Annotated in this window: 52 protein-coding genes and 1 pseudogene (1 of these 53 running past the window's edge); 31 read left to right on the forward strand and 22 right to left on the reverse strand. The window is 72.6% G+C overall.

Annotation, left to right across the window (positions count from 1 at the left end):
* The first annotated feature begins 386 nt into the window (after positions 1-386).
* Both V9U70_RS20020 and V9U70_RS20025 read left to right on the forward strand, forming a co-directional pair.
* Complete coding sequence (locus V9U70_RS20020; RefSeq protein WP_336677108.1) at positions 387-1997, forward strand: beta-N-acetylhexosaminidase; 1611 nt, start codon at positions 387-389, stop codon at positions 1995-1997.
* A gap of 403 nt (positions 1998-2400) precedes the next feature.
* The gene (locus V9U70_RS20025) at positions 2401-2985 is read left to right on the forward strand and encodes a hypothetical protein (protein ID WP_336677110.1); all 585 of its coding nucleotides are present in this window, start codon (positions 2401-2403) and stop codon (positions 2983-2985) included.
* A gap of 197 nt (positions 2986-3182) precedes the next feature.
* Here the strand turns inward: V9U70_RS20025 and V9U70_RS20030 are convergent, their stop codons facing one another.
* From V9U70_RS20030 to V9U70_RS20055, 6 genes and pseudogenes are all read right to left on the reverse strand, one after another.
* Positions 3183-4595 carry an alpha/beta hydrolase gene (locus tag V9U70_RS20030; RefSeq protein ID WP_336677112.1) on the reverse strand — a complete coding sequence of 471 codons (1413 nt, stop codon included), beginning with the start codon at positions 4593-4595 and terminating at the stop codon, positions 3183-3185.
* Positions 4589-5650, reverse strand: a complete 1062-nt coding sequence (locus V9U70_RS20035) for a hypothetical protein (RefSeq protein WP_336677113.1) — start codon at positions 5648-5650, stop codon at positions 4589-4591. Before V9U70_RS20035 ends, V9U70_RS20030 begins: the two co-directional genes overlap by 7 nt.
* A 736-nt stretch (positions 5651-6386) precedes the next feature.
* Positions 6387-6674 (reverse strand): annotated as a pseudogene (locus V9U70_RS20040) (glycosyltransferase); the annotation flags it as partial.
* Between the two features lie 230 nt (positions 6675-6904).
* Positions 6905-7756, reverse strand: a complete 852-nt coding sequence (locus V9U70_RS20045) for an NsdA family TPR-like regulatory protein (RefSeq protein ID WP_336677114.1) — start codon at positions 7754-7756, stop codon at positions 6905-6907.
* A 341-nt stretch (positions 7757-8097) separates the two neighbouring features.
* A complete protein-coding gene (locus V9U70_RS20050; RefSeq protein WP_336677116.1) occupies positions 8098-8730 on the reverse strand; it encodes a hypothetical protein in 633 nt (210 codons plus the stop codon).
* Positions 8727-10145, reverse strand: coding sequence for an AAA family ATPase (locus tag V9U70_RS20055; protein WP_336677118.1), 1419 nt, complete (start codon positions 10143-10145; stop codon positions 8727-8729). Before V9U70_RS20055 ends, V9U70_RS20050 begins: the two co-directional genes overlap by 4 nt.
* A 572-nt stretch (positions 10146-10717) precedes the next feature.
* On the opposite strand from V9U70_RS20055, the gene V9U70_RS20060 reads away from it, so the two are divergent.
* On the forward strand, positions 10718-11485 hold the full coding sequence (locus tag V9U70_RS20060; RefSeq protein ID WP_336677120.1) for an RNA polymerase sigma factor: 768 nt from the start codon (positions 10718-10720) through the stop codon (positions 11483-11485).
* Positions 11464-12720 carry a hypothetical protein gene (locus V9U70_RS20065; protein WP_336677122.1) on the forward strand — a complete coding sequence of 419 codons (1257 nt, stop codon included), beginning with the start codon at positions 11464-11466 and terminating at the stop codon, positions 12718-12720. Before V9U70_RS20060 ends, V9U70_RS20065 begins: the two co-directional genes overlap by 22 nt.
* Before the next feature lie 210 nt (positions 12721-12930).
* Here the strand turns inward: V9U70_RS20065 and V9U70_RS20070 are convergent, their stop codons facing one another.
* Entirely contained in the window at positions 12931-13851 is a 921-nt protein-coding gene (locus tag V9U70_RS20070) for a L,D-transpeptidase family protein (RefSeq protein ID WP_336677124.1), read from the reverse strand.
* On the opposite strand from V9U70_RS20070, the gene V9U70_RS20075 reads away from it, so the two are divergent.
* Both V9U70_RS20075 and leuE read left to right on the forward strand, forming a co-directional pair.
* Positions 13832-14065: a hypothetical protein gene (locus V9U70_RS20075; RefSeq protein ID WP_336677126.1), complete on the forward strand. Its 234-nt coding sequence runs from the start codon at positions 13832-13834 to the stop codon at positions 14063-14065. The genes V9U70_RS20070 and V9U70_RS20075 overlap by 20 nt on opposite strands.
* A gap of 164 nt (positions 14066-14229) precedes the next feature.
* Positions 14230-14895, forward strand: coding sequence for a leucine efflux protein LeuE (gene leuE / locus V9U70_RS20080; protein ID WP_336677128.1), 666 nt, complete (start codon positions 14230-14232; stop codon positions 14893-14895).
* Positions 14896-14964: 69 nt separating this feature from the next.
* Here the strand turns inward: leuE and V9U70_RS20085 are convergent, their stop codons facing one another.
* Positions 14965-15426, reverse strand: a complete 462-nt coding sequence (locus tag V9U70_RS20085) for a MarR family winged helix-turn-helix transcriptional regulator (RefSeq protein ID WP_336677129.1) — start codon at positions 15424-15426, stop codon at positions 14965-14967.
* A gap of 224 nt (positions 15427-15650) precedes the next feature.
* On the opposite strand from V9U70_RS20085, the gene V9U70_RS20090 reads away from it, so the two are divergent.
* The 5 genes from V9U70_RS20090 to V9U70_RS20110 are packed head-to-tail and all read left to right on the forward strand — an operon-like array spanning position 15651 to position 22982.
* Complete coding sequence (locus tag V9U70_RS20090; protein ID WP_336677131.1) at positions 15651-16616, forward strand: glycosyltransferase family 2 protein; 966 nt, start codon at positions 15651-15653, stop codon at positions 16614-16616.
* Positions 16617-16619: 3 nt separating this feature from the next.
* Positions 16620-17966 (forward strand): polysialyltransferase family glycosyltransferase, encoded by a 1347-nt coding sequence (locus V9U70_RS20095; protein ID WP_336677133.1) that lies wholly within the window; start codon positions 16620-16622, stop codon positions 17964-17966.
* Positions 17967-18022: 56 nt separating this feature from the next.
* A complete protein-coding gene (locus V9U70_RS20100; RefSeq protein ID WP_336677135.1) occupies positions 18023-19390 on the forward strand; it encodes a tetratricopeptide repeat protein in 1368 nt (455 codons plus the stop codon).
* Entirely contained in the window at positions 19387-21837 is a 2451-nt protein-coding gene (locus V9U70_RS20105; RefSeq protein WP_336677136.1) for a polysaccharide pyruvyl transferase family protein, read from the forward strand. The genes V9U70_RS20100 and V9U70_RS20105 overlap by 4 nt, the downstream gene beginning before the upstream one ends.
* Positions 21838-21893: 56 nt before the next feature.
* Complete coding sequence (locus V9U70_RS20110; protein WP_336677138.1) at positions 21894-22982, forward strand: acyltransferase; 1089 nt, start codon at positions 21894-21896, stop codon at positions 22980-22982.
* Between the two features lie 92 nt (positions 22983-23074).
* Here the strand turns inward: V9U70_RS20110 and V9U70_RS20115 are convergent, their stop codons facing one another.
* Positions 23075-24412 carry a polysialyltransferase family glycosyltransferase gene (locus V9U70_RS20115; RefSeq protein ID WP_336677140.1) on the reverse strand — a complete coding sequence of 446 codons (1338 nt, stop codon included), beginning with the start codon at positions 24410-24412 and terminating at the stop codon, positions 23075-23077.
* On the reverse strand, positions 24409-25392 hold the full coding sequence (locus V9U70_RS20120; RefSeq protein ID WP_336677141.1) for a glycosyltransferase family 2 protein: 984 nt from the start codon (positions 25390-25392) through the stop codon (positions 24409-24411). The genes V9U70_RS20115 and V9U70_RS20120 overlap by 4 nt, the downstream gene beginning before the upstream one ends.
* Before the next feature lie 358 nt (positions 25393-25750).
* Between V9U70_RS20120 and V9U70_RS20125 the strand changes: the two genes are divergently transcribed.
* The 14 genes from V9U70_RS20125 (at position 25751) to V9U70_RS20190 (ending at position 42680) form a co-directional block, all read left to right on the forward strand.
* The gene (locus V9U70_RS20125; protein ID WP_336677143.1) at positions 25751-27133 is read left to right on the forward strand and encodes a DUF6716 putative glycosyltransferase; all 1383 of its coding nucleotides are present in this window, start codon (positions 25751-25753) and stop codon (positions 27131-27133) included.
* Between the two features lie 104 nt (positions 27134-27237).
* On the forward strand, positions 27238-28476 hold the full coding sequence (locus V9U70_RS20130) for an N-acylneuraminate cytidylyltransferase (protein WP_336677145.1): 1239 nt from the start codon (positions 27238-27240) through the stop codon (positions 28474-28476).
* Positions 28477-28488: 12 nt separating this feature from the next.
* Positions 28489-29421, forward strand: a complete 933-nt coding sequence (locus tag V9U70_RS20135) for an N-acetylneuraminate synthase family protein (protein ID WP_336677147.1) — start codon at positions 28489-28491, stop codon at positions 29419-29421.
* A 10-nt stretch (positions 29422-29431) separates the two neighbouring features.
* Positions 29432-30463, forward strand: a complete 1032-nt coding sequence (locus tag V9U70_RS20140; RefSeq protein WP_336677149.1) for a hypothetical protein — start codon at positions 29432-29434, stop codon at positions 30461-30463.
* A gap of 77 nt (positions 30464-30540) precedes the next feature.
* On the forward strand, positions 30541-31704 hold the full coding sequence (locus V9U70_RS20145) for a DUF262 domain-containing protein (RefSeq protein ID WP_336677150.1): 1164 nt from the start codon (positions 30541-30543) through the stop codon (positions 31702-31704).
* Positions 31701-32813: a DUF3696 domain-containing protein gene (locus V9U70_RS20150; RefSeq protein ID WP_336677151.1), complete on the forward strand. Its 1113-nt coding sequence runs from the start codon at positions 31701-31703 to the stop codon at positions 32811-32813. The genes V9U70_RS20145 and V9U70_RS20150 overlap by 4 nt, the downstream gene beginning before the upstream one ends.
* A gap of 13 nt (positions 32814-32826) precedes the next feature.
* Positions 32827-33768: a hypothetical protein gene (locus V9U70_RS20155; RefSeq protein WP_336677152.1), complete on the forward strand. Its 942-nt coding sequence runs from the start codon at positions 32827-32829 to the stop codon at positions 33766-33768.
* A 199-nt stretch (positions 33769-33967) separates the two neighbouring features.
* Positions 33968-35203 (forward strand): amidohydrolase, encoded by a 1236-nt coding sequence (locus V9U70_RS20160; RefSeq protein ID WP_336677521.1) that lies wholly within the window; start codon positions 33968-33970, stop codon positions 35201-35203.
* 355 nt (positions 35204-35558) lie between these two features.
* Positions 35559-36596 (forward strand): BMP family lipoprotein, encoded by a 1038-nt coding sequence (locus V9U70_RS20165; protein ID WP_336677153.1) that lies wholly within the window; start codon positions 35559-35561, stop codon positions 36594-36596.
* Positions 36597-36882: 286 nt separating this feature from the next.
* On the forward strand, positions 36883-38478 hold the full coding sequence (locus tag V9U70_RS20170; protein ID WP_336677523.1) for an ABC transporter ATP-binding protein: 1596 nt from the start codon (positions 36883-36885) through the stop codon (positions 38476-38478).
* Positions 38475-39587 (forward strand): ABC transporter permease, encoded by a 1113-nt coding sequence (locus V9U70_RS20175; RefSeq protein ID WP_336677155.1) that lies wholly within the window; start codon positions 38475-38477, stop codon positions 39585-39587. Before V9U70_RS20170 ends, V9U70_RS20175 begins: the two co-directional genes overlap by 4 nt.
* Positions 39584-40870, forward strand: coding sequence for an ABC transporter permease (locus V9U70_RS20180; RefSeq protein WP_336677156.1), 1287 nt, complete (start codon positions 39584-39586; stop codon positions 40868-40870). Before V9U70_RS20175 ends, V9U70_RS20180 begins: the two co-directional genes overlap by 4 nt.
* Positions 40867-41289 carry a cytidine deaminase gene (locus V9U70_RS20185; protein ID WP_336677157.1) on the forward strand — a complete coding sequence of 141 codons (423 nt, stop codon included), beginning with the start codon at positions 40867-40869 and terminating at the stop codon, positions 41287-41289. The genes V9U70_RS20180 and V9U70_RS20185 overlap by 4 nt, the downstream gene beginning before the upstream one ends.
* 113 nt (positions 41290-41402) lie before the next feature.
* Positions 41403-42680, forward strand: coding sequence for a thymidine phosphorylase (locus V9U70_RS20190; protein WP_336677158.1), 1278 nt, complete (start codon positions 41403-41405; stop codon positions 42678-42680).
* Positions 42681-42781: 101 nt separating this feature from the next.
* On the opposite strand, the gene V9U70_RS20195 is transcribed toward V9U70_RS20190, so the two are convergent.
* Positions 42782-43108, reverse strand: coding sequence for a hypothetical protein (locus V9U70_RS20195; RefSeq protein WP_336677160.1), 327 nt, complete (start codon positions 43106-43108; stop codon positions 42782-42784).
* Between the two features lie 64 nt (positions 43109-43172).
* On the opposite strand from V9U70_RS20195, the gene V9U70_RS20200 reads away from it, so the two are divergent.
* A complete protein-coding gene (locus V9U70_RS20200) occupies positions 43173-43547 on the forward strand; it encodes an STAS domain-containing protein (protein WP_336677162.1) in 375 nt (124 codons plus the stop codon).
* Positions 43548-43679: 132 nt separating this feature from the next.
* On the opposite strand, the gene V9U70_RS20205 is transcribed toward V9U70_RS20200, so the two are convergent.
* From V9U70_RS20205 to V9U70_RS20215, 3 genes are all read right to left on the reverse strand, one after another.
* Positions 43680-44696 (reverse strand): sigma-70 family RNA polymerase sigma factor, encoded by a 1017-nt coding sequence (locus V9U70_RS20205; protein ID WP_336677164.1) that lies wholly within the window; start codon positions 44694-44696, stop codon positions 43680-43682.
* Positions 44697-44909: 213 nt separating this feature from the next.
* Positions 44910-45326: a DUF6336 family protein gene (locus tag V9U70_RS20210; protein ID WP_336677166.1), complete on the reverse strand. Its 417-nt coding sequence runs from the start codon at positions 45324-45326 to the stop codon at positions 44910-44912.
* Positions 45327-45400: 74 nt separating this feature from the next.
* Positions 45401-46750, reverse strand: coding sequence for an MFS transporter (locus V9U70_RS20215; RefSeq protein WP_336677168.1), 1350 nt, complete (start codon positions 46748-46750; stop codon positions 45401-45403).
* A 62-nt stretch (positions 46751-46812) separates the two neighbouring features.
* On the opposite strand from V9U70_RS20215, the gene V9U70_RS20220 reads away from it, so the two are divergent.
* On the forward strand, positions 46813-47766 hold the full coding sequence (locus V9U70_RS20220) for a LysR family transcriptional regulator (RefSeq protein ID WP_336677169.1): 954 nt from the start codon (positions 46813-46815) through the stop codon (positions 47764-47766).
* Positions 47767-47883: 117 nt separating this feature from the next.
* Here V9U70_RS20220 and V9U70_RS20225 read toward each other — a convergent pair whose 3' ends face one another.
* A complete protein-coding gene (locus V9U70_RS20225; protein WP_336677171.1) occupies positions 47884-48645 on the reverse strand; it encodes an alpha/beta hydrolase in 762 nt (253 codons plus the stop codon).
* Between the two features lie 103 nt (positions 48646-48748).
* On the opposite strand from V9U70_RS20225, the gene V9U70_RS20230 reads away from it, so the two are divergent.
* Both V9U70_RS20230 and V9U70_RS20235 read left to right on the forward strand, forming a co-directional pair.
* A complete protein-coding gene (locus V9U70_RS20230) occupies positions 48749-49903 on the forward strand; it encodes an adenosine deaminase (RefSeq protein ID WP_336677173.1) in 1155 nt (384 codons plus the stop codon).
* Between the two features lie 134 nt (positions 49904-50037).
* Positions 50038-50340 carry a hypothetical protein gene (locus tag V9U70_RS20235; RefSeq protein ID WP_336677176.1) on the forward strand — a complete coding sequence of 101 codons (303 nt, stop codon included), beginning with the start codon at positions 50038-50040 and terminating at the stop codon, positions 50338-50340.
* A gap of 88 nt (positions 50341-50428) precedes the next feature.
* Here V9U70_RS20235 and V9U70_RS20240 read toward each other — a convergent pair whose 3' ends face one another.
* From V9U70_RS20240 to afsQ1, 5 genes are all read right to left on the reverse strand, one after another.
* Positions 50429-50635 carry a PspC domain-containing protein gene (locus V9U70_RS20240; protein ID WP_336677178.1) on the reverse strand — a complete coding sequence of 69 codons (207 nt, stop codon included), beginning with the start codon at positions 50633-50635 and terminating at the stop codon, positions 50429-50431.
* A 93-nt stretch (positions 50636-50728) separates the two neighbouring features.
* Positions 50729-51301: a VanZ family protein gene (locus tag V9U70_RS20245; RefSeq protein WP_336677180.1), complete on the reverse strand. Its 573-nt coding sequence runs from the start codon at positions 51299-51301 to the stop codon at positions 50729-50731.
* A 64-nt stretch (positions 51302-51365) separates the two neighbouring features.
* Positions 51366-51986 (reverse strand): hypothetical protein, encoded by a 621-nt coding sequence (locus tag V9U70_RS20250; RefSeq protein ID WP_336677182.1) that lies wholly within the window; start codon positions 51984-51986, stop codon positions 51366-51368.
* On the reverse strand, positions 51983-53539 hold the full coding sequence (locus V9U70_RS20255) for an ATP-binding protein (protein WP_336677184.1): 1557 nt from the start codon (positions 53537-53539) through the stop codon (positions 51983-51985). Before V9U70_RS20255 ends, V9U70_RS20250 begins: the two co-directional genes overlap by 4 nt.
* The gene (gene afsQ1, locus V9U70_RS20260) at positions 53536-54213 is read right to left on the reverse strand and encodes a two-component system response regulator AfsQ1 (RefSeq protein WP_336677525.1); all 678 of its coding nucleotides are present in this window, start codon (positions 54211-54213) and stop codon (positions 53536-53538) included. The genes V9U70_RS20255 and afsQ1 overlap by 4 nt, the downstream gene beginning before the upstream one ends.
* A 180-nt stretch (positions 54214-54393) precedes the next feature.
* Between afsQ1 and V9U70_RS20265 the strand changes: the two genes are divergently transcribed.
* Positions 54394-55197 (forward strand): SigE family RNA polymerase sigma factor, encoded by an 804-nt coding sequence (locus tag V9U70_RS20265; protein WP_336677186.1) that lies wholly within the window; start codon positions 54394-54396, stop codon positions 55195-55197.
* Positions 55198-55501: 304 nt separating this feature from the next.
* Here the strand turns inward: V9U70_RS20265 and V9U70_RS20270 are convergent, their stop codons facing one another.
* Positions 55502-56152 (reverse strand): uridine kinase family protein, encoded by a 651-nt coding sequence (locus tag V9U70_RS20270; protein WP_336677187.1) that lies wholly within the window; start codon positions 56150-56152, stop codon positions 55502-55504.
* Between the two features lie 118 nt (positions 56153-56270).
* Between V9U70_RS20270 and V9U70_RS20275 the strand changes: the two genes are divergently transcribed.
* Positions 56271-56690, forward strand: a complete 420-nt coding sequence (locus V9U70_RS20275) for a hypothetical protein (RefSeq protein WP_336677189.1) — start codon at positions 56271-56273, stop codon at positions 56688-56690.
* A gap of 69 nt (positions 56691-56759) precedes the next feature.
* On the opposite strand, the gene V9U70_RS20280 is transcribed toward V9U70_RS20275, so the two are convergent.
* Positions 56760-57213, reverse strand: partial view of an aldehyde dehydrogenase family protein gene (locus V9U70_RS20280; RefSeq protein WP_336677191.1) — the 3' portion only. Its footprint extends 446 nt past the window's final position; the window shows 454 of its 900 coding nt (coding positions 447-900); its start codon lies off the right edge, out of view; it ends in the stop codon at positions 56760-56762.

Genomic DNA, 57213 nt, shown 5'->3' on the forward strand with positions numbered 1-57213 from the left:
GCGGCCGCCCTGCCTGGCGCACGGATCGCTTCGGCAGGCCGGCGGGGGGTTCGCTGGACCTGGACAGCGTGGACTCCTCGCTTCTACGACATCTGTGTCAGGGAAGAGGGATGGGAGCGCGACGAGGTTGCGCGCGGAGGGGGTGAAGGAAGGGACGCACGTTCGACACGCTAGCGAGAGGTGTCGGTCGCCGTCCGCCGCGCCAGAGAGAAATCACCCGAACGGGAGAGTTTCGGAACACATGAGGGGTGCCTGACCTGCGTCGGTCGGGGGTCCAGCCGATCCGAGCCTCCTCTCGATGGGCGCATAGTCCGCAAAAATGCCAATCTTTCAGCACATTCACACGTTTCACCTGCCCCTGGCCCCTCAACGGAGGAATCTGACCGATGTCGCCCACGCGTGGTGCCCTCGTCACCGGCGCGGCGGTCACCGCCGCGGCCGCCGTCGTCCTCACTGTCGCCGTCTGGCCGGACGGCTCCGGCGGCGGGCCGTCCGGCGACACGGCGTCGCCCTCCGGCACCTCGGCGGAGGCCGCCGCCCCGTCGCCCTCCCGCAGCTACCCGATGTCCCGCGCCCCGAGCACGATCCCCGCGGTCCGCGAGCACACCCCCGCCCGCGGGCCGGGGTGGCAGCCGGGCGAGGACAGCTCCGTCGTCGTCGCCCGGGGCAGCCAGGTGCTCGTCGACGAGGCACGGCTGCTCGCCAAGGAGCTGAAGATCTCCTACCGGGGCGCCGAACCGGCCCGGACCGGCGACGTCGAGCTGGCCCTCGGCGCGAAGGACGCGGGCCCAACCGAGTCGTACACGCTCACCGTGCGCGACCGGAAAGTGAAGATCACCGGGCCCGACGAGTCCGGCGTCTTCTACGGCACCCGCACCCTCAAGCAGGCGCTGAAGGCCGACGGGACCATGCCCGAGGGCGTCGTCAACGACCGGCCCGACCGCCCGCAGCGCGGACTCAACCTCGACATCGCGCGCAAGCACTACAGCGCTGAGTGGATAGAGGACCGCATACGCGAGATGGGCGACCTCAAACTCAACCAGCTCGGCCTGCACTTCTCCGACGACCAGGCCTTCCGGATCGAGTCCGAGTCCCACCCCGAGGTGGTCTCCGACGAGGCCCTGACCCAGGCGGAGGTCCGCCGCATCGTCGACCTCGCGGCCGACCGGCACATCGAGATCGTCCCCGAGATCGACTCGCCCGGACACCTCGGCGCGGTGCTGCGCGCCCACCCCGGCCTCCAGCTCCGCGACACCCGGGGCGTGGCCTCCCGCGGCTCCATCGACATCTCCGAGCCGGGAGCGGCCGAGATCATCGACGAGCTGATCGCCGAGTACGCCGAGCTGTTCCCCGGAAAGTACTGGCACCTGGGCGCGGACGAGTACCAGGCGCTGACCGTGCAGAACCCCGCCGCCTCCTATCCGCAGCTCCAGCGTGCGGCCGAGCGGAGGTACGGCGACGGCGCCACCATCGAGGACCTCGCCACCGGCTGGCTGAACGACCGAGCGGCCGTCGTCGTCCAGAAGGGCCGGACCCCGAAGGCCTGGAACGACGGGCTCTTCCGCGGCACGAAGGTCACCGCCGACGAGGACATCGAGATCGAGTACTGGACCGGCAAGGAGATCGGCGCCCGCCCGCCGCAGGAGTACCTCGCGGCCGGCTACCAAGTGGTCAACCTCAACGACGAGTTCCTCTACTACGTGCTCGGCGAGCCCAACCAGTTCGTCTACCCGACCGGCCAGCGGATCTACGAGCAGTGGACGCCGATGGTCCTGCGTGGCACCGAGCCCGTCGCGAAGCGGTACTCCCCGCAGATCCTCGGCGGCCGGTTCGCCGTCTGGGGCGACCTGCCGGACGCGCAGACCACCCAGCAGGTGGCCGACGGCATCAGGATGCCGCTGGCGGCGACCTCGCAGAAGCTGTGGGACCCGCGAAAGCCCGCACGGAGCTGGGCGGAGTTCCAGGAACTGGCGCAGCGGACCGGCACCGCGGGCTGACCGACGGGAGCCGCTGGACGGGCTGTCACGCCCCCCGCGCCCACCTGCGAGGATGCGGGGCGGACAGCCCGGCGGCCGCCGGGCTCCCTGACCCGCATGCGGATGGAGCGCGCCGCCGCCCGGTGGGCGCCGCCCTGCCCGGAGCCGGCCGCGGCCTGAAGCGGCCGGCTCCGGGGGCGGCTGGGCCTGAGGTGGCCGGCTCCGGGGGCGGCTGGGCCTGGGGCGGCTGGGGAGCGGTTGCCCTCTTGCGTGGCCCGGAGCCGCCCCCGCCGGAACGGCGTGGCCCGGCGCCCGTCCTGACGCCTCCGCCCCGGCCCGGGCGCTCCGCCTGGTCACAGGAACAGGCCGCAGTGACGATTTTCGGCCATTCGGCGCAGTACCCGGTAGACCGAGGGAGGCGTCGATGAGTCTGCTGGAACTGATCGGGCGGGCCGACGAGCGGGCGCTGGCCGCCGGCGCGCTGGCCTGCCTGGACCGGTGTCTTCCCCTGCTCGGGGGGTCCGCCGGGCCGCAGCCCCTGCGCCCGCTCTGGGCGAGCTGCGAGGACGGGCGGGAATGGGCCACACGGCTGGCCGTCGCCCGTGCGGCGGTGGAGGGCGGCGCACCCGTCACCGACGGTCCGGCCGTGCTCGTCCGGGCGATGTTTCGGGCGGCCCCCTCCGACTTCGCCGCCACACCGCTGCGGGAGTGGGCGGACGCCTGCTCCCTGGCCGCGCTCCGCGTCCACGGGGGGCTGGACGCTCCGGGCGAGGGTCCCCCGCGCGACGAGGAGCGCCTGCTGGAATTGGCCCGCAAGGGGGGACCGGCCGCCGTCGGGCCGCTGGTCGCGGGGGAGCTGGAGCGGCAGGTCCGGGTCCTGGAGGTCCTCGCGGAGACCGGCGGTACGACGGGCAGCGGCGCCGGGCTGCGCAAGGCGCTGGATCTGTCCACGGAGGGACGCAGAATCCTCTGCGCGGTGATGTCACGACGCGCCCGCGGGCGGGGCTGAGGACATCGGCCCGCCGCAAAGCCCGCACGCGAGGCGTGGAACGGGCTCCGCTGCGCCGCCCGGCCCTGGTCCCAGCGCCCTCGGGAGGCGCCCCAGCTCGCCAGGGCGGCCGGGCCCCCCGACCTGCCCCAGCGCGGAGGCCCCCACCGCACCGGGGCCGAGTCCCCGCCGGCATGCTGGCGGGGACTCAGGGGCGATCACGGTCGACCGGCCGGCCCGGCGATCCAGGCCGAGATCTTCTCGGCGAGCTCCTCGGGGGCCTTCGCGTGGCCTGAATACGCGTAATCCAGGCGATCGGCGTCAGGGTAATTCTCGCCCCACGCTTCCGCCGCGATCGGCGGGGTGACCGGGTCCGTGGTATTCGTCAGCAGAAGCAACCTCGGTGCTTCCGCCGCGTCAGGCGCCGTCCACGTGGAATCCTCGTCGCCAGGAATCACGGCGCAGGGGTAGTGCATACGCGAAAGCGCCGCTCCCAGGGGATTTCTCTCCTGCGACCCCGCGCCCGACCCCCACCCTCGGTATGCCGGGCAGACGTTGGCCAGATATCCGACGAACTCCGGCAGAACCTGGCCGTCGCCGTAGCGGCGTGTGTATTTATAGCTTCCTGTTTCTATGATGTCCTTGTCCTTGGCGGTGAGCTTCGGCCAGTTGGTCAGGATCTCACGCAGCGGTTTCTTGTTGCTTTCGAGGTCATGGGAAAGGGAGAAGAGAGCGGTCATCCGCTCGTACTCCTCGACGCCGCCGGCAAGGCCAGGCGTGTCGTCGTCCCCCATGTCCCGAAGCGTCCCACGGAGCTTTTCGCGGCAGTCGGAGGGCGCGTCACCGTCGGCGCATCCCATGACGTCCTGAAGACCCGCTTCCACGGCAAGGCTCCGCTCGACCATCAGGGTGGTCGCGGAGGCGCCCGGCGGAGGGGCGGGAGCGTCCATGACCGTCCAGCCGCCAGTGCGCTGCAATGCGGGCATGACGGCTGTCGCCCGGACCGCACCGAACGACTGCGCGTAGAGTCCGGAGATCTCTCCCTCTCGCTCGCGGAGTTCCTCGAACGACTCCTGGTATTCGCCGCGGTCGAGGTGGTACAGGTCGATATCGCAGGCGTTCCGGAACGCGTCGGGCCAGCTCTTCACCTGCGCTTCCGACAGCTCGCCGCCCGCCGACACCTTTTCCACGGCCTTGAGGCATGCGGGGCTGATGTCGTGGACGGCCCACGGCTCGACGAACGTGGCTACGGTCCGCCGGTGCAGCCAGGAGGGAAGAATCGCCCGCACGGTCGGGGCGTCGAGTGGACGCAGTCCAGGGCCCCCCGGGTCCCAGAGGACCAGTCCGTCCCCTTCTTCGGGTGTGCGGTCAGCTGACGTGTTCGACGGGCCCCCGGCGGCGGGCGGGTAGACGACCGCCCACACTCCCGTGGAAAGCAGATGGCACCGCACGGCCCTGTCGGCGCACGGCTGCGGTTCGGCGGGCTCGGCGGCTGCCGCATTCCCGGATTCGGGCTCGCGCTCGTGGTTCTGGTACAAGTGCAGACCGGTGAGGATGACTGCGGCCAAGGCCGCCACGCCGGCGAACCAGCGGGCGGCTTCGGCGTAGCCGGGACGACGAACCCCTAGCATGTGGTGCTTGCGTCGTACTGCTCACAACTGCTGGTGGCGTCGGTGAAGCCGTCCTCGAAGACCACGCGCTGGAAGTCGTGCATCGACCCCGCGGTGCCCTGCTTCACCTTGATGGTGTGGGTGTAGGCCGCCTCCCGGTCCTCGCCCCCTCCGGTGAGGATCAGTCCCTGGTCCATCTCGATCCACTGGCTTCCCGGCTTCGAGGAGTTGTACCAGACGTCGTACTCGTCGCAGTCCTGGAAGCTGTAACCGATCGAAGCGACCGGGGCCGCCACACCGACGGTGATGGGCTGACCGTTGCAGTCCCCGGTGAACGACGTCTTGGGGTCGATGTCCTCCCAGGTGACCAGGTTGGGCTCGATGGAGTCGAACGGATAGCTCTGGACGCGGAGAACCTTGACGTAAGGGTCGGGGTAGTTGTTGACGTTGGCCGGCTTCCCCACGCCCCAACGGCTGTACTGGTACCAGTCGTAGGCGTTGTCGCCGTCGGAGGAGAGCTTGTTCCGCTTCCAGGTGAAGTGGCCTTCGCCGACCCCCGGCACCCTGAGGATGTACTGCCCGCTTCCGTCGTTGTCCCAGTCGGCCATCCCCGGTCCGGCGAACTCCGCGTCGCTCTCGTCCGGGTTGCTCACCTGGGACTCCAGGGTGACGTCGCCGTCGGAGACCTCGACCGTGAGGAAGTCGATGCTCGTCTCCTTGGGCAGCACCGCTTCGACCTCACCGTCGAGAAGCGGGATCACCTCGACGTCCTCCGTGCGGTACGAGTGACCACGGTCGGCGGCTTCCTGGACGAACTCCCGAACCTCCTTGCTGACCTTCGCCCTGCTCTTCGCCCGCACGTTTCTCGTCTTGGCTCTGGCCTCCTCGAACTCCTTGGAGCTCACTCTCCACGTCCTGTCCTCCTTGGTGAGGCCTGCCCTGGCGATCTTGCTGTCCGTCTTCTCCAGCAGCGCCTTGACGGCCTCGCTCCGGGAAGTGTCGTTTTGTCCCTCTGCGGCCTGAGCGGGCAGAGAGAATCCTCCCAGGAGCACGCCGGACGTTATTATCGCTGCCATCGTTCGTCTCATGAGCATTTCCCGTGTTTGTGTTTATCTGCAAATGGTGTTGACATGCAAGTCAAGCGAACCGATTTCTTCAAGATCATCTGAATTGCGGTCAGAAGCTATCCCGCATGTCGGCCGCGGGTCAAGATCACTTCTTCCGTCGGCTCCGCAGCGTTACGGAACCGTCATGGCGACCGCGGTTGCGCGGTCTGTGCTGGTCGGCCGCTCGCCCAGGGGTGTTCGTCATGGCCGGCGGATAGCGCGTGATCTCCGGTGTGATGCGTCGGAAGGCGGAGGAGTGCGCGCATAGGAGACGTATTCGGGCGTGCCGCCATGCGGTGCCGTATTCATCGTCGTGCGCCCGCCGGGTATTGCGGAAAGGCTCTTGGGCGCGAAAGGCCAGGGGGCGGCTATCGCGACCGTGGACGTTTATGGCGACGTATCGGAAATTCTTCCCCGCCCGGACCATGAACCGTTGCGGGGTCGGTGGACACGCTCATGCGCCAAGCGGGAGGCGTGGGACGCCTCGGGGTCTGATGGCGCCGGCCCCCGTCGCCGGTCGTTGTCGTCGGTGGAGCCGCCCGGGCATCAGCGGGGGGCCCGGCGGGCGTGGCCGCGTCGGCGGACGAACTCGTCCGGCGGGCCGGTCACGCCGTGGGGGGCGGGGGCGGCGGACGGCCCGGGGGGCGCGCCGCAGGAGTCGATGCAGACCGGAGCGACTGCCGGGGCCGCCACCCCGGCCGAGCGGTCACCCGGACGCTGCGGACAGGATCACGTCCACGAGCCTTTGCGCGGCATCCGGGCGACCGTGTGCCCTGGCCGCTGCGGCCATAGCACCCCGGCGCGCCGGATCGTCGAGGAGCGGGCCGACCGCCTCGCGCAGGTGCCTGCCGGTGACGTCGCCGAGGAGGGCGACCGCCGCCCCGGACTCCTCCAGGTGGCGGGCGTTGTGCGCCTGCTCGTTTCCGGCCGCCGTCGCGAGCGGGATGAATACGGCGGGCTTGCCCAGGGCGTCCAGCTCGGCCAGGGTGCCCGACCAGAAGCATGCGCCGGCGCGTTGGTCACGCCGTTGGTCACGGAGGGGTGGGTGGCCTACAAAGCGCCCAAAGAGCCACAGGTTGGAGCGGCGACCGGGGCCGCCACCCCTGGACGAACCCGGTCGAGATGCGCCCTGACCTGCAAGTTTTCTGTTTAGGTGTGGGTTCGCGACTTCCGATTGCCTCGGCCTGCTTCCAGGTGTTTCGGTCTGTTCCCGGGCGCTGTTGGTCACGCGTTGGTCGTGCGGTCCGCCCAGCCTGTCCGGCGTCCGGGCAGACTGTTCACACACGCACGGGCGTCAGCCGCTGATGTGCGTACGAGCACAGGTCTTGAACGGCCGTTTCGCCCTTGTGGGGTTCGAGTGAATCCCACAGAGTGCTGCGCACCAGGTCGAGGCACCGTGAAGCGCCCGTCCCCCAGGGCGGTGTCCAGCGCCGTTCGGGTATCCGACACGGCTGCGTCGACGTCGCGGCCGGCGACCGCAGCGTGGGCACGATAGGTGAGCATGATGGCGCGGGTCCTCTCCCGTTCGGGAGCCAGCAAGCTCAGGCCCTCCTCTAGCGCGGCGGTGGCTCGCCGTGGGTCTTCCAGATCCAACCAGCAGCGCCCGGCGTCGAAGGCGAGGTCGGCGGAGGACGTCCAGGAGACCCACGGGGGTGCGGATTGGGCTCTGCCGCGCTCCAGTTGGTGTTCGGCGTCGTTGAGTGCGCAGGCGACGCCCACATCGTCCTGGGGGACCGCGAGGGCACGAGCCCGGCGTACGTCCAGAAGGGAGCGGGCTGTCGCGTGGCGGGTTCGGGTACGGGCGAGGGAGAGGATTTCCACCGCCTCACTGGGATGGCCGAACCAGGTGGCGGAGTAGGCGAGGTCGGAGAGGACTCCGGCTCCGAGGTCGGGGCCGTCGGCGCTGTGGGCTGAGTGCAGGGCGGTGCGCCAGTGGCGTTGCGCTGAGGCATGGCGGCCTTGGTCGAAGTGGAGCCAGGCGGGACTCCGGGCCGCCTGAGCCAGGACGGTACGCAGGCGGCGGCTGGTGGGTTCGCCATAGCGGGCCGAGTCGAGCAGGTTGATGGTGACACGCATGGCCGCGCCGAGAAGGTCGGCACACACTCCTGAGGGGATGTGTTCGCCAGGCCGGGGAGACGTTCGACGCTGCTCTCCAGCCAGGCGAGCAGGCTTTCGTCGACGCGGTGCCCGGCCAGAGCCCCGGCCAGGCGTTCGGGGTCGACGCGAGCCCATTTGGTTGCCATACCGACTAAGGAGCCGGCGGCGAGGACGAGGCAGATGCGGCCTTCAGGCTGGTCGGGACACACCGATAACTCTGTGCGGCGCGTGAACAACGCCTCTAGCGGGGTTAGGCCACACTGGCGCACCAAGTCGGCGCGCTCCAGCGGTCACGGAATAGCGGAGCGTGCTCGTGTGGGTCACCCGTCGAGGACCTCGAATGCAGCGTCCAGGTCCTCAACGAAAGCCTGCCACGACGGAAGGCAGGTGACGGGACCCTCAGGGTCCAGGAGTTCCAGCATGCGCAGCCGATGCTGTGAGAAACGCTTTTGGAACTGGGCGAGGCGGCGCCCCTTGTACTCGCTCGCCCGCGCGAGCGACTCCTTGAGGAGCTGTTTCGGGTCGGCGACAGTCTCCGCCGCAACGCCTTTGGGGAGATTGAGGCCGACGCGGCCGCGAGGGTTCTCGGCGACTTGGCGCAGACACACTTCGTCTAGGAGGAGCCAAGCTTCCAGCATGCGGACGGGCACGACGGCGACGTGCTGAAGCTCGGGCCACTCGGCGTCCACCGCTTTCTCGATCTCGTCTTTCCGGTCCTGGGCAGGGCCTCGGTCAGCATCCCGTTGCACCACTGCCAAGTCGTAACTCCCCCCGAGTGCGCGGGCGGCCCGGAGCTTGTCTGGTACGGAGTGCCCGGTCGGCAGTCGGAGCAGACCGAAGTCGGGGACTGTGACCGAGACGTCGAGGCCTTTGCGAACGGCAATCGATTCGATATGCGGGACGAGGCCATTGTCGCTGCTGCCTTCGCCGATGAAGAGGACACGAGCGGTCACGCGGCGTCCCCGCTGAGCGTGAGCTGCGCTCCGACGGGCGTAGTGAGATAGGGAAGGATGTCGGCTTTCGTCACGAAATTACCGCTCATATCCTTATTGGCCCGCCAGGTGCCGACGAGTGGACGCAGGCGCAGTGCGCGGTTGAGAGTGCCGTTCTCGCCTCTGTGCATTGCGGTGTCGGCGAACAGGAGATCCTCGTTGCCGACGAGTTGTACGACACCGGGTGAATGCGTATTGATCAGCACCTGTCGGAATGGGTTGTCCGTGCCGGGTTCTACCGACGGATCCACGGCAAGATCCTGTACCAAGTCGACCATGGCGTTGAGGTTCGCTGGGTGGATGCCGTTCTCGGGCTCTTCCATGCAGATCAGTCCACGCACGGAGGAATCTTCGAGCAGAACGCAAAGTGCCAGGAAGCGCAGGGTCCCTTCGGAGAGGCTGCGCGCAGGCAGTGTCATGCCAGCCACCTCGTGCACGTTGACCGTGAGGAGTTGCCGAACTTCGTCTTGATCGACATCCAGATCACGGACATGGATGCCGGTCAGGTCCGAGAGGCGTCCCGCAACCCGGGCGTATACCTGACTGGGGTCCGCACCGGGAGTGTCGTGGGCCACGCGGAAGAGGGTCGCTGGCAGGTGGGAGCCGTCGGCGCCCATCACGTGCGGATCCACGTATCGGTCGGACCGGCGCAGAGCGGATGGTTCCAGGGCGAGCCGTCGCCAGGACTGCATCTCACGGCGAGCCGAGAGGATGGTCGGGTCATCGCTGCTAGTGATGGTGGAGACCACTGTCGCCGGCGCCCGGGATGCCGCAGCCGGCTTGGGCTGGCCTCGGCTGCCACCGTCCTGGTGAATTTTGACGATCGACTCGTCGGCTTCGGTGGTCGTCGAGATGAAAGGCGCGCCGCTACGGTGGCCCTGGATGACGGTGTCGCGGAACTGCTTCGCGCTGTGAGGGAAGCGAAGGTGCTGCGGAGCTTTGCCCTTGGTGATGTGTGCCAGCGTCTCGTGGAGGAGCGTGAGGCGCCCGAAGCGATCGAGTCCGGACGGCTCCTGGTAGCCGACTTCCAGTTCGTACCGCAAGAAGGTGCTGCTGGCCTTCGCGGCCCGGCCGAAGTCGTCCTGCACGTGCAACGGAACGATCATCTCGGCAGCGAACCGCATCCGGTGGTTGCCAGGCTCAAAGCCTTTCCAAAAGAGGTCGCGCGGGTCACCTTGACGCTCGCCATGCACGCCCCGAACCTCCTGGGCTGCCTCCATCATCGACTGGTCGGCGAGGAGTGAGAGGAACTGGATGGCGTCGAAAACGTTCGACTTGCCCGTGCCGTTCTCCCCTGCGATGCAGGTGAAGGGTCCGAAGTCGATGGACAGGTCCAGGAGGTTCTTGAACCCGTGGACTTCGATGCGCGTCAGCATGCGATCTCCGAAAGTTCGTCGAGCGGATCCAACAAGCCTACTGGCGGGGAGGGCTGCCATCCCCGCCAGCGCATCGCCAGTCTCGCGCTTGGTTACTACCCGGCTACGCCACGTGCCGGTATGGCTGACTTCACGGCTTGCGATGGTCCAGTACCCGGAGCGTCTAAGGGCGTGGGCCCGGAACGCGCATCCAGGGCGGTGCGGCGCTTTGACCTCAGGCCGATCGGGTGACCGCCTGGATGTGTTGGTCACACGTTGGTCATGGAGAGGGCCCGAGGCCCACGTATTGCCTGGTCAAGCCGATGAAATGGAGCGACGACCGGGGCCGCCACCCCCCACAGGAGAGGCCCCGGCCGTCTTCCACAGGGCCGCAGCACGACCCCGTACTCATCTCAGCGCCGCGGGTGCGTTTTCTGTCACACCACGCGGCCGGAAAGCGAATTGTTGCGACTTGTACAAGTCGTGGACGCGGCCCCCGCGCAGCACGTAGCGTGCTGGTTCGCGCAGAGCCGCGCAGGGTGGCGCGGCAGTGGTGACCAGCTGCGGTCGAGGACAGCGGGGCGGGTTGGGGAGTGCTGGGGGACGACGCGGAGCTCACCGCCGCGGTGCTCGCGGCGCAGGACGGGGACGAGGACGCCTTCCGTGCTGTGTACCGCGCCATACAGCCACGGCTGTTGGGCTACATACGGACGCTGGTCGGGGAGCCGGACGCGGAGGACGTGGCCTCGGAGGCGTGGCTCCAGATAGCCCGCGACCTCGCCCGCTTCAGCGGCGACGCCGATCGCTTCCGGGGCTGGGCAGCCCGGATCGCCCGCAACCGCGCACTCGACCACCTGAGGATGCGTAGCCGCCGCCCGGCGATCGGCGGCGACGAGAGCGAGCTGACCGGCAGGGCCGCCGAGTCCGACACCGCGGGCGACGCCATGGAGGCACTCGACACCGACCGCACCATGGCGCTCATCGCCCAGCTGCCGCAGGACCAGGCGGAGGCCGTCGTGCTGCGCGTGGTCGTGGGGCTGGACGCGAAGAGCGCGGCGCGGACGCTGGGCAAGCGCCCCGGCGCCGTACGCACCGCCGCGCACCGCGGCCTCAAACGGCTGGCCGAACTCCTGGGCGCGGGACACCCGCCGCCCCGGACCGACGACGCCCCCGCCCCGGACGGAGCTCCGCCGCCCGGCCCGGCCGACGGCGCCGGGAGCGAGGGCGGCCCGGCGGCGGGCGGGACCACCGGTCTCCGCGCCGTGCCCGCGCAGCGCCCCGGCCGGGGCGGCCCGACGGAGCCCGCCGGGGCCACGCCCGGTGTGACGCATTCGCGACCGTGGACGCAGAGGGACATGTGATGGCCGACGAGCACTACGAGTGGCTGGACAGGGGCGCCGCGGAGAAGCTCCTCCGCGGTGAGCCGGTCGTCCCCGTCGGAGGCCAGGCCCGCGACGACGCCGTCCGGCTAGCCGAAGCGCTCGGCGCCGCCCGCGGCGGCCTGCGCCCTTCCCGAGGCGCGCTGCCCGGCGAGGACGCGGTGGTCGCCGCGTTCCGGCAGGCGGCCCACGGCGGCGGCGCCGACCGGCCCGCGGGTCGCAGCGCCGAAGCCGCCTCCGCCGGAGAGCCCGGCGCGCTGCGCTCCGTCCGCATCGGCCCGCCCCCCAGGACCTCGGTTCGAGGTACGCGCTGGAACCGCCCGCTCCGCTTCGGCCTGGCCGTCTCGCTCGCGGGCTGCGCCCTCGGCGGGGTGGCGGTCGCCGCGGGTACGGGTGTGTTCTCCGGCCCCTTCGGCGGTCAGGGCTCGCCCGCGCCGGCCATCTCCGTATCGGCGGCCGTGACCCCTGAGCCGCTGGTGTCCGGTCCGCCCGCCGACGACCCGGCGTCCCCGGCCGGCCCGTCCTCGCCGGACGCGCGCGCGAGGGACTCCCCGCCGGTCGCCCGGAAGTCCGACGAGGCCGAGAGGGCCGGGGGGCCGCGGCCCGGCGCGACCGGCCCGGCATCCGGCGGAAGCCGTCCGGGCGGCTCTGACCGGCCGGGGGCCTCCTCGCAGCCCGGCGGGTCGGGCCGCGAGGGCGCCCCAGGGGATGCGCCGGGCGCCAAGGAGCGCCCCGGGGACCGGAACGGCGACGCGCCGGGGCGCGGGCACGAGAAGGCCGTCACGACCTGCGAAGGCTTCCGCGAGGGCACTCTGGACGACCGGAGCCGCCGTCGGCTGACGGAGCTGGCGAAGGGCGAGGGAGACGTGGGGCGCTTCTGCGACCGCGTGCTCGGCGGCAGCGGGGAACCGGGCGGGTCCGGCAAACCCGGCGGGTCCGGCAAACCCGGCGGGTCCGGCAAACCCGGCGGGCCCGGCGGGTCCGGTGGGTCGGGTGGGTCGGGTGGGACCGGTCGGCCCGGAGAGAGTGGCCCCGGCGTCGGCAAGGGCGACGGCGAGCAGGCCGGGCCGGGGAAGGGCGCGGGCGACGGCGGCTCGCTGCCGTCCGTCTCCTTCCGCCCCGCCGCCCGCTCCGGCGCGACCCCGGGGAGCGTGGTGGGCGCGGTACCGCCGTCGCTTACGACCAGCCCCGCACAGGCGTCCGGAGACACCCGGTGACCTGCCTCTTCTTCGCCCTTTTCGCGCGGTCGTCGGGCCGGGTGTGACGTTTTCCGGCGGCCGGGCGCAGTAGAGAGTGAGCCGACTGGTCATCGGCAGCGCGACGAGCCGAGGTTCCCCCCGTACCTGCGGCTCAGCGCATCGGCGCGGGTGGGACNCCCCCGGTCCCACCCGCGCCCTCTCTCCCACCGGCTGTGGCCATCGCTCGCCTCACCAGTAGACGACGACCTTGTCGCCGTCCTTCACCTGGTCGAACAGGGCCGCGACCTTCTTCTTGTCCCGGACGTTGACGCAGCCGTGCGAGGCCCCGCCGTAGCCGTTGGCCGCGAAGTCGGCGGAGTAGTGCACGGCCTGGCCGCCGCTGAAGAACAGGGCGTAGGGCATCGGGGTGTCGTAGAGCGTCGACACGTGGTCGCGGGACTTCCAGAAGACCGAGAACTCGCCCTCGCGCGTGGGGGTGTACTCCGAGCCGAAACGGACGTCCATCGCGGAGACGACCTTGCCGTCGATCATCCACGCGAGCGTCCGGCTCTTCTTGCTGATGCACAGGACCCGGCCCGTGAGGCACCGCTCGTCCGGCGCGGCCACCGGCCGCTGGGTCGGCGGGTCCAGCTCGGTCGCCGTCGGCGTCCGGGTCATGGCCCGCAGCCTCTGCCAGGTGACGGCGTCGGTGCTGCCGGTGGCCGCCAGCTCCCGCTTGGTCTGGAAGGAGCGTACGGCGGCGGCCGTGACGCTGCCGTAGTAGCCGGTGGGTGTGCGCCCGAAGTGGCCGATCTGCCGCAGCCGGGCCTGGAGTTCACGCACCTGGCCGCCCTCGGAACCGGTACGCATCAGGACCCGCGGCGGCGGGGCGGTGCTCGGCTCCGGCTTCGGCACCGGCTTCGGTTCCGCGGACGGCCGGGCGGTCGACGGGGCCGGCTCGGGGGCCGCGGTCTCCGGGCGCGCGGGCGGCGCGGTGCTCGGCGGGGGCGCTTCGGTGGTGGGGGGCGCGGGCGCGGGCGGCGCGGCGGCCTGCGTCGCCCGCGCCGGCGTCCGGGCGTCCGGCGCCCCTTCGACGGTGACGGGCTGACAGCCCGTCGCGAGGGCGGCGACCGCGAGCACGGAGACGGCGGTGACCCTCCCCCTGGTCATCGCGGCTCCCGGCGGCGACGTCGTCTCCGTCGCGGGCGGTTCTGCTCGTGCCGCCGACACCGGCAGCGCCGCTCCGCGCGGCACCGAGGCCCCCTCGCCCGTGGCCGTGCCCGCCCCGGCCGTCTCCCGTGCCCCGGCCGTCTCCCGGGCTTCCCGCCCGCCGCGGCCGCTGTTCGTGTACGCCATCCGGCATCCCCCCTTGCTCACCCGCTGATCCGGTGCCTCCTGTACGGATTCCCGCCCGGCCCGGTAGCCGAATCCTCCGCCGGACGGAAGCCCGCGTCCAGACCTCCCCGGCCCGCGAGGGCCCAACACGGCTGATACCGCCCGGTGAAACCCTCTGGACGGCGACCGGCCGGGGCGTGCGAGACTCCGTCCATGCTGGGTGTCACCGACCTTCCGACCTATCTCGCCGGCCTGGCGCTGATCGTGCTCCTGCCGGGGCCGAATTCGCTTTACGTGCTCTCCGTCGCCGCCCGGCGCGGCGTGCGTACCGGCTACCGGGCCGCGGCCGGCGTATGGACCGGTGACGCCGTCCTGATGACGCTCGCCGCGCTGGGGGCCGCCTCCCTGCTTCAGACCACGCCCCTGCTCTTCGCCGTCGTGAAGTACGCGGGCGCGGCCTATCTGACCTGGATGGCGATCGGGATGCTGCGGGCGGCGGCGGGCCTGTGGCGCGAGCGCCACCGGCGTAGCGCCGAGCTGGTGGAGCCGGCCGGTGCTCCCGGCACGGGGGCGCCGACGGAGAACCCCTACCGCCGGGCGCTGGCGGTCAGCCTGGTCAACCCGAAGGCGATCCTCTTCCTGATCTCCTTCTTCGTCCAGTTCGTCGACCCCGGCTACGCCTACCCGGCCCTGTCGTTCCTGGTGCTGGGCACGCTGCTCCAGGTCGCCAGCTTCCTGTACCTCTCGGTCCTGATCTTCGGCGGCACCCGCCTGGCCGCCGCCTTCCGCCGCCGCAAGCGGCTGTCGGCGGGGGCCACTTCGGCGGCGGGCGTGCTGTTCCTCGGGTTCGCGGCCAAGCTTTCGCTCAGCGGCGTATGAGGAGCCGCGGCCCCGGCCGTGGCCCTCGTACGGGCCGCGGTATCGGCCGTGGCCGGGCGCGGGCCGGTCTCAGTGGGGCCGGGTCTGCCCGCCGACGTTGTGGATCATCCGCTGGAGCACCTTGAGGGCGGCGACGAACTCCGCTTCCGAGATGCCCTCGTGGATCTCGGCGCGGGCCCGCGAGACCCGCGCGAGCGCCTCCTCGCGCAGCGTGCGCCCCGCGGGCGTCAACCGCAGCCGGGTCCCGGCGTCCTCGGTGACCAGCTCCCGTTCCAGAAGGCCGTCGACCGCTTCCTGCATGGTGTCCGTCCCGGTGTCGAGGAAGCCGCTGAGCATCGCGACCAACTCGCCCCTCTCCCGCCCCTTTTCGTCCGCCTCGGTCAGTCGGCCGAGGACCCACCAGGCCGGCTGGGTGAGTCCGTGCTCGGCCAGTGCGGCCCGGATGTGCGCGACCGTCGCCCGGTGCGCGGCCCAGCTCCAGTAACCGATCGGCTGACGTGCGAGTCCCGCGTCGTCGTGCGAGTAGTCCATGCTCGGGACGGTAGGACCTCAAGCCCACTTGAGATCAAGTCCCGTCGGCGGTCGCGCTCCACGGGGGCGGGGCGGGGCGGGCACGGGCGGCGCGGGCGTGGCCCGGTCCCGGGCCCGGTCATCCCGCGGACGCGCAGAGTTCACCCTCCGTCGTGCCGGACGTCACCCGTTCCTTCCGCCGCGTCACTACGTTGTCCGGACCATGATCGAAGGTGAGGGCACGCGTGCCGAAACTGTCCGTCGTCGTACCGCTCCACAATGTCGCGGCCTACGCCCCGGCCACGCTGGGCAGCCTGGCCCGCAACGCGGACCCGGACATCGAGTTCCTGCTGGTCGATGACGCGTCCACCGACGGGACGCAGGACATCGTCGACCACTGGGCCGACCGGCTCCCGCGCGCCGAAGTGATCCGGCACGGTACGAACGTCGGCATCGCCGCCGCCCGCAACAGCGGCATCGACGCCGCCCGCGGCGACTACCTCACCTTCCTCGACGGTGACGACTGGTACGCCCCCGGCCACCTGAACCGGCTGCTCCGCGCCGCCCAGGACCTCGACTGCGACTTCGCCCGCACCGACCACGTCCAGTCCACCGGGACCAGCCGCGTCATACGGCGTGCCCCCGCCCCGCTCCGGGACGCCCTGCTCGACCCGCGCGACGGGATCGGGGCGCCCGAGCGGGAGACCATGGTCGACTACCCGTTCGTCTGGGCAGGGATCTACCACCGGCGGCTCTTCGAGGACGGCGCCCAGCGCTTCGCCACCGAACTGCGCACCGCCGAGGACCGGTTGTGGATCTGGCAGCTGCACCTGCGCGCCCGCACCTACGCGGCGCTCGGGCTGTACGGCGTCTTCTACCGGCGCGGGGTCACCACCTCCCTGACCCAGATCAAGGACGCCCGGCAGCTCGACTTCTTCCCCGCCTACGACACGCTCCTGGCCCAGCTGGCGGCGGACCGGGACGCGGACGTCCTGCTCCCCAAGGCCGTCCGCACCTACTGCGCGATGATCGCCTTCCACAACGAGAAGGCGGACGACTACGAGCCCGCCACCGCCCGGCGGCTGCGCGCCGAGTCGACCGCCGCGCTGCACCGGATGCCGCCCGACGTGCTCGACCGCACCCTGACGATGATCGACCACAAGCGCGGCACGCTGCTCAGCCGTCTGCGCGCCAAGCAGAAGGCCGCCTGACCCATGCCCGTGCGCACCCAGATCTTCCAGGTCTCCACCCTCTACGGGGCGGCCACCCTCGCCGCCGCGCTCGACGCCGGCCAGTTCGGCCGGGCCCGGGACTGCCACCGTGTCCTGCTGGTCTCCAACAACGCCGCGGTCCCGGAGACGGCCCTGAGGCTGGAGGAGATGCGCGGTTACGGTTCCCTCGCCGCCCGCTTCGACGCCGTCGTCGACTGGAACGAGGCGATCAGCCCGCACCACCCCAGCGGCTGGGGCCCGCGCTCGGAGGAGACCGTCCTGTGGCAGCGGGCCTTCCGCCTGGCCTGGGGCGTCGACCCGGAGGCCCCCATCGACCTGGCCGTGGAGTCCATCCAGGTCAACCCGGCCCGCGCCCTGGCCGCGATCTTCTCCGAGAGCGCCGTGCACGTCTACGCGGACGGCCTGATGAGCTACGGCCCCACCCGCAACCGGCTGCCCCAGTCCATCGCCTGCCGCATCCGGCGCGTCCTCCACCTCGATCTCGTCACCGGACTGCGCCCGCTCCTCCTCGCGGAGGCGGGCGTCGAACCCGAGCTCGTCCCCGACGACGCCTTCCGCGCCGTCCTCGCCGAGATCGCCGCCGCGGCCGAGGGTGACCGCCGCCTCGCCGCGGCCGAGGAGGCGGCCCCCACGGCGATGCTGCTCGGCCAGTACCTCGCCGCCCTCGGCATCCTCACCGCCGAGGAGGAGGAGGACCTGCACATCCGGATGCTGCGCGGAGCGGCCCGCGCCGGACACACCTCGATCCTCTTCAAGCCGCACCCCACCGCTCCGGCCCGCTACTCCCGCGCCCTGGACGAGGCCGCCGCCGAGGACGGCGTACGCCTCACCACCCTGGACGGCCCCCTGCTCGCCGAAACGCTGTACGAGCGGTGCGCGCCCACCCTGGTCGTCGGCTGCTTCTCCACCGCGATGTTCACCGCCGCCGCCTACTACGGCATCCCCGTCGCCCGCGTCGGCACCCGGCTGGTCCTGGACCGCATCACCCCGTACGAGAACAGCAACCGCGTCCCCCTGACGATCACCGACCACCTCGTGCCCGACCTGGACGCCCAGGGCCCCGGGGCCGTCCCCCTCCTGCCGCGCACCGCACCGGAGACCCTCGCCCCGCTGGTGCGGACCGTCGGCTACTGCATGCAGGCCAAGCTCTACCCCGGGCTGCGCCCCGACGCGGAGGAGTGGCTGCGGGAGCGGCTCGACCCCAGCACCCAGCACTACTTCAAACGCCGCCGCCTCCAGAGCCTCACCCTGCCCGGCGGCGGCCCCCGGGGGGCGGCGGTCCGGCTGCGCCGGACCGTACGGCGCACCCGCAGCACCCTGGGCCTCTGACCCGGCGCCGGGACGCATCCAGGCCGGTGCCCGACTCACAGAACGGCGGAACGAGCATGGGCCAGACCCTCACCGGGCTGCTCACGTCAGTACGTGCGATGGCCGCGCGGCCGGGGCGCCCCACCGGCGGCCCCGACCCGTGCCTCCTCCCCGCGCTGCGGATCTGCGGCGACCACCTCGCCGCCCTCGCCGCCTCCGGCCCCCTGACCGACGCCCGCCGCACCCGGCTCATCGCGTCGATCGGCGCCCTGACCACCGCGTGCTCCACTCCGGGCGCCGACGGGTTCGACGCGCTGCTGCGTACCGGACAGCAGGCCCTGGACACCGGCGGCGAGGCCGAGAGCCGCCTCGCCCTGGCCCTGGCCGAAGAGGCCATCACCGTGCGCGCCCGTTCCAAGGGCGCATGGCGACTGCGCGGCCGCGCCCTGGACGCGCTGGGCCGGGGCGAGGAAGCCATCACGGCGTACGAGCGGCACCTCACGCTCCAGCAGAACCCCGCCGCCTCGCACGACGTCGCCCGCCGGATCGCCACCCTGCGCGCCGCGGGGGACCGCATCGACGAAGCCCTCGCCCTCTTCCCGGACGAGAGCACCTCCGCCGCCGACACGGCCGCACGGCACACCGACGCCGCGCCCCGCTCCGACGCTTCCCGCCCCGCCGCCGGGCTGTCGCGCCACCTGCCCGCCGCGGAGGCCCGCACCGCCTTCGCCGCACTCGTCCGCCGCCGCACGGCCGAACGCGGCGCCGCCGACCCCGCGGTGCGACGGCTCGCCGCCCTGTACACCGAGCACCGACGGCTGTCGGAGCGCGACCCGATGGCCGACCCTTTGCTCGGCGGCGCCGAGCCCATCGGGGTGCCCGCGCTGCGCCGCCTCGTCGCGGGGCGGACGGTGTGCCTGGTCGCCGACACACCCCTCACCGCCGAGCGGGAACAGCGGGCCGGCAGCCCGCTGGCCGCCCTCATCGAGGGCTACGACATCGTCGTCCGCTGCGACGCCCTCCGTCATGCCGCGCCCACCGCCCGCACCGATCTGCACGCGCTCACCCTGCGCGGCGACACCCCGTGGAACGGCCCCCCGTGGGACCGGCGGGCCGGCACCCGGCTGGTCTTCGGCGACCCGCTGGCGCACTGGCGGCTCGCCCTGCGCAGCCGGCTCGTCCCCGGCGCGCAGGACCGCGTCGGGGACGCCTCGCTGCGCCGCCCGCTGCACGACCCGGCGCTGCTCGGCGGGGAGGCGGACGACGGCTCCCCGCCGACCACGGCCTACGCCGTGCTGCGGCTCCTCGACTTCCTGGGCACGCCCGCCCGGGTGGACCTCATCGGATTCGACGGCCCGGCGGCCCTGCCGCCCCGCGAGCGGGAATGGGCCGGGGCACGGGCCCTCGACACGAACGACGCCGGAACGAGGATCACCCTGCGATGACCGCGAACAGACCGCTCCCCGCCCCGGCACAGGAACCGGCAGACCCGGCCCAGGCCACGGCTGCGACGCCGACTGCGTCGACGCCCGCCGCCCAGGCCACGGCTGCGACGCCGACTGCGTCGACGCCCGCCGCCCTGGCCGACGACCGCAGCGCCGTGACCGGGAAGCGACGGATCGCCTTCGCCGCGTACACCGACACGGCGACCCTGCCCGGCCTCCTGACCCTCCTGCGCAGCCTCGCGCTGAGCAACCCGGACCTCTGCGAGGACTTCGTCGTCCTGCACCCCGGCCTGCCCGACACCGCCTTCGACGCCGCCCGACGACTGCACCCCCGGCTCGTCCCGCGCACGGCCGCCGGACGCCACGCGCTGTTCCGCGTCGACGGATACGACACCGTGATCGCCCTCGGCCCCGCCATGGTCGTCCTCGGGCGGCTCGACCCCCTGCTGAAGCTGCGGAGGGGCGTGGCGGCCGTGGTGCGTCCCGCCCCGGACGACGGCGGGCCGGACCCGCGCGGGAGCTTCCGCGACGACGCTCTGCTGGTGATCCAGCGCCGCGACCTCGACGGCTGGGACCCGGTGCCGTCCGCCGGGGAGGCGGGCGTCGCGGTGCCGGAGGACCTCCTGGTCCCCCTCGACTCCCGCTACGACTTCCGGGCGCGGCGGCTCTACGACGACCTGCCCCTCCCCGAGGGCGTCGCCGTCCTGAACTTCGCCGACGCCCCCGCCGACCGTGCCGGCCTCGCGCCCGCGTACGCCGCCCGGGACCGCTTCGACCTGGACGACGACGCGTTCCGGGCCGCCTGCCTCGCGCTCCCCGGCGCGGTCCACCCCGATCTGCTGCTGCACGTGGCCCTTCCCCTGCCCGCCCGGCCCCGCCCGCCGATCGACCTCGTCCGCCGGATCGCGGAGATCCACCGGCAGCGCGGCCGGCACGACGAGGCGGTCGCCCTGCTGGACGAGGCCATCGCGGGCCGGCCCGACCTGCCGCGCTGCCACGAGACGCTCGGCGTCTGCCTGATGGCGCTCTCCCGGTACGAGGAGGCCGAGACACACCTCCTGCTGGCGACCGCGTCACCGGACTTCGCCCCCCGCGCCTTCGGTCAACTCGCCCGGCTGGCCTGGCTGCTGGGCCGCACCGAGGACGCCCGCGGCTATGCGCTCGCAGGGCTGGAGACCGACCCCACCGACGCCAACTGCCGAGCCTGGTACGCCCGTACGTCCGAACCGGGCGTCCGCGACCGGACCTCCGGCGGCCTCCCGGCCGGTGAACAGCTCGCCCACGTGGCCCTCTTCGCGGACGGCGAGGAGAACGCGGGCGACAAGGTGCTGCCGGAGGCGGTCCGCCAGTGCTTCACCGCCACGACCGGCCCGGACCGCTGGTACCAGCAGCACGCGCACCGGCTGGTCGACGACGCGGCCCTGGGCGAACTCAACGCCCGGCGTGCCGTGATCGTCGGCGGCGGCGGGCTCTTCCTCCCCGACACCGCGCCCAACGGCAACAGCGGCTGGCAGTGGAACATCCCCGACGGCGTCCTCTCCCGCATCACCGTGCCGCTGGCGGTCTTCGCGGTCGGTTACAACGTCTTCGACGGCCAGCGCTACCGCCGGGAGCGGTTCGCGGCCTCCCTGCGGGCCCTGGTCGAGCGATCCGCCTTCTTCGGCCTGCGCAACCACGGCTCCGTGGCCCGCGTTCGGGAGCTGCTGCCCGCGTCCCTGCGCGCGAGGGTGCGCTACCAGCCCTGCCCCACGACGGTCGCCCGCCACCTCGACCCCCGCCTGGCCGAGCCGGCGCCGCGCGAGGACACCGTGCTGATCAACTGCGCCTACGACCGGGCCGGGCTGCGCTTCGGCCACGACTACGGGCACTTCCTCGCGGAGATGGCCGCGGCGATCCGGGCCCTCGGCCCATCGGCGGAGATCCGCTACGCCGCCCATATGCCCGCCGACGAACGCTTCGTCGACGACCTGCGCCGCGCCCACGGGCTCGTCCTCCCCGTGGAGCCGCTGTACCGGCTCTCCAACGACGAGATCCGGGACCTCTACCGGCGCGCCCGCCTGGTGATCGGGATGCGGGGCCACGCCGGAATGATTCCCTTCGGCTGCGGGACGCCCGTCATCAGCCTGGTCTCGCATCCCAAGCTCGCCTACTTCCTGGCCGACATCGACCGCCCGGACTGGGGTGTCTCCGTCCACGAGCGCTCGCTGGGCGCCCGCCTCGCGGAGCGGGCCGGTGCGGTGCTGGAGGACCATGCGGCAGCGGTGGCCGATGTCCACGACCGGCAGCGGGCGCTGTGGTCGGTGACCCGGGACAACCTCGCCCGGCTGCGTGAACTCACCGGCCTGCCCGACCCGTATACCGCCCCCGCCGTGAACCCCGACGATCCCGCCGTCCCCGCCCCGCGGTCCGCCGGACCCGCGCGCGCTGCCCACCAGGGCCCGGCATGACACCGGACGCCGCCCGCGTACCGCTCCCGGACCTTCCGCCCACCCCCTCAAGGACCATGTCCACCACACCTCCCGCCCCCGCGCCGGCGGCCCAGCCCCCGCAGCGGGCGGCGGCGACTCCCCCCGCACGCGAACACCGCTACGACATCGACCTGATCCGGCTGCTCTGCTCGGTCGGCGTGATCGTCTGCCACACCGGCTCCGCGTTCGTGAACACCGTCGGCCGCACGGCGTCGCACGGGCCCGGCGCCTACTGGGCCGGTCTGACCGCCGACTCCGCCGGACGTTTCGCGGTGCCGCTCTTCTTCGCGATCGCCGGCTGGGCGGTCCTCGTCGGGGCCCCGCCCAAGGACGGCTCGCGGATGCGCCGCCGCGTCGTCCGCATCGCGGTGCCGCTCGCCGTCTGGACCGCGCTCTACCTGGCCTGGGGCCGGCTGCGGGGGACCAACGAGGACCCCGTGGGGGAACTGGCGCTGGACGCCGTGTTCGCCTCGGTCCGCCCCGCCTACCACCTCTGGTACCTCTACGCCTACCTCCCCGTGATCATGCTCCTGGCCTTCGTGGTGCTGGTCAGGGCGGGCAAGCGGCCCTGGGGCCTCGGCGCTGTCCTGCTGGTCCTGGCCGCCGCGCCGTCGCTGTTCGGCGATCTGGCAGAGGCGACGGGCCGGGAACTGCCGCGCTTCGGCTGGGCGTTCGGCCCGTACCAGCTGATCTACGCGGTGCTGGGCGCGCTGCTGATCGCCGCACCGGCCGGCACGTTCGGCCTCCGGCGTCTGCCGTGGCTGCTGCTCGCGGCCGCCGGGCTGGCCGGGGTGGTCGCGTACCAGCACGAGGTCCACTACGCGATCCCGTACGCGCACGTCCTGGTGGCCCTGTTCAGCTGCGGCGTCCTGCTGGCCCTGCACGGCCTGCGGGTCCCGGAGCGGCTGCGCCCCGGCCTGACCAGGCTGTCCGACGCGTCGTTCGGGGCCTACCTGGTGCACGTCCTGGTCCTCGGGGCCCTCACCGACGCCTTCGTGCGCGCGGACCTGACCGGGCCGGCCGCCGCCGCCCTCGTCGTCGCGGTCGCCGCGGCCACGACGGCGCTGTCCTTCGCCGCGGCCCTGCTGTGGGGCCGCCTGGGGGCGAGCCGGGTGCTGGGCTGAACGGAGCCCCGGCTCCGGGGTCACCACGGCACGCCCCGGCCCCACCGAGCACGGGCCCCGCGGCGCGCCGCCGGCCCGGCCCGCCCCTCTCCTCAGCCGCGCCCGGAGCCCTTCAACGCCCGCGCCCGCCGGGCCACCCGGCGCAGCGTCGCGTTGCGGCGCAGGAACGCCAACCGGGCGGGCACGACCCCGGGAAGGGCGAGCGAGGCCAGCCGGCGGCGCTTGAAGTAGCGCCAGGTGTGTCCGTCCAGGCGCCCGGACAGATAGCGTTCCGCGGCCGGCCGCAGATCAGGCCGGACCCTCGGCCGCATCGCGAACCCGACCGCCGCCAGCAGACCGTCCACCTCCGCGGCGACGCCCGGCTTCCGTGCGGCGACCGCGTCGGCGTCGGCCAGGTCGGGCAGCAGGGCGTCCACGACCGTCGCCGCGGTCCGCTCCGCGTTCTCGTACGGCGTCAGTCGCTCCAGCAGCATCCCCGTGCCGACGGTGGCCGCGGCCAGCCCGTGGAACCGGGCCGCCCGGAGCAGTGCGGCCGAGGTGCAGCCGACGACCAATGCGGGCCGCAGCCGGTGCAGAAGGGCGTCGGTCGCGACGGGCGACGGGGTCTCCAGCACGGTCAGTTCGACGCCCAGACGAGCGGCCTCCGCGCGCAGAGCCGTCCAGCTCCCCACCGGACCGCCGGCGTGGGGGGCGAACACCATCCGGGTGTGGCCGAGGGCCGCCGCCCCGCGCACCATGGAGCGACGCAGCTCCTCCTCCTCAGCCGCGGAGACCAGCCCGGCCCCGGCGAGGTCCTGCCCGAGCAGCAGCACCGGCGCCTCGGCGTCCGGTATCCCCACAGCGGCGTCGGCCATGTCAGCCACGACCCTCATGACCGCGTCGGCCGGAACGGACTCGGGCTCCACCCCGAACTCGCCCAGCAGCAGCGGACGCACTCCGGCGACCAGGTCCCCATGGAGCAGCCGCCGCACCCGGGTGCCGACCAGAGGGGGGACCTTGCCGCCGGTCGGCCCGTACGCGGCCGGCCCGTCGGCGTACACGTCGATCGGCACGCCGGTGAAGATCTCGGCGAGGGCCCGGGCGGGCCCGGCGTGCGGGGACTCCACGACCAGCTCGACGGCCTGGTCGCCGAGGCAGAAAGCGCGCCGGAAGTGGCGCTCCCACAGGGGGACGTCGTCGGCGCGGGGCAGCCAGCCGTCCGGGTGGAAGGGGGAGATCGCGTCGTTCCACGAGACCACCTCGTCGAACCGGGTGCGCAGCCGCTCGAAGCCGGAGGTGTCGGCCACGTCCGGCACGGCCTCCGGGACCGGGCCCGTCCGGGACAGCAGCAGGAGCCGGCGGCCGGGCCCGGCGAAGCACCCCGCGTCGATCGCGGCGGCGAGCAACGCCGTCGCGGCGGCGGTGGAGGCGTGGAAGATCCGGGTGGTCATGCGGCGAAAGCCCCCTCGGCGGCGACCGGACGGCGGCGCAGCCTGCGCAGCCGGGTCGCCCGTGGCACGTCCATGGCGTCAAGGGCCTCGTTCAGCAGCGGCTGCGGCAGGCGTCCCAGCGCTGCGCCGCCGCGCGACTTCAGTTCGCGCGCCACCGCGGGCTCGTACGTGTCGAGGGCTCCGAGGTGGTGGGCGAGGACGGCGCAGTAGGTGCGCACGGCTTTCGGCAGCAGGGCGTCCGCGTCCCGGTCGGCGGCCGTCTCCTCCACCACCTGGTCGAAAGCGCGCAGGAAGTCGAGTTGGCGCGCGTCGCCGATCTGGGTCAGCGACGAGGACACCCCGCGGCGGTAGAAGTGGCTCAGCGAGCCGAGGACGGCGAAGGACTCCGCCTCCCGGTGCAGCCGCCAGATCCACGGCCGGTCCTCCGCCGTGCGCAGCCCGTCGGTGAAGTGCAGCAGCCCCCGCTCCAGCAGCCGCCGGCGGTAGAGCCCCGCCCAGGCGAACGCGTAGTCCACCGAGGTGGTGCGGGTGGCGGGCAGGATCGCGTCCCGCGGATCGCTCACCGTTCCGCGCGGACCGTGCGGAACCCGCCGTACCGTGCGCGTCCTGCCGTTCGCCTGTACGTGGTCGGTGCGGACGAAGTCACAGCCGAGCGCCTCGGCGTCGGCCACCAGCCGGCCGTAATGCCCGGGGGCCAGCCAGTCGTCGCCGTCGAGGAACGCGATGTACTCACCGCGCGCGGCGTCCAGACCGGTGTTCCGCGCGGTCGCCAGCCCCGCGTTGGCCGTGTGCCGCACCAGCACGGCGCCGGGGATCTCGTCCGCGGCACGGTCGAGCAGCCGCTCCGTGCCGTCGGACGAACAGTCGTCGACGAGGAGGAACTCGAAGTCCTCGCGGGCGTTGGCCCGCAGGCTTCTGAGCGTGTCGGGCGCGTAGGCCCGCACGTTGAAGAACGGCACGATGACGGAGAGCTTAACCACCCGCGTCACGCTAGGGCGGGCGGCGGCCGCTGCCTTGTCGCCGGTGCGGACGCCAGGTGAACGACAGCCGTCGAAGCGGTGAACCGGCGCGACCGCGGGGTACGACCCCCCTTTCTTCTCCTTCCTTTCCCCTCTCCCGCCTTGCGGGCTTCGGATGTGCGCACACCCCCCGTCGCCCTTTCGGCTCCCTGGGCGTCGCCCAGAGGATGAACGGGGAATGGAAAACAGGTGAACGACCTTTCAGTGCAGGCCTTTTGACGCTTCTCCAAGGCCGATTCCCCAAGCGTCGGCTCGCTGTTAACCATCTGTTGCCATCGCGTTGGGCCGCGCATCGAAATGCCTTCCTAACTTCAGAGACGTGCCCTCACGTACCAGCAACGCGGCCGAACCGGCCGAAGCCCCCGCCGTGCCACCCCCGGCGCTGCGGGTCGCCGTCCTCGCCGACTCCGACACCCGGTGGAAGTGGGGCGCGCTCACCGCGCGCCGTCTGACCGCGGAGGCGGACGGGCGGGGCGCGCGCCCCGTCGAGGTCAGCGGGCTGCTGCTGCGCGGCCGGGCCACCCCGACGCCCCGCCAGCTCGCGGAGGTCGGCGAGGTCGGGATCGCCGCCGACCGGGTCCGCGAGGTGACCGCGGTCGAGTTCCTGCACGCCGTGCGCGACGAGGGGTTCGACCTCGTCGTCCTCTCGCTCGTGGGCGGCGGCGTCCAGGCCATGCTGCACGGTCTCGCCGCCCTGGAGCTGCCGCGCCGGCCCGTCATCGTCACCGGATACGTCGGCGTCGTCTACGAGAAGCTCGCCGACGGACTCCTGCTCCGCCACGGGGCCGACGTCGTCCTCGCCAACTCCCGTCACGACGCGGACCGCTTCCGCGCGGTGTACGAGGGAGTGGGCGCCGACGCCTCGGCCGTGACGGAGGCCGCCCTGCCCTTCCTCGGCGGTGCGCCGTACCGGAGCGAAGAAGGCCGCGACACCGTGGTGTTCGCCGCCCAGCCCTCCGTGCCGGCCTCCCGTGCGGACCGTACGTACCTGCTCCGCAGGCTCGTCGAGCACGCCCGGCTGCACCCGCGCCGCGAGGTGCTGCTCAAGCTGCGCTCGAAGCCCGGCGAGCACACCACGCACATCGAGGAGCTGCCCTACCAGCGCCTCGCCCAGAAGCTGCCCGGCGGCCTGCCGCCCAACTTCCGTCTGGTCTACGGCCACATGGGCGAGGTCCTGGACCGCACCGACCTGCTGGTCACCGTCTCCTCGACCGCCGCGCTGGAGTCCCTGCACCGCCGCATCCCGACCGCGATCCTCACCGACCTCGGCGTACGCGAACCCCTCGGCAACCACCACTTCGTGGGCTCCGGCCTCCTCACCTCCTGGGACAGGCTCGACGGCGGGTTCCGCCCGCGCCCCGACGGTCAGTGGCTGGCCGGCCAGGGCGTCGCCGCCGACGGCTCGTACGGCCGGGCCTACGACACGGCGCGGGCCAAGGTCACCGCCCTGCTGAACGCGGGCGAACTCCCGCGCCTGTCGCCCTACTACACGCCCACCACCGCCCCTGGCTACCTCCCGGGCATCCTCGCCCGCCACCACCTGGCCCCGGACGGCACACCGCTGCCCGGCGCCGCCGCACCGCAGCAGACCGGCCGGGTCCGGGGCGCGGTGCGGGAGACCGTCCGCAACGCCGCCCGCGGCGCCTATCGCCACGGCGTCCAGCGCGTCGCCCCCGCGATCCGCCGGATGGGCGAGCTGTGAGCGCGCCGGTGAACGCACCCGGCGCCGCCCCCGTCCGGAGCGGGGCCGCACCGGACGAGAAGTCACCCACCGGGCAAGCCGAGCCCACCGCGTCAGGAGCCCCCATGTCCCCGACCGTCCTCGCCGTGATCCCCGCCCGCGGCGGATCGAAGGGCGTCCCCGCCAAGAACCTCGCCGAGGTCGGCGGCATCCCCCTGGTGGGCCGCGCGGTCCGGGCCGCGCTCGGCGCCCCCGAGGTCACCGACGTCGTCGTCACCACCGACGACGGGGTCATCGCCGAGGCCGCCCGCACGGCCGCCGCGCACCTCGGCGAAGCCCACCGGCTGCACTGCGTCGAGCGCCCCGCCGCCATCGCGGGCGACACCGCCACCAGCGAGGCGGCCGTGCTGCACGCCCTGGACGTCTACGAGGCCGAGCGCGCCCGGAGCGTGGACGTCGTCCTGCTCGTCCAGTGCACGAGCCCGTTCGTCTCCCGCGAGGACATCGACGGGGTCGCCAGGGCGGTGGCCCACGAGGGCGCGGACACCGCCGTCACCGTCGCCCCGTTCCACGGCTTCGTCTGGCGCGACGGGCACGCGGTCGAGGAGAGCACGTACGGCGTCAACCACGACAAGTCCGTCCGCCCCCGCCGCCAGGACCGTCCCCAGGACTACCTGGAGACCGGGGCCGCGTACGCCATGGACGCGTCGGGCTTCCGCACCCACCGCCACCGCTTCTTCGGCGACACCGCCCTCGTGCCCACCGACCCGGCGCGGGTGCTGGAGATCGACGACCCGCACGACCTGGCCCGCGCCCGCGCGCTCGCCCCGCTGCTGGACCCCGCCCCGCTCCCCACCCGCGCGGACGTGGACGCGGTCGTCCTGGACTTCGACGGCACCCAGACCGACGACCGGGTCATGATCGACTCGGACGGCCGCGAGACCGTCGCCGTGCACCGGGGCGACGGACTCGGCATCGCCGCACTGCGCCGGGCCGGCGTGCCGCTGCTGATCCTCTCCACCGAACAGAACCCGGTCGTCGCCGCCCGCGCCCGCAAGCTCCAGGTCCCCGTCCTGCACGGCATCGACCGCAAGGACGAGGCGCTCAAGCAGTGGTGCGACGAGCAGTCCATCGCCCCCGACCGGGTCCTCTACGTCGGCAACGACGTCAATGACCTGCCCTGCTTCTCCCTCGCGGGATGGCCCGTGGCGGTCGCCGACGCCCACGACTCGGTGCGCGCCGCGGCGCGCGCCGTCACGACCACCCCCGGCGGCTACGGCGCCGTCCGCGAGATCGCGGCCTGGCTGCTGGGCCCCACCCTCACCACCCCGAACCCCTCTGTCCCCACAGTCCCCACCACGTAAGGAAGCACCACCATGAGCACCTCCCGCCTGCGCACCTTCGGCTCCCGCACCGCCGGCCCCGGCAACCCCGTCTACATCACGGGCGAGATCGGCATCAACCACAACGGCGACCTCGACAACGCGATCGCGCTGATCGACGCCGCCGCCGAAGCGGGCTGCGACGCCGTCAAGTTCCAGAAGCGCACCCCGGAGATCTGCACCCCGCGCGACCAGTGGGACATCGAGCGCGACACCCCCTGGGGCCGGATGACGTACATCGACTACCGCCACCGCGTCGAGTTCGGCGAGGCCGAGTACCAGGCCATCTCCGAGCACTGCGCGAAGCGCGGCATCGACTGGTTCGCCTCCCCGTGGGACACCGAGGCCGTCGCCTTCCTGGAGAAGTTCGACGTGCCCGCCCACAAGGTGGCCTCCGCCTCCCTCACCGACGACGAGCTGCTGCGCGCCCTGCGCGCCACCGGCCGCACGGTGATCCTCTCCACCGGCATGTCGACCCCGAAGCAGATCCGCCACGCGGTCGAGGTCCTGGGCAGCGACAACATCCTGCTCTGCCACGCCACGTCCACCTACCCGGCGAAGGCGGAGGAGCTGAACCTGCGGGTCATCAACACCCTCCAGCAGGAGTACCCCAACGTCCCGATCGGCTACAGCGGCCACGAGACGGGCCTTCAGACCACGCTGGCCGCCGTCGCGCTCGGCGCCACGTTCGTCGAGCGCCACATCACCCTGGACCGCGCCATGTGGGGCTCCGACCAGGCCGCCTCCGTCGAGCCGCAGGGCCTGAGCCGTCTGGTCCGCGACATCCGCACCATCGAGCAGTCGCTCGGCGACGGCGTCAAGAAGGTGTACGAGTCCGAGCTCGGCCCGATGAAGAAGCTCCGCCGCGTCGCGGGCGTCGTCGCCGAGACCGAGAGCGCCCCGGCCCCCGAGCCGGCCGCGGTCTGAGCGCCGACCGGTGAACCTCGCCTTCGTCGAGAGCCCGGTCCAGCTCCTGAACGTCCTGGAGTGGGTTCACACCCAGGGGGGAGACGATCCGGCCGGCACCACGGTCGTCGTCCTCCCCCCGGTCGACCCGATGTCGCGCGGTCAGCTGCGCCGGATGGCGGAGCTGGCCCGCGACGAGGGCGTCACCGTGCGCTGGCAGGAGGCGCGCGGCGAGTCCGGCGCGCCCCTGAAGGCCCTGCGCGCCCTGGCCGGGCTGGTCAGGCGCGCGGACCACATCGTGATCGGCGACCCGTTCTCGCGCTACGTCCAGCTCCTGCTCACCCTGGTCCGCGCCGACCGCCTCACGGTGGTCGACGACGGCACGGCCACCATGGAGTTCGTCGCCCAGCTGTCCCGGGGCGAGCGCCTGACGCGCTGGCACCGCCGGGGCCGTACGGGCCCGCGCGAACTGGTCCTGGCCCCGGTCACCGCCACGGCCCGCCGCCGCTTCACCCCGACGGCGGGCCACAGGGTCGAGGTGTTCACAGCGATGCCGGTCGAGGCTCCGCCCGGCATCGCGGTCATCGCCAACACCTTCGCCTGGACCCGCGCCCGCTTCGGCCCGCCGAGCATCGGCAAGGGGGCCGACCTGGTCGGCACCTCCCTGGTCGAGACGGGCGTCGTCGACCCCGCCCCGTACCAGGAGGCGGTCTCGGCCCTGGCCCGCACCCACGGGGCGACCCGCTACTTCGCCCACCGCCGCGAATCCGCCGACAAGCTCCACGCACTGGAGGCCGCCACCGGCCTGGAGATCGTCCGCCCGGACCTCCCGCTGGAGCTCATCGCCCGCCGCGGCCCCATCGGCCGCACGATCGTGAGCTTCCCCTCCACGGTCGTCCACACCCTCCCCCTCGCCCTGGCCGGCACCGGCGTCCGGGTCGCCGTCTGCGACATCGCCCCGGAATGGCTGCGCGCCACCGCCTCGCCCCGCGCCCACGGGTTCCTGAGCGGGGTCACGGAGACGGCGCGGGGGGTGCAGCGGCTGACCTCGGTGGCGACCTGAGGGCCCCGTGCCCGACCGGTACGGGCCCGGCCCGCTCGCGGTTCCGGGCCCCGGAGGCCCCGGATACGATCGGAGCCATGACGACCTCGCAGAGCCCGGCAGCGCCTGACGTCAAGGAGGAGCACTTCCTCGACGCCCCCACAGGCATCGAGGCGGAGACCGAGGACGAAGAGGTCCCCGAGATCGAACGGCCCTGGAAACCCGAGCAGATCCGGGTGAACACCAAGCAGTTCTCGCTGCGCAACGCCCTGGACATGATCGACGACGAGTCGCTCGAACTCGCTCCCGACTTCCAGCGCGGCCGGGTGTGGAAGCACGTGCAGAAGTCCCGCCTGATCGAGTCGGTCCTCCTGCAGATCCCCCTGCCCGCCTTCTACTTCGCCGAGGACGCCGACGGCTTCATGCGGGTCGTCGACGGACTCCAGCGGCTCTCCACGATCCATGACTTCGTCCGAGGCCAGGAGGGCTTCGCCCTCAAAGGTCTCGAATACCTGCAGGAGACCGTGGAGGGAAAGCGGTTCGACGACCTGCCCGCGCCGTGGAAACGCCGTATCAACAACGCGCAGATCATGGCTCACGTCATCGACCCGACCACACCTCCGGATGTCATGTACGACATCTTCAAGCGGATCAACACGGGTGGGACGCCACTCAACGCGCAGGAGATCCGGCACTGCATGAGCAAGGACCGCAGCCGTTCGATCCTCAAGCGGATGACGCTCACGGCCGCGTTCGACACGGCCACCAACGGCCTGGGCGGTCATACGCGGATGAACGACCGGGAGATGGCCCTGCGCTTCGCCGCCTTCTGGCTGCACGGGCCGGGCGGGTACCTCGACTTCGGGTCGATGGACTCCTTCCTCCAGCGCACCACCACCATGCTGGACCACCCGAACGACGTGGACGACGCCACGGTGGAGCAGTTGGAGGCCGCCTTCCGCCGGGCGATGGAGAACGCCCGGGTCGTCTTCGGCGACCAGGCGTTCCGCAAATGGCCGCAAGGGCCCGACACGGGGAAGTACCCGATCAACCGTGCCCTCTTCGAAGCGTGGGCGATCACCCTGGACGACTACGACCCCAGCGATCTGGCCCGCCGGTCCGGGGCCATCGTCGACGCGGCCCGCCATCTGATGACGGTGGACTACCGCTACCTGGACTCCATCACCTCCTCCACCGGTGACGCCCGCCGCGTGATGTACCGCTTCGAGACCACGGCGAAGGCCGCGGAGGCCGGACGGTGATCACCTCACTGACCCTGCGCCACTTCAAGCGCTTCGCAGAGGCCGCTTTCGCCCTGCGGCCCCTGACCGTGCTCACCGGCCTCAACGGGACCGGGAAGAGCACGGTCATCCAGGCGCTGCTGCTCGCCCGCCAGTTCTCCGACGCCCCCGCCCGCAGGGTGGTGCAGCTCAACGGCCCGTACGGGCTGGCGCTCGGCGAGGCGCACGAACTCCAGCACCCCGACGCCCCGGACTCGGTCATCGGGGTGCGCGTGGAGTGCGACGGCGGCCGGACCGTGTGCGACATGCGTTTCACCGTGCCCGACGAGCAGGCGCTCTACCTGGACGCATCGGCCACCGAGGACGCCCCGCCCGACGAGCTCAGCGGGGACCTGAGCACGTTCACCTATCTGTGCGCCGAGCGGCTCGGGCCCCGCGACCAGCTCGACGTCTCGGCGGAGCACCCGGACCTCCTCGGCGTCGGGGTGCGAGGGGAGTACACCGCCCAAGTGCTCGCCCTGCACGACAGCAGACCGGTGCGCGAGGAGTTGCAGCACCCCGACACGGCGTCCACCCACGGTGTCACCGTCGTCCGCACCCAGGTCGAGATGTGGGCCTCCGACATCATCCGCCCCATCGAGATCAGCGCCCAGTGGCCGCCGGGCATCACGGCGAGCACCATCCGCTTCCGGGAGCCGGGGCTGCTGAGTGAGGCGATCCGCCCCGCCAACATGGGTTTCGGCTTCTCCTACGCCCTGCCGGTGATCGTGGCCGGCCTGCTCTCCCGGCCCGGCGACGTGCTCGTGGTGGAGAACCCCGAGGCCCATCTGCACCCGGGGGGCCAGTCCCAGCTGGGCCGTTTCCTGGCGAGGGTCGCGGGCGCGGGGGCCCAGGTGGTCCTGGAGACCCACAGCGACCATGTGCTCAACGGCGTCCGGCTGGCCGTGGCCGAGGACCGGGTGGTCGCCCCGGAGGCGACGCTGATCCACTACTTCGGCGACCGGGAGGCCGGGTCCGTGCCCCTCGACCTCAACTCCAGGGGCGAGCTGACCGACTGGCCGGAGGGCTTCTTCGACCAGATCGAACGGGACCTGGGGAGGCTGGCGCGTGCCAGGCGCAAGGCCAGATGAGCCGTTCCGGTTCGTGGTGGACGAATCGTCCTTCGACTTCCGGGGGCTGACGGAAGAGCGTCTGACGGACCTGCTCGACGCGTTCACCGACGCCCTCACCGAGCTGACCGAACGCCACGCGGTCGCCGTCTCCCCCTGGTGGGTCGAGGCCGAGTGCGCGGACGGCAAGCAGCTCTACGACGTCCTGTACGAGGGGGAGGCGCCCCGGGCGGGCCGTGACGCCCGGCTGAGGATGGTCCGTCTGATGGACCGCTGCCCCTCCTGGGACACGGAGACGGCGGGCCTGCCCGACGAGGTGGAGCCGGCGGGGAGCGGCCCCCTGTTCGCCCTGTCGGTCGGCTACGCCTGGTGGCACGCGACGCGCGGACACCACGTGGGCTGCCTCGTCTTCCCGGTGGCCGAGCGTCGTGGCTGGCTGAAGGTCGCCGCGAAGGCGGCGCCCGCGTCCGCCGCGATCGAGAAGGACGTCTACTTCCTGTCCGACCCCTCGGCCCTCCCGGGATTCTGGCGGGAGCTGTTCAGCCGGGAGGACGTCGCAGAGCACGCCTTCTTCGAGCGGGCGCGCGAAGCCTTTCCCGACGTGGTCTTCGCCCGGTCCCTGACCTTCCGCACCTTCGACGGCGCCTACGGCGAGATGCGCGACTGGGTCGTCCAGGTGCTGTCGGTGGTGCACGACCACTTCGCTCCGGCCCTGGTGAAACACGCGGGCAAGCCCTCTGACGTCAAGGCGGAGCTGGGGCGCCACGGGATCGACCTCTCGCCGGAGAGCCCCCTGACCCGCTCCAAGCCCAAGGTCATGAGACAGCGGGACGTCGAGCACGAGGAGGAGACCTACCGCTGCGAATGGCACGCCAAGAAGGAGCGCCACCGCAACCGGATTCACTTCAGCCTGCCGCAGCAGCGCCTCGGCGGCCGCGTCCTCATCGGGGTGTTCGTCGACCACCTCGACACGTAGGGCTCCACGGGCGACGAGGCGGCCGGGCGGGCGGGCCCCCGAGCCCGCCCCGCGACCCACCGGAAAAGCGCAATGTATACCCGCCGCTACCACGCGTTACACGCCCTTACGGAAACTTCATTCGCCTGTGCGGCTGAAGTTTTGTTGATCTGTGGCCAGTTGGGGGGCCTGTGGGCCTACCCTTCACCAGGTGAACCAGTTGAAGTCCCGTGCCTCCCGCCCCCACGACCCGGCCGGCCGGCCCGGGGGAGGTGAGCTGCCCGGCAGGCTCTCCGACGAACTCCGTGCCGAGCTGATCGCCTTCCGCCGGGATCTGCACATGCACCCCGAGCTCGGCAACCAGGAGTTCCGCACCACCGCCGCCATCAAGGACCGGCTGGAGAAGGCCGGGCTGAAGCCGAAGGTGCTCGCCGTGGGTACCGGGCTCATGTGTGACGTGGGAGAGTGGGACGGGACGACGCCCATGCTGGCGTTGCGGGCGGACATCGACGCGCTGCCGATCCCGGACACCAAGGCGGACGTGGCCTACCGGTCCACCGTGCCCGGCCGGGCCCACGCCTGCGGCCACGACGTGCACACCGCCGCCGTGCTGGGGGCCGGGCTGGTGCTCGCCGGCCTCGACCGGCAGGGGCTGCTGCCGAACGCCGTGAGGCTCGTCTTCCAGCCCGCGGAGGAGGTGCTCCCCGGCGGAGCGGTCGAAGCGATCGAGTCGGGGGTGCTGGAGGGCGTCGGGCGGATCATCGGGGTGCACTGCGACCCGAAGGTGGACGTCGGGCGGATCGGGCTGCGGATCGGTGCCATCACCTCGGCCTGCGACCGGCTGGAGATCACGCTCGACGGGCCCGGCGGGCACACCGCCCGGCCGCACCTGACCACCGACCTGGTGACCGCCGCCGCCCGGGTCGCCGTCGACGTCCCGGCCCTGCTCGCCCGCCGCGTGGACGCCCGGTCGGGGCTCGCGCTGACCTGGGGACGGCTGGAGACGGGGCACGCCCCCAACGTCATCCCTCAGCACGCCGAGCTCTCCGGCACCGTCCGCTGTCTGAACCTGGAGGCCTGGCGGGACGCCCCCGACCTGGTGCACGCCGCCGTGGACGAGGTGGCCGGAATGCACGGGGCCAAGACCGTCGTCAACTATGTGCGCGGGGTGCCGCCCGTGGTGAACGACGCCGAGAGCATCGGCCTGCTGGACGCCGCGATGACCGAGCGCCGCGGATCGTATGCGATCGAGGACACCGAGCAGAGCCTGGGCGGCGAGGACTTCTCCTGGTACCTGGAGCGGGTGCCGGGCGCGATGGCCCGCCTCGGCGTCCGCACCCCGGGCGACACGCGCGGGCTCGACCTGCACCGCGGCAACTTCGACGTGGACGAGGAGGCGATCGCGGTGGGGGTCGAGCTGTTCACCGCCGCGGCGCTGTTCGACGGGAGGCGCTGAGCGGGCCCGCCCCGCAAGGGGGGAGCCCTCCGCGGACGCCCACGGCGCCCGGACCGGGATCGTCGTCGGCGCCCCGGGGGAGCGCGGAGCGCCTCCGGGGCCCGCGGGCTGCGACCGGGCCCCGGAGGCGGAGGGTCCGGGGCCCGGCGGGGAGGGGCGCGGCGTCGTAGGCTGACGGGCGGGCCCGTCACGCGGGCGTCGCCTTCCGAAGGGGGCCGACGACCCCGGGGGACCTCGCGCTTCGATCTGGTAACGACTCATGAACTGGGGCTAAACAGATATCTACGCGCGTTACGATCGCCGCGAAACCAGCGCCGGAAGAGGCGCTTTCGGCCAGTCTGAAGGGACCCTCCTCGTGCGCCGGGTATCCAAGATCACCGCCGCGTGTGCTGTCGCCGCGGCCCTCGCGCTCACCGCCACGTCGTGCGGCGAGTCGTCCACCGAGTCCAGTGGCTCCGAAGGCAAGCTCAAGGTCGGCATGGCCTACGACGTCGGCGGTCGGGGGGACAACTCCTTCAACGACTCCGCGGCCCGTGGCCTCGACAAGGCCAAGGCCGAGCTCGACGTCGAGACCAAGGAGCTCACCGCCAAGAGCGGCGAGACCCCGGCCGACCGCGAGCAGCGCCTCACCTCGCTCGCCGAGGGCGGCTACAACCCGGTCATCGGGGTCGGCTTCGCCTACCAGGCCGCGATCGAGAAGGTCGCCACGTCGCACCCGGACACCACGTTCGGTCTGATCGACTCGGTCTCCGACGCCGAGAACGTCGCCTCCATCGTCTTCACGGAGGAGCAGGGCTCCTACCTGGCCGGTGTCGCGGCAGCGCTGAAGTCCAAGGACGGCCGGGTCGGCTTCATCGGCGGCGTCGACCTTCCGCTGATCAAGAAGTTCGCCGCCGGCTTCCAGCAGGGCGTGAAGGACACGGACCCGAAGGCCGAGGTGCAGATCCAGTACCTGTCCACGGGCTCGGACCTGTCCGGCTTCGGCAGCCCGGACAAGGGCAGGGCCGCCGCCAAGGGCATGCTCGACAAGGGCGCCGACGTGATCTTCGCCGCCGCGGGCGGTTCTGGCGCCGGTGCGATCGAGGCCGTGGCCAACAAGGAGGGCGCCTGGGCCATCGGCGTCGACTCCGACCAGGCCAAGGACCCGGCCCTGTCGAAGTACGCCGACTCGATCCTGACCTCCGTCGTCAAGAACGTCGACAGCGGGGTCTTCGACCTCATCAAGTCGGTCGAGGAGGGCAAGCCGCTGTCCGGCACCCAGGCGTACTCGCTGGCCGAGGACGGTGTCAGCCTGACCACCACGGGCGGCCACCTCAGCGACATCCAGGGCAAGATCGACGAGGCGAAGAAGAAGATCGTCGACGGCTCCATCGAGGTCAAGACCACGACCTGACCGTCTGCTGGCATCGGGGTCCGGAAGCGCGGCTTCGGTCGCTTCTCCGGGCCCCGACGCACGTACCCGCCCTCACCGGAGCGCCCGGTATGCGGGCACATGTCCGTCGTCCGCTCGCCGGCCGGCGGCCGATCGGTGGCGCTACGCGCGTAGCTTCTGTCGGGCGCGGTATTTTCGCCACCCCGCCTGCCACGCCCGCCCCACGCCTTACCGCCCCGTCCCCCGATCGCGGCAACGCCGCCCTCCCCGTCCTCCCACCCTCCGCTCCTGTCAAGGAGAGTGCGTCATCAAAGCGTCCAGCAGTCCTCATGCCGTAGAGCTCCGCGGCATCACCAAACGATTCCCCGGGGTCGTGGCCAACCACGACATCGACATCACCGTGAGCCGCGGCACCGTGCACGCCCTCGTCGGCGAGAACGGCGCCGGGAAGTCCACCCTGATGAAGATCCTCTACGGCATGCAGAAGCCGGACGAGGGGACCATCACGGTCGACGGCGAGCAGGTCTCGTTCGACGACCCCGGCGACGCCATCGGGCGTGGGATCGGCATGGTGCACCAGCACTTCATGCTCGCCGACAACCTCACGGTCCTGGAGAACGTCGTTCTCGGTTCCGAGCGGTCGTACGGGATCGGGGGCCGTGCCCGCGCCAAGATCGAGGAGATCTCCGAGGCGTACGGCCTCGGCATCCGCCCGGACGTCATGGTCGAGGACCTCGGGGTCGCCGACCGGCAGCGGGTGGAGATCCTCAAGGTCCTCTACCGCGGCGCCCGCACCCTGATCCTCGACGAGCCGACCGCCGTGCTCGTGCCGCAGGAGGTCGACGCGCTCTTCGACAACCTCCGCGAGCTCAAGGCCGAAGGCCTCACCGTCATCTTCATCTCGCACAAGCTGGGCGAGGTGCTCTCCGTCGCGGACGAGATCACGGTGATCCGGCGCGGTACGACGGTGGGCACCGCGGACCCCGCGCAGACCACGCCCAAACAGCTCGCGGAGCTGATGGTCGGCAGCGAGCTGCCCTCGCCGGAGACCCGTGAGTCGACCGTCACCGACATCCCGATGCTGACCGTCGAGGACCTGAGGCTCACGGTCACCGACCCGGACGGCGTGGTGCGGGCGGTGCTCGACGGCATCACCTTCACCATCCGCAAGGGCGAGGTGCTGGGCATCGCGGGGGTCGAGGGCAACGGGCAGTCCGAGCTGGTCGACTCCATCATGGGCATGCGCCACCTCGACACCGGCGTCCTCACCCTGGACGGCGCCGACATCTCGCGCACCCCCACCCGCAAGCGGCGTGAGGGCGGCATGGCGGTCATCCCCGAGGACCGCCACCGGCACGGCCTGCTGCTGAACGCCCCCCTGTGGGAGAACCGCATCCTGGGGCACGTCACAGAGAAGCCCAACAGCCGGGGCTGGATGCTGGACAACGGCGCGGCCCGCGCCGACACCGAGCGCATCGTGCGCGAGTACGACGTCCGCACCCCGGGCATCGAGGTCACCGCGGCGTCCCTCTCCGGCGGGAACCAGCAGAAGCTGATCGTCGGCCGCGAGATGAGCCACGCCCCCAAGCTCCTGATCGCCGCCCACCCCACCCGTGGCGTGGACGTCGGCGCGCAGGCGCAGATCTGGGACCAGATCCGCGAGGCCCGCCACGAAGGGCTGGCCGTCCTGCTGATCTCGGCCGACCTGGACGAGCTGATCGGGCTCTCCGACACCCTGTGCGTCATGTACCGCGGCCGTCTGGTCGCCGACGCCGACCCGGCCACCATCACCCCCGAAGAGCTCGGCTCCGCGATGACCGGCGCGGCCTCGGGGCATCTCGAAACACCGGACGCCGGCGGCGACGCCGGCACCGACCCCCGGGACGGGGGAGAGGACCGATGAAGAAGTTCGACAAGGAGCGGCTGCTCCTGGGCATCGCGGCCCCGGCACTCGCGATCGTGGTCGCGTTCCTGGTGACCGCGCTCGTACTGGCGGCCACCGGCAAGGAACCTTTCAGCGCCTTCGGCATCATGTTCGACTACGGGCTGAAGTCGGACAGCCAGGTCTACATCCTGAACAAGGCGACGACCTACTACCTCGCGGGTCTCGCGGTGGCCGTCGGCTTCCGGATGAACCTGTTCAACATCGGCGTCGACGGCCAGTACCGCCTGGCGGCCTTCTTCGCCGCCGCGCTCGGAGGCGCGCTGACCCTGCCCGGCATCCTCCAGATTCCGCTGATCATCCTCACGGCGATGATCGTCGGCGCCATGTGGGCCGGTATCGCCGGTGTCCTCAAGGTCACCCGGGGCGTCAGCGAGGTCGTCTCGACGATCATGCTGAACGCCATCGCGACGGCCGTCATCGGCTACCTGCTCCAGCAGGGCCGTCTCGGCCACCTGGACGAGGCGGGCACGAAGATCTCCACCAACCCGATCCCGGAGTCCTCGCACTTCTTCGAGATCCCGACCACGCCGACCCCGGTCTGGGGCTTCATCGTGGTCGCGGCCGTCGCGGGCGTCGCCTACTGGTTCGTGCTCTCGCGCACCCGGTTCGGCTTCGATCTGCGCACCGTCGGCCAGTCCGGCTCCGCCGCGCAGGCCAGCGGCGTCGACGTCAAGAAGATGGTCGTCACCTCGATGGTCCTCTCCGGCGCCGTGGCCGGCCTGGTCGGCATGCCGACGCTGCTCAACGACAGCTACGAGTACAGCGGCGACTTCCCGATCGGCATCGGCTTCACCGGTATCGCCATCGCCCTCCTGGGCCGCAACCACCCCGTCGGCATCGCCCTCGGCGCGCTGCTGTGGGGCTTCCTGGAGCGCGGTTCCGGAAAGCTCGAGTTCGAGGGGTACGACAAGGAGATCGTCGGCGTCATCCAGGGCGTCATCGTCCTGTGCGTCGTCATCGCCTACGAAGTCGTCCGCCGCTACGGCGTCAAGCGTCAGCAGAGCAAGGTGGGCGAGGAGCTCGCCGCTCAGGCCCGTAACTCCGACCAGCAGGAGGTGTCGGCGTGACCGCCACGGCGACTTCCACCCCGCCCCCGGCCTCCAAGGTCTCCGGCGGCAAGGGCGGCCGTACTCGGTTCTCCCTCCCCGTCATCCTGCTGATCGTCGCGGGCGCGCTCCTGGCGCTCTCCGCGGTGCGGGCCATCACCGGCGCGCAGGACGTCACCTCCGCGGGCCAGATCAGCGCCGCGCTGGCCATGGCCGTGCCGATCGGCCTCGCCGGTCTCGGCGGCCTCTGGTCGGAGCGGGCCGGTGTGGTCAACATCGGCCTAGAGGGAATGATGATCCTGGGCACCTTCTTCGGCGCCTGGGCCGGCTGGCAGACCGATCCCTGGATCGGCGTCCTCGCCGGCATCGTCGGCGGCATGCTCGGCGGGCTGCTGCACGCCGTCGCCACCGTCACCTTCGGTGTCGACCACATCATCTCCGGTATCGCCATCAACATCCTGGCGCTCGGCTTCACCACCTACCTCGCCAAGCTCTGGTTCAACACCGGCGAGGCGGCGGCGATGGGCGGCAGCCCCAAACAGTCACCGCCCGCCGACAGCATCACCACCGTGACGGTCCCCGGACTCTCGGACTGGCTGCACTCGCTGGCGCAGCACCACTGGTTCTTCGTCTCCGACGTGGCGGGCGTCCTCGGCGGCCTGGTCACCAACGTCTCCGTGCTGACCCTCGTGGCCCTCGCTCTCTTCGTGGCCACCTTCTTCATCCTGTGGAAGACGGCCTTCGGGCTGCGGCTGCGCTCGGCCGGCGAGAACCCCGTGGCCGCCGAGTCGCTCGGCGTGAACGTCTACCGCTACAAGTACATCGCAGTGATCGCCTCCGGCGGGCTCGCCGGACTCGGCGGCGCCTTCCTCTCCCTGGTCACCTCGCACATCTACAACGAGGGCCAGACCGGTGGCCGCGGGTACATCGGCCTCGCGGCGATGATCTTCGGCAACTGGCGGCCCGGCGGACTCGCCATGGGCGCGGGCCTGTTCGGCTTCGCCGACGCGCTCCAGCTCCGCAACGGCGGCGACTCCGTCCACGCGCTGCTGCTGCTCCTCGTGGTGGTGCTGGCCGTGCTGGCGGCCTGGAAGCTCTACCGCAAGAAGTTCGTGCCCGCCGCGATCAGCGGGGTCATCGCCGCGGTGGTCCTGGTCTGGTACCTCGCGACGGACACCGTGCCGACCGAGTTCGTCAGCGCCACGCCGTACATCGTGACGCTGCTCGTGCTCTCGCTCTCCGCGCAGCGGCTGCGCATGCCGAAGGCGAACGGCATGCGGTACCGCAAGGGCGAGGGCAAGTGACGCCGCCCTCCCCCGAAGGCCGGTCCGCCTTCGGCGAGGCCGACTGGGAGACCCTGCGGGAGGCCGCCCGGGACGCCATGTCCCGGGCGTACGCCCCCTACTCGGGTTACCCGGTCGGTGTCGCTGCCCGGGTGGACGACGGCCGCACGATCACCGGCTGCAACGTGGAGAACGCCTCCTACGGCCTCTCGCTCTGCGCCGAGTGCGGTCTGGTCTCCGCGCTCCACGCCACCGGCGGCGGCCGGCTGACCCACTTCACCTGCGTGGACGGCGCCGGGGCGATCCTGGTGCCGTGCGGCAGGTGCCGGCAGCTGCTGTACGAGTTCGGCGGACCCGGCCTCCTCCTGGAGACGCCGGAGGGCCGGCGGACGCTGGACGCGATGCTGCCGCAGGCGTTCGGCCCGCAGCACCTCGGATGAACCCCTGACCCCGGCGATGGCCCTTCCTTCCCGGAAGGGCCATCGCCGTTTTCCCTCTCTATGCGCGTAGAGTCGTCGGGACTCTGCGTACGCACCCGGCCGGAAGGACTCCCATGGACGCCATCTCCGTCATCCGCACCAAGCGGGACCGAGGCGAGCTGACCCCCGAGCAGATCGACTGGGTCATCGACGCGTACACCCGCGGCGAGGTCGCCGACGAGCAGATGTCCGCCCTGGCCATGGCGATCCTGCTCAACGGCATGAACCGCGCCGAGATCGCCCGCTGGACCGCCGCGATGATCGCCTCGGGCGAGCGGATGGACTTCGCCGCGCTCTCCCGTCCCACCACCGACAAGCACTCCACCGGCGGCGTCGGCGACAAGATCACCCTGCCGCTCGCCCCGCTGGTCGCCGCCTGCGGCGCCGCCGTGCCGCAGCTCAGCGGACGCGGCCTCGGCCACACCGGCGGCACGCTGGACAAGCTGGAGTCCATCCCCGGCTGGCGGGCGCACCTGACGAACGAGGAGATGCTGGACGTCCTCGACACCACCGGCGCGGTCATCTGCGCCGCAGGTGACGGTCTCGCCCCCGCCGACAAGAAGCTGTACGCGCTGCGCGACGTCACCGGCACCGTCGAGGCGATCCCGCTGATCGCCAGCTCGATCATGTCCAAGAAGATCGCGGAGGGCACCGGAGCGCTCGTCCTGGACGTCAAGGTCGGCTCCGGCGCCTTCATGAAGAACATCGAGGACGCCCGCGAACTGGCCTCCACCATGGTCGCGCTGGGCACCGACAGCGGGGTGCGCACCGTCGCGCTGCTCACCGACATGTCCACCCCGCTCGGTCTCACCGCCGGCAACGCGCTGGAGGTCCGCGAGTCGGTCGAGGTGCTCGCCGGCGGCGGCCCCAGGGACGTCGTCGAGCTCACCCTGGCGCTCGCCCGCGAGATGCTGGACGCGGCCGGCCTCAAGGACGCCGACCCGGAGAAGGCGCTCGCCGACGGGTCCGCGATGGACGTCTGGCGCCGGATGGTCTCCGCCCAGGGCGGCGACCCGGACGCGGCGCTCCCGGTCGCCCGCGAGCAGCACGTGGTGACCGCCCGCTCCTCCGGCGTGCTGACCCGCCTGGACGCCTACGACGTCGGCGTCGCCGCCTGGCGCCTCGGCGCGGGCCGGGCGCGCAAGGAGGACCCGGTGCAGGCGGGCGCGGGCGTCGAGCTGCACGCCAAGCCCGGCGACACCGTCACCGAGGGCCAGCCGCTGATGACGCTGCACACGGACACGCCGGAACGGTTCGACTACGCGCTGAAGGCGCTGCCGGAGGCGTACGACGTCGCCCCGGCCGACACGTCGTTCGCGCCGCCGCAGGTGGTGCGCGAACGCATCGCCTGACCTGCGCTTTCCTCGTACGGGTGAACGGGACCGGCGGACTGCCGCCGGTCCCGTTCGGCATGGACGGTCCCCGCGGCGGGCCGCCGTCGTGCGAGTGGCGACTACCTTCCGTCCCCGGTGACGTGCCCGGTCACGCGCCCGGTCACCTGCACAGGTAGGAGAGCGCCGGTGATCTCGTCGCCCTCACGGACGACGCCGTAGTCCTCGTCCACCAGCGGGCCGAACACCGCGGTGTTCACGGACTTCGTGTACGTCTTGCCCGCCTTGTCCGTCGCCTCCTCGCCGACCTGGCAGTTGGCCTCGTACGTCGGCCAGCCGTCCGCGTCGACCGGGCCCTGCTGGTCGAAGTCGAAGGTCCAGGCGACCTCGTCCGCGGTGGAGACATACAGCGTGCGGGTGCCGGGCAGCTTCTGATCGACCGAGGTCACCCAACTGCCGCCCCGCGTGGGCAGGAAGGGGGGAGCGGTGATCGAGCCCGTACGGAGGGGGCCGATGAATTCGGCCCGCCGGTCCGGTCTGCCTGGTGTGGACGCCGAAAACCCGATCGCCCTGACCGTGACCGGCCGGATCAGCCGTGCCGTCGTACCCGACCTCTGCGCCGAGCTGGAGCGTGCTCTCTCGGGCCCCCGGGGAGCCGCCCTCGCCCCGGGCGCCTCGGTCGACTGCGATGTGGGCGGGGTGATCCGGCCTGATCTGGTCCTTGTCGAGGCGGTGGCCCGGCTGGGGCTCGTCGCCCGCCGGTCCGGACGCACCCTGCGGCTGCGCCGCGTACCCCCCGAACTGCGGGCCCTGCTGGCCCTGGTGGGGCTGGCCGACGTGGTCGCCCTGGGGGAGGGCCCGGAGGAGCGGGCGGCGGGCCCGCACTGACGCCGGAGGAACGGGCGGCGGGCCCGTACGGGGTCGTGGACCACCGTGGCACGGGCCCGCCGGTCCCCCGAGGAGGCCGGCGGGCCCGCGGACCCGGGCGCCTCGCGGGACGGGGGGCCCGGCCGGTGACTCCTACGCGTCGGCCGGCAGCCGGTCCGGCAGCCCGAACAGCGGGAACCAGCGCGGCACGTCCAGGAAGCAGTGCATCCCGGTGATCGCCCCGTCCCGGACGTCGATGACCTGCACCGCCCACGGCACGAAACCGGGGCCCTCCGCGTCGGGCTTGTAGTGCGCGAAGGCCGGGGAGCCGTTGGCCGACACGGGCACCAGCTTCGAGCCCGCGCACGCGGCGCCGATGGTGGTCATGAAGCCCGTGATGTCGCCGGCGCCCCGCAGCCACAGGTCGAACGGCGGCATCGTCATGACCGCGTCCTCGTGGAGCAGCGCGGTCAGGGCGGCCATGTCATACCCCTCGAACGCCTTCACATAGCGCTCCAGCAGCTTCTGCTGCTCCTCGTCGAGCGGGTCCGCCGGATCACCGGCCCGGCCCTGGGTCTCGGTCAGTGTGGCGCGGGCCCGCTGAAGGGCGCTGTTGACCGAGGCGACCGAGGTCTCCAGCAGCTCCGCGACCTCCGCGGCCTTCCAGGCCAGCACCTCGCGCAGGATCAGCACCGCACGCTGCTTGGGCGGCAGGTGCTGGAGCGCGGCGACGAACGCCAGGCGCACCGACTCGCGCGCCACGGCCGCCTCCGCCGGGTCCTCGACCGAGGGCAGGACGCGGCCGTCGGGCATCGGCTCCAGCCACACGTTCTCCGGGCGCGGGTTGAGCGCGGCCTGGGCGAGCGGGGTCGGGCCCGACAGGTCGACCGGGCGGGCCCGCTTGTTGCCCGCGCTCAGCATGTCGAGGCAGACGTTGGTCGCGATCCGGTAGAGCCAGGAGCGCAGGGAGGAGCGGCCCTCGAACTTGTCGAAGTTGCGCCAGGCGCGGACCAGGGTGTCCTGCACGGCGTCCTCGGCCTCGAAGGCGGAGCCGAGCATCCGGTAGCAGTAGCCGGTCAGCTCGGTCCGGTGTCCTTCGAGACGGCTGTCGATTCCGGCGGCGCCGGCGTCCGCCGCCGCCCCTGCGGCCGTCGTGCTCAGATCGTTCATCGCTCCACCCCTGTCGCGCGCGGCCGCGCCGTGGCATCCGTCTCCCGGTACGTCGGAAGCTACCGCAGGCCACCGACAGCGCGGGCGGAAAACGGCCACGGGGCGACGGCGGCCGTGGCCGCCGCGCCGGACATCCGACGCCCGCAGCGGCCTCCCGTACGTCTCGCCGCCCGGCAGGGCGCGGCGAGCCGGTCCCGGTCCCGGCACAGGCCGTCAGGCGCCCCACAGCCAGGAACCGACGGCGGCCGACGCGACGAGTTCCCCCAGGCCGAAGGCGACCGGAACGGGCGCCAGCAGGAAGGCGCCCGTCCGGACGAGGGAGGGCGCGACGATCGAGACCACGTCGTGGGGGGAGGCCGTCGTGGCGAAGTCGCGCCAGCGCAGGACGTCCCCGAGGCCGCAGGCCCACAGGAACAGCCCGGTCAGCAGCGAGACCGCGCCGGTCACCAGCCCCAGGGCGGCGGTCGCTTCCAGGAGGTCGACGCGGTGGACGTGGTCCTGGAGGACGAACGCGGCGACGGCCACGCAGGCCGCCGCCCCCACCCCGTACGCCGCGCCGCGGGCCACGACCGCGCCCAGGCGCAGCCGCGGTTCGAGTATCCCGTCCGCGCCTCTGCTCAGCCGTCCCATGGTCGCCCCCGTCCCACCGCCGCACCGTAGCAGCGGGCCCTGTGGCCGGCCACGGGCGTGGCCGGCGGGCCGGTTCAGCGGGCGGCGGGGACGAGCGCCCGCCGCTCGGCACGGGCCACCCGCGTCCCGTACAGCGTGATGGAGACGACGCAGAGGACCGCGAGCAGGCCCAGGGCCACGGTCGCCGCCCAGCCCCCCGCGTGGAAGGCGACGGCGCCCAGCGTGCCGCCCGCGCTGGAGCCCAGGTAGTACGCCGACTGGTAGAGCGCCGAGGCCTGCGCCCGGCCCGTCGTCGCGGTCCGGCTGACCGACGAAGAGGCGACCGCGTGCCCGGCGAAGAAGCCGGCCGTGATCAGCACCAGGCCCAGCAGCACGGCGGCCAGCCGGTCGGCCAGCGAGAGCAGGAGTCCCGCGGTCGTCGTGGAGACCGCCAGGTACAGCGCGCCCCGGCGGCCGAGCCGTGCCACCAGCTGTCCGGCCGCGGCGGAGGAGACCGTGCCGACCAGGTAGATGAGGAAGATGGAGCCGATGATCCCCTGCGGCAGGCTGAACGGCTCCTCGACCAGCCGGTAGCCGATCACCGTGTAGACGGCGCCGAACACCGTCATGAACAGGGCGCCGATCGCGTACAGCCTGACCAGCAGCGGGTCGGCCAGATGGCCGGCGACGGTCCCGGCCAGGGCCCTCGGGTTCAGCGAGCCCGGGTGGAAGTTCCGGGCCCTGGGAATCAGGAGGTGGAAGACGAGGGCGCACACCAGTGCCAGCAGCCCGACGGCGCCGAGTGCCGCGCGCCAGCCCCAGACCTGAGCCACCCAGCCGGCGAGGATGCGGCCGCTCATGCCGCCGATGCTGTTGCCCGCGACGAACAGTCCGATGGCGGCGATCAGTGCCTTGGGCCGTACTTCCTCCGCGAGATACGCCATCGCGGAGGCCGGGAGTCCGGCGAGCGCCGCGCCCTGGAGGGCCCGCAGCGCGATCAGCCAGCCCATCGACGGTGCGAGGGGCACCAGCAGCCCGACCGCCACCGCGACCAGCAGCGAGGCCGTCATCATCTGTCGCCGCCCGAACCGCTCCGAGAGCGCGCTCAGCGGCAGCACGCACAGCGCCAGCGCGCCGGTCGCCGCCGAGACCGTCCAACTCGCCTGCCCGGCGCTCGCGCCGAAGTCGGCGGAGACGGCGGGCAGCAGCGCCTGGGTGGAGTAGAGGAGGGCGAAGGCCGCGACACCGGCGGCGAAGAGGGCGAAGCTCATCCGGCGGTAGCCGGGGCGGCCGGGCTCCAGGCGCTCGGCCGCCGGAGGCGGCGGGGGCGCGGGGGCCTGCGCGGGCGCGGGAGCCGGCCCGGTGCCGGAGGGGGAGGAAGCGGGAGACGACGGGGCAGAGGCATCCACGGTGAGGGTGGATGCCCCGGTACTGGCGGGAGGCATACGTCGAAAGTAGGCCCACCGGTTTCATGCGTCCAATGCACGAACTCGTCATAATCAATCCCATGGCGCATGAACGCAGCTCACAGCCCCGGCTGTCACCGAGTAGTTACGAAGAAGACATCCGGGCCGTCCTCGCGCCCCGCCTCGCGTACTTCGAGGCGGTCGCCCGCCACGAGCACGTCACCCGCGCCGCGCACGAGCTGGGCGTGCCCCAGTCGACGCTCTCGCGGGCCATGGTCCGGCTCGAAGCGGACCTGGGAGTCGCCCTGTTCGCCCGCGCAGGCCGCACCGTCTCGCTCACCCCGGCGGGCCGCACCTTCCTCGCCTCGGCCGAACGGGCTCTGGCGGAGGTGGAGAAGGCCGCCGACTCGGTCCGCGCCGACGCGGACCCCGCGGCGGGCCGGGTCTCCTTCGGCTTCCTGCACACCATGGGCTCCGAGACCGTGCCCGCCCTGATCCGCGCGTTCCGGGTCGACCACCCCCGGGTCCGCTTCCAGCTCGTGCAGAACTACGGCGAGGCGATGATCGAGCGGCTGCGCGCGGGCGGCCTCGACCTCTGCCTCACCTCTCCGGTGCCCGACGCCCCCGACCTGGTCACCCGCCGCCTCGACGAACAGCGGCTGCGGCTGGTGGTCCCCGACGACCACCGGCTCGCGGGCCGCCGCCGGATTCGGCTCGTGGAGGCCGCGGAGGAGAAGTTCGTCACCCTGGAACCGGGGTACGGGCTGCGCCGGATCACCGACGACCTCTGCGCGGCGGCGGGCTTCACCCCGCGGGTGGCCTTCGAGGGCGAGGAGGCCGAGACCCTGCGCGGTCTGGTCGCCGCGGGCCTCGGAGTGGCCCTGCTGCCACCGCCCGCGTTCGCGCGCCCCGGGGTCGTCGAGCTGACGGTCACCGCTCCGCGCGCGGTCCGCGAGATCGGCGTCGCCTGGCTGGACGGGCACCCCGACACGCCGCCGGTCGCCGCCTTCAAGCGCTTCCTGCTCTCGCGCCGGGGGCACCTGCTGCCGGACTGAGCCGGCAGCCCCGCTCGCAGCCCGCGCGGGCNGCGAGCGGGCGGCTGTCGCCCTCGTCCGCGTCTCGTCCGTGCGGGCGTCCCGCGGCCACGGCGCGCCCGTCCGGCCGCCGCTGCCTCAGTGCCGCAGCGACCGCCCGAACCCGCCGGCCAGCGGCATCCGCAACCCGAGCGGCGGCGGCGCGGCGAGCGCGTCCGTGACCGGGCGGGCGTAGGACCGGGCGAACAGCGACCCGCGGACGAAGTCGGCGGCCAGCGCCACCACTTCGGCGCGGTGCTGGCGAAGCGCGTGCCCGTCGGAGTGGACCTCGAAGCGGCAGGTGTCCCGGTTGGACTTCTTCGCCCGCTCTGCCAGCCGGAAGGACAGCTCCGGGTCGGTGCGCTCGTCGTTGGTGCCGTGCACGATCAGCACCCGCCGCCCCAGGAGCTGCTTCACCGGCTCCGGTTCCGCGGCCGACTGCTCCGGCAGCCAGGGGGCCATGGCCAGCACCGAGGTGACCGCGGCGTGCCCGGCGGCCCGCAGCGCCGCCCGGCCGCCCATCCCGCGGCCGACCAGGCAGACCGGCACGTCCCCGTAGAGCCGCTGGACCTCGTCGGCCCCCCACGCGGCGTCCTCGGCCGGATGCGCGTCGGCCGCGTTCCAGCCGCGCCAGCGGTAGCGCAGTACGTGCACCGCGAGCCCGTCGCCCTCCCCGGCGCGGGCCAGGGCGCGGGCGAACGGCAGCTGGGCCGCGTACGACAGGGAGGACGGGCGGCGCCGTGAATCGGCCTCGCCGTCGGGGAGCAGCAGAACCACGCCGCTGACCTCGTATGGTGCTCCGGCCGTCTGTACGGCCCGTCCCAGCCTCGGTGCGGGCAGGGGGAGTGCGCGCTGTGCCATGACAGAACAGTGTCAGAAGGTCAGGTGTACGCCACCCGACTTCACGGTCACTGTTGCGCATCGACACGCGGCGCTCTACGCGCGTAGGCGCTAGAGTGCCCAGATGACGAGCCAGACCCCGAACGTTCCCGATTCCGACCAGATCCGGCGCGCCCCCAAGGTGCTCCTCCACGACCACCTCGACGGCGGCCTGCGGCCGGGCACAGTCGTCGACCTGGCCCGCGCGCAGGGCTACGACTCCCTCCCGGAGACCGAGGCCGACAAGCTCGGCGCCTGGTTCCGCGAGGCGGCCGACTCCGGTTCGCTGGAGCGCTACCTGGAGACGTTCGCCCACACCTGCGCCGTCATGCAGAGCCGTGACGCGCTGTTCCGGGTGGCCGCGGAGTGCGCGGAGGACCTCGCGGAGGACGGCGTCGTCTACGCCGAGATCCGCTACGCCCCCGAGCAGCACCTGGAGGGCGGACTGACCCTCGAAGAGGTCGTCGAGGCGGTCAACGCGGGCTTCCGCGAGGGCGAGCGCGTCGCCCGCGCCAACGGCCACCGCATCCGCGTCGGCGCCCTGCTCACCGCGATGCGGCACGCGGCCCGCGCGCTGGAGATCGCGGAGCTGGCCAACGCCTACCGCGACCAGGGCGTCGTCGGCTTCGACATCGCGGGGGCGGAGGCCGGCTTCCCGCCCACCCGACACCTCGACGCCTTCGAGTACCTCAAGCGCGAGAACAACCACTTCACGATCCACGCGGGCGAGGCCTTCGGCCTCCCGTCGATCTGGCAGGCCCTCCAGTGGTGCGGTGCCGACCGGCTCGGCCACGGGGTGCGGATCATCGACGACATCGAGGTCGCCGACGACGGCTCGGTCGCCCTCGGCCGCCTCGCCTCCTACGTACGCGACAAGCGCATCCCGCTGGAGATGTGCCCGTCCTCCAACCTCCAGACGGGCGCGGCCGCCTCGTTCGCCGAGCACCCGATCGGACTGCTGCGGAAGCTCCACTTCCGCGTCACCGTGAACACGGACAACCGGCTGATGAGCGGGACGAGCATGACGCGGGAATTCGAGCAGCTGACCGAGGCATTCGGATACACGCTCGATGACATGCAGTGGTTCACAGTCAATGCGATGAAATCAGCTTTCATTCCTTTCAACGAACGTCTCGCGATGATCAACGACGTCGTCAAGCCCGGATACGCGGAGCTGAAGTCCGAGTGGCTTTTCCATCAGACCGCTGTGACCAGCGGCTCTGCGGGGACCGCGAGCTGACGTCACCGGTGGGGAAGACGGCCCGGGAGCGGAATCCGGGCCGTTTCCCGCGTGTCGGGATGTTTGCGGAGGCGGCGGTGGGGTGGCTAGCTTGCAGAGCCGCTCGCGTCCCCTTCCCCAAGGATGAATTCGCCATGAAGAAGTCTGCCGCCAAGACTCTCGGTGTCGCCGCCCTCGGCGCCGCTTTCGCCGCTGCCGCCGCAGGCAGCGCCTCCGCCGTCCCCTCCCTGCCGCTCGACGCCGCGGCCGGGGCGCTCCCCGTCTCCACGATGGCGCTGGACTCCGTCGCCAAGTCGGCCCAGTCCGCGCCAGTCCAGGAGACCGTCGGCAAGGTCCTGGGCGGCGACGCCACCGACGCGGCCGCTCCGGTCACCGGGCTGCTCGGCGGCCTGCCCACCCAGGGCCTCACCGCCAACGGGATTCCGCTCGGCGGCTGATCGCGTCCCGCGTCATGCCGATGGGGCGCACACCCCGGTCCAGGGTGTGCGCCCCATCGCATCGTCACCGCTCCCCGTGGAGCCCGCGTCACCAGGCCGTCGCGGACGAGGCGGACTTCTCCGAGGGCAGCAGCGCCCACAGCGCCAGGTAGAGCAGGAACTGCGGGCCGGGCAGCAGGCAGGAGACGACGAAGATGGCGCGCATGGTGCCTGCGGAGGTGCCGAAGCGCCGTGCCAGCGCCGCGCACACACCACCGATCATGCGGCCTTCGCGGGGGCGGACGAGTGCGGCCATGATGGACTCCTTCGCGAACCGTTGCCACAGGAGCAGCCGATTGTGCTCCCGGTGTCTCCATGGTGCCCCCGCGAAGACGGACAAAGCATCGCTCTACGGTGCGATGCCGACCCCGGTAATCGTCGGGGTCGATCCCCCAGGGGCCTCGTCCCTGAGGCGGGTCTCCGCCTCGTGCCGAGGGAGGCCCCGTACGCCCGGCAGCCCCCCGCGGCGCAGCCGCGCCCGGCAGACCGGCACGACCAGGAGGTGGGCCAGCGCCACCCCGGCGGTGTTCAGCAGCAGCGAGTCGACGTCGACCACCTGGCCGGGCACCCCGGTCTGGCCCAGCTCGATGGCCAGCGAGATCAGCGCCCCCGCGGTGACCGTCCGCAGCAGGGACACCCAGGAGGGGACGGAGACCCGGCCCCCGGCCATCGGCAGCAGGACGCCGAGCGGGGCCAGCAGCAGCAGCGCGCCCCCGATCCGGCGTGCCGCCTCGACCGGGCCGCGTGCGAGGTCCGCCCTGATCCCGGCGAACGGCTCGAAATTCGCGGCCATCATCCACGGCACGTCCAGGGGGCGCAGCGTCAGCCATCCGACGAGCAGGAGATGCACGAGGAGGAGGGTGACCCCCGCCGCGCGGAAGTGGATGACGGCCTGACCGCCCGAGCCTTGACGCACGCCCACCAAGACGCCTCGACCCGCAGGATCGGTTCCGCGACTTTCCGGCCGCCGTGCGGGAAGGACCGGGTCAGCGCAGCCGGACCGCGTCCGGCGTGGTCAGGTCCTGCGGCCGCGCCTTCGTCCGGGAGGTGCACAGATAGCCGCGCGGCGGGTAGTCCCCGGGGCCGCCCAGGACCACGGCGCCGTCCGTCACCAGCGCCTCGCTCTCCGCATACGTGCACACGAGCTGGGCCAGCGCCTCTGCCGACAGGTCCTCCGGCTGGCTGCTCAGCCGCACGGCGCCCGCCGGGTCGCCGTCCCGCGCCGGGCCCACCCGCAGGCCCGCCGGTATAGCGGTGGAGAAGCCGGCCCGCCGCTCGCCCGCGGTCGGCGTCCGCCGGACCTCCTTCAGCAGGGCGCGGGCGACCGCAAGCCGGTCGGAGCCGACCGCACCCGCTTCCACCGCACGGTCCACGGGGACCAGCTCGGACGCGCACACCAGGTACACCTCGGCCGTCACGCCGCCCGGCGGCCGGGTGGCGGCGTCGGAAGCGGAGAGCCGGCACGGCACCCGCGACGGCGCGGCACCCGCGTCCACCGGCACCGAGGTCGTACGGATGCCGCAGCCGGCGATCAACGCCGCGGCGGCCAGCGAGGCGGCCAGCGAGGCCGCGCCCCGGCGGCCGGGGGTGACAGGGCCGCGCCTCACGTCGCACCGTCCTCGTTCCGCTCCCGCGTGCCCTGACCACCCCGGTCGTCCTCGTCGTCCGGGCCGTCCCGCCGCGCCAGCTTCTCGGCGTCGCGCGGCAGCCGCAGCGTGAAGACGGCCCCGCCCTGGGGGGAGTTCGCGGCCGTGATGTCGCCGCCGTGGATGTGCGCGTTCTCCATCGCGATGGAGAGCCCGAGCCCGCTGCCCTCCGAACGGGGCCGGGAGGCGCTGGCCTTGTAGAACCGGTCGAACACGTGCGGCAGGACCTCCTCGGGGATGCCGGGGCCGTGGTCCCGCACCTCGATGACCAGCTCCTCGCCCTCGGTGCGCACCCGGACCCCCACCGGTGAGCCCCCGTGCTTGAGGGCGTTGCCTATCAGGTTGGCCAGGATCACGTCGAGCCGGCGCGGATCGAGCCGGACCATCATGCCGCGCTCCGCGTCCAGGTCCACCGCGTCCAGCCAGGCCCGGGCGTCGATGCACGCGGTGACCTGGTCGGCCACGTCGACCGTGTCCAGCACCAGGTGGGCGGTGCCCGCGTCGAAGCGGGTCACCTCCATCAGGTTCTCCACCAGGTCGTTCAGCCGCCGGGTCTCGCTGACCACCAGGTGCACGGCGGGCGCGATCATCGGGTCGAGGCTGTCGGCCTCGTCCTCCAGCACCTCGGCCACCGCGGTGATCGCGGTCAGCGGAGTGCGCAGCTCGTGCGACATGTCGGCGACGAACCGGCGGCTGGCCTCCTCGCGGGCGCTCATGTCCGCGACCTTCTTCTCCAGCGAACCGGCCGTCTTGTTGAACGTACGGGACAGGTCGGCGAGTTCGTCCGTGCCGGAGACCACGAGCCGGGTGTCGAGCTTCCCCTCACCGAGCTTGCGGGCCGCGTCGCCGAGCCGCTGCACCGGCCGCAGCACCGTCGTCGCGGCGGCCTGCGCGAGCAGCGCCGAGCCGACCAGGGCGAGAGCGGTGGCGATCCCCAGGGACCAGGCCAGCGAGTTGAGGTCCTGCCGCTCCTGGTCGAGGGACTTGAGCATGTAACCGGTGGGGCCGCCGCCGGTGATCCGCGTACCGGCGACCAGATACGGCGTGTCCGCGAGGCTCGTGCGCTGCCAGAACAGGCGGTACTCGCGCTCCTCGCCCGACGCGGCGGCCTGCTTGCGGACCACCTGCTCGCGCAACGAGTCCGGCACGTCGGCCCGGGTGAACCGGTCGAGGTCGGAGTAGCCGACGATCGGCTTGCCCCGCTCGCGCTCGTCCACCAGCAGCACGCTGTAACCGAGGCTGTTCCCCGCCATCCTCACCGCGGCCCGCTGGAGGTCGTCCTTGGTGGAGCGCTCCGGCAGCGCCGCCGCCGTGTCCTGCATCTGCCGGTGGAAGTCGTCGAGCGCGGTGTCCTGGGTGCGGGTGAGCACGGCCTCGCGGTTGAGCCAGTACGCGATCGCCGACGCGGAGACCGCGGCGGTGAGCGCCACCAGCGCGAACACCACGACCAGGCGCAGCCGCAGGCTGGTCCAGCGCAGACCGGCGCGCAGGGACCGTTTGGCGGTCTCGGTCACTGAGGCGAGTCCAGTCGGTAACCCACGCCCCGCACCGTACGGATCAGGGTCGGCGAGGACGGCACGTCCTCCACCTTCGCCCGGAGCCGCTGCACACACGCGTCCACCAGACGGGAGTCGCCCAGGTAGTCGTGCTCCCACACCAGGCGCAGCAACTGCTGCCGGGAGAGGGCCTGACCGGGCCGGCGGCTCAGCTCCAGCAGGAGCCGCAGCTCCGTCGGGGTGAGCTGAAGGTCCTCGCCGTCCTTGGTCACGGTCATGGCGGAGCGGTCGATGACCACGTTCCCGAAGGTCGCCGAGTCGGTCGACTCGCGCTCGCCGCGGCGCAGCACCGCCCGGATACGGGCGTCCAGCACCCGGCCCTGGACGGGTTTGACCACGTAGTCGTCCGCGCCGGACTCCAGTCCCACCACGACGTCGATGTCGTCGCTGCGCGCGGTCAGCAGAATGATCGGCAGCTGGTCGGTGCGGCGGATACGCCGGCACACCTCGAAACCGTCGATACCGGGCAGCATCACATCCAGTACGACCAGGTCGGGCCGCTGCTCGCGCAGCAGTTCGAGGCCGTCCTCTCCCGTCGCCGCGGCGGCCACACGGTGGCCCTGGCGTGACAACGAGAGTTCGAGGGCCGTGCGGATGGCGTCGTCGTCCTCGATCAGCAACAGGAAAGGCACGGACGTCATTCTGGCCCATGGTGGTGCTCCAGTTCGACCCGCGGCCCGATCTCCTTGCCGGGCACGGCCACGACCGCCCCTGTGACAGGGCTGTGACAGACGGGGGACAGCGCCATGAAACTGCCCCGGCAAGCTCGTGGTCACCGGGAACGAACGGACTTAACCGATAGGGGGCGCGAGATGAACGCACTGCACAGCACCAGCTCAAGCGCAGTTGCCACGCGTCTCCACGACGTCGGCCGGAGCACCGAGAGGCCCGGCGCCGCCGCAGGGGCCGCCCTGGCGGAACGCGGCCGGGAAGCCGGGGGAGTGCGCGGGTGCGTCCGCGGCGCCGGGCGCCAGCGCCCGCCGGCGGCGGAGCCGACGCGCAAGCCGTACATGACGGTGGTCGACGGGCCCGCGGGGGGGAACGGGGCCGGCGGGGGAGGCGCGGGGGAGCGGAACCGGACGCCGGCCGAGGACACGGAAGCGGTGTTCACGGCCTACGTCCAGGAGCGGCGGGCCTCCCTGTACGCGACCGCCTACCACCTGACCGGCGACCGGTTCGAGGCAGAGGACCTGCTTCAAAGCGCCCTCTTCTCGACCTACCGGGCCTGGGACCGGATCAGCGACAAGGCGGCGGTCGGCGGCTATCTGCGCCGGACCATGACCAACCTGCACATCAGTGCCTGGCGGCGGCGCAAGCTCAACGAATACCCGACGGAGGAGCTGCCGGAGACGGTGGGCGACGCGGACGCGATGCGCGGCACGGAGCTGCGGGCGGTGCTGTGGCAGGCGCTCGCCCGGCTGCCCGAGCCCCAGCGCACGATGCTGGTCCTGCGGTACTACGAGGGCCGCACCGACCCGGAGATCGCGTCCATCCTCGACATCAGTGTCGGCACGGTGAAGTCGAGCATCTGGCGCTCCCTGCGCCGGCTGCGCGAGGACGAGGTCCTCAGCTTCGGACGTGACGAGCAGGAGTCCTTCGGCGAGCTGGTGGCCTGAGGCGACGGGGGAGGGAAGGACCGGGGCCCTCCAGGGCCCCGGGACCGACGGGGGAGAGGCCCTTCGCTTCGGGGGAGGCGGGGGCCACGGGGGAACGGCTCGACGCTTCGGGGGAGGCGGAGGGCGACGGGGGAACACGCGGCTTTGCGCGTCGGGGGAGGCGGGAGCCGCGGGAGCGGGAAGGCAGCGGGGTCGTACGGGTCGGGGGGCCTGTACGACCCCGCTGCCCGTGTTCCCGCACGGCCGGGCACCCGTACGCCGGGCCGGGCGACCCGGTGTGCGGTGCGGGAGCGGTGCCGCCCCGCTACGCCGCCCCGCGCCCCACCGGCGTACGCCGGCAGCGGCCCGCCGCCGCTGCGGCCAGCCGGCCCAGGGCCTCGTCCTTGCCGCAGGGGTGGGCCCCCAGAGCCGTCTGACGGGCCACGATGCGGCGTTCGTACCGCATCAGCCGCCAGCCGCGCCGCAGCAGGAACGGCACCGACTTGCGGCCCTCGCGCAGATCGCGCACCAGCCGTCGCCGGAACGTCGTGGAGGGGCGGCCGCGCAGGCACAGCGCGTCCGCCAGCAGCCCCAGGTCCTGGCAGCGCCCGACGATGTCCGCCGCGAAGATGCCCTCGGCCACGAACAGCGGCGAGCGCTCGATGTGGAACGTCTCGTGGTCCGTACGGGAGCTGGTGGCGAGGTCGTACACCGGAACGTCCGTCCGACCGGTCCGGCACAGCTCGGCGATGGCCGCCACCGCCGCGTCCGCGTCCCAGGAGCCGGCGGAGTCCCAGTCGATGTCCGTGGAGCCGGGGACCAGGGGCAGCGTCGGGTCGTCGGCCTCCTTGTAGAAGTCGTCCAGGCGCAGCACCGGCAGACCGGTGCGGGCGGCGAGGGAGGACTTGCCGGAGCCGGAGGGGCCCGCGAGCAGCACGACGCGGGTCGGGATCGGTTGGGAACTCACAGAACACAAGTGTGAGGCATTGACCCGCGCAGGGGACCCCTCGGGTCTCTCGTTGGTGGGGAGCAGCACACCTCAACTACTCTGCGCGCACAGACGCTCACCCGACCAGGTTCGATCAGGTGGAAAAATGGCACTTCACGCACGAAAGCCCCAGCGTCGCGCTCTGCTGCGCGCCGGTCTGACCGTCTCCGCGCTGGGGACCGCCCTCACGGCCGGTGCGGGCTCCGCACAGGCCGTCCAGCTGCCCCCGGTCGCCGAGGCCCCGGAGCAGGGCGCCCTGGCCCTCCAGGCGGTCGGCGAGACGGCCGGCCCCGCGGTGACCAGCGCGCTCGGAACCTCGCTGGCCAGCAATATCGCCCCGGTCACCGATCTCCAGCTCGACCCGCTGGCGGGCACCGGGACGGACCCGCTGGACAACGCGGTGGGCACCCAGATCGCCGACTTCAAGCCGCTGACCACGGCCGTCCTGACCGACCCGCTCACCAGCGGCGGTTCGCTGAGCGATCTGCCGGTGGTGGGCGGGGTGACCGAACTGGTCACCGGTTGACCGGCGCAACACGGCGGACGGGGCCGCCCCGGATGGGAGGGCGGCCCCGTCCGGGGCGCCGGCCGCGTGTCAGTACGAGGAGCCGGAGGCCCCCAGCGCGCCGGTCGGGTGCCAGACCGTCTTGGTCTCCAGGAAGGCCGTGAGGCGGTGGGTGCCGGGCGAGGCCGCCCAGTCCGTGGAGTCGGCCGGCCGTGGACGCAGGACCCGCTTCAGGTTGTCCGCCGCCGCGGTCTCCAGCTCCTTCGCCAGCTCGGCGTCGGCGCCGGTGAGATCGATCGCGTTGACGTCCCTGTGGGCCGCGAGCGGGGCCGCGAGCTCCGCCGTCCGCCCCGACAGGATGTTGACCACGCCGCCCGGCACGTCGGAGGTGGCCAGCACCTCGCCGAGCGAGAGCGCGGGCAGCGGGGCGTCGGCGGAGGCGATCACCACGGCCGTGTTGCCCGTCGCGACCACCGGGGCGATCACCGAGACCAGGCCGAGGAGCGAGGACGCCTGCGGCGCGAGGACCGCGACGACGCCGGTC

Origin of the sequence: Streptomyces pratensis, assembly GCF_037137275.1 — a bacterium.
GTDB lineage: Bacteria > Actinomycetota > Actinomycetes > Streptomycetales > Streptomycetaceae > Streptomyces > Streptomyces pratensis_B.

Coding starts and splice junctions, on each gene's coding strand:
- V9U70_RS20020 (WP_336677108.1), top strand. CDS start 387: ATGTCGCCCACGCGTGGTGCCCTCGTCACCGGCGCGGCGGTCACCGCC.
- V9U70_RS20025 (WP_336677110.1), top strand. CDS start 2,401: ATGAGTCTGCTGGAACTGATCGGGCGGGCCGACGAGCGGGCGCTGGCC.
- V9U70_RS20030 (WP_336677112.1), bottom strand. CDS start 4,595: ATGCTAGGGGTTCGTCGTCCCGGCTACGCCGAAGCCGCCCGCTGGTTC.
- V9U70_RS20035 (WP_336677113.1), bottom strand. CDS start 5,650: ATGGCAGCGATAATAACGTCCGGCGTGCTCCTGGGAGGATTCTCTCTG.
- V9U70_RS20045 (WP_336677114.1), bottom strand. CDS start 7,756: ATGCGTGTCACCATCAACCTGCTCGACTCGGCCCGCTATGGCGAACCC.
- V9U70_RS20055 (WP_336677118.1), bottom strand. CDS start 10,145: ATGCTGACGCGCATCGAAGTCCACGGGTTCAAGAACCTCCTGGACCTG.
- V9U70_RS20070 (WP_336677124.1), bottom strand. CDS start 13,851: ATGACCAGGGGGAGGGTCACCGCCGTCTCCGTGCTCGCGGTCGCCGCC.
- leuE (WP_336677128.1), top strand. CDS start 14,230: ATGCTGGGTGTCACCGACCTTCCGACCTATCTCGCCGGCCTGGCGCTG.
- V9U70_RS20085 (WP_336677129.1), bottom strand. CDS start 15,426: ATGGACTACTCGCACGACGACGCGGGACTCGCACGTCAGCCGATCGGT.
- V9U70_RS20095 (WP_336677133.1), top strand. CDS start 16,620: ATGCCCGTGCGCACCCAGATCTTCCAGGTCTCCACCCTCTACGGGGCG.
- V9U70_RS20100 (WP_336677135.1), top strand. CDS start 18,023: ATGGGCCAGACCCTCACCGGGCTGCTCACGTCAGTACGTGCGATGGCC.
- V9U70_RS20105 (WP_336677136.1), top strand. CDS start 19,387: ATGACCGCGAACAGACCGCTCCCCGCCCCGGCACAGGAACCGGCAGAC.
- V9U70_RS20110 (WP_336677138.1), top strand. CDS start 21,894: ATGTCCACCACACCTCCCGCCCCCGCGCCGGCGGCCCAGCCCCCGCAG.
- V9U70_RS20115 (WP_336677140.1), bottom strand. CDS start 24,412: ATGACCACCCGGATCTTCCACGCCTCCACCGCCGCCGCGACGGCGTTG.
- V9U70_RS20130 (WP_336677145.1), top strand. CDS start 27,238: ATGTCCCCGACCGTCCTCGCCGTGATCCCCGCCCGCGGCGGATCGAAG.
- V9U70_RS20135 (WP_336677147.1), top strand. CDS start 28,489: ATGAGCACCTCCCGCCTGCGCACCTTCGGCTCCCGCACCGCCGGCCCC.
- V9U70_RS20145 (WP_336677150.1), top strand. CDS start 30,541: ATGACGACCTCGCAGAGCCCGGCAGCGCCTGACGTCAAGGAGGAGCAC.
- V9U70_RS20175 (WP_336677155.1), top strand. CDS start 38,475: ATGAAGAAGTTCGACAAGGAGCGGCTGCTCCTGGGCATCGCGGCCCCG.
- V9U70_RS20190 (WP_336677158.1), top strand. CDS start 41,403: ATGGACGCCATCTCCGTCATCCGCACCAAGCGGGACCGAGGCGAGCTG.
- V9U70_RS20200 (WP_336677162.1), top strand. CDS start 43,173: ATGAATTCGGCCCGCCGGTCCGGTCTGCCTGGTGTGGACGCCGAAAAC.
- V9U70_RS20205 (WP_336677164.1), bottom strand. CDS start 44,696: ATGAACGATCTGAGCACGACGGCCGCAGGGGCGGCGGCGGACGCCGGC.
- V9U70_RS20210 (WP_336677166.1), bottom strand. CDS start 45,326: ATGGGACGGCTGAGCAGAGGCGCGGACGGGATACTCGAACCGCGGCTG.
- V9U70_RS20215 (WP_336677168.1), bottom strand. CDS start 46,750: ATGCCTCCCGCCAGTACCGGGGCATCCACCCTCACCGTGGATGCCTCT.
- V9U70_RS20220 (WP_336677169.1), top strand. CDS start 46,813: ATGGCGCATGAACGCAGCTCACAGCCCCGGCTGTCACCGAGTAGTTAC.
- V9U70_RS20225 (WP_336677171.1), bottom strand. CDS start 48,645: ATGGCACAGCGCGCACTCCCCCTGCCCGCACCGAGGCTGGGACGGGCC.
- V9U70_RS20230 (WP_336677173.1), top strand. CDS start 48,749: ATGACGAGCCAGACCCCGAACGTTCCCGATTCCGACCAGATCCGGCGC.
- V9U70_RS20235 (WP_336677176.1), top strand. CDS start 50,038: ATGAAGAAGTCTGCCGCCAAGACTCTCGGTGTCGCCGCCCTCGGCGCC.
- V9U70_RS20240 (WP_336677178.1), bottom strand. CDS start 50,635: ATGGCCGCACTCGTCCGCCCCCGCGAAGGCCGCATGATCGGTGGTGTG.
- V9U70_RS20265 (WP_336677186.1), top strand. CDS start 54,394: ATGAACGCACTGCACAGCACCAGCTCAAGCGCAGTTGCCACGCGTCTC.
- V9U70_RS20275 (WP_336677189.1), top strand. CDS start 56,271: ATGGCACTTCACGCACGAAAGCCCCAGCGTCGCGCTCTGCTGCGCGCC.